We start from the raw sequence: 56,511 nt of genomic DNA, 5'->3' as shown, positions 1-56,511 counted from the left end.
CCACGTCGACCTGATTGAAGAGCGGCTCCTGAGCAATCACGTGCAGCGTAATCGGGCCGATCTGGCGCGGCTGCGGCGGATGCTGCTGCGTTTTCAACGGCTGCTGGCGCCGGAACCGGCGGCAATGTTCCGGCTGCTTAACCGGCCGCCAGCGTGGATGGATCGCGCGGTGGTGCAGGCATTTCGTCAGTTCACCGAAGAGTTTAGCGTGGTGCTTAATGACCTGTCCGGCCTGATCGAGCGCATCAGCCTGCTGCAGGAGGAGATCGGCGCCCGCCAGCTGGAGCAGAGCAACCGCACCCTCTACACCCTGACGGTGATCACGGTCCTCGCGCTACCGATTAACATTGTCGCCGGTTTCTTCGGCATGAACGTCGGCGGGATCCCGCTGGCGAGCAATCACCACGGGTTTATCCTGCTGGTGGTGATTGTCGGCATCTTTACCCTCGGCGCCGGCTACCTGGCGTTCCGCCGGCGTGACGATCTGTAGTCAGTGCCGCGCGTCAACTGAGGCTGCGCAGGGCGGCTATCAGCCCTGCGACACCGCGCTCCAGCTTCTCGCGTGGACAGCCGACGTTGAGGCGCAGAAAGCCATTGCCTTCGGGACCATAGGTATATCCCGGCATTATCGCCACCTTCTGCCCGGCGATCAGCGCCTGCTGCAGTGCGCGGTCGTCAATGTTGAGGGGGCGCAGGTCGATCCACGCCAGGTAGGTGGCCTCCGGCGGCTGCCAGCGTAGCGCAGGAAAGGCGCGATTGAGTGTATCAGCCACAAAGCGCAGGTTCTCCTGCAGGTAGTCGCGCAGGGCGTCGAGCCAGGGCGCCCCGTCGCGGTAGGCGGCGATATGAGCCAGCAGCGCCGGCACCGAGGGCGACGAGAGTCCATCGCGCGCTTTCAGCGCCTGCAGATAGCTGTCGCGGCAGGTTGCCTCGGGGATAAAGCCATAGGCCCCGGTAAAGGCTGGAATATTGAAGCTCTTTGATCCGGAGGTGAACAGCGCCCACGGCCCCTGAGCCACCTCGCTCCACGGGATATGACGGTGGTCGCCCCAGGTCATGTCCATATGAATTTCGTCGCTAATCACCCTGACGCCATGCTTTTGGCACAGCGCCGCCATGGTCTGGAGCTCCTCGCGGCGCCAGACTTTGCCCGTTGGGTTGTGCGGGCTGCAGAGCAGCAGCAGGGTATTCTTCGGCTCCGCCAGCGCCGCTTCCAGGCGCGCCATATCGCAGTGCCAGTGATTGTTCGTCAGGGTCAGTGGCACCGGGGCGATCTGTCGGCGGTTAGCGGTGATAGTGTTATAGAACGCATCGTAGGCGGGAGTATGGACGACGACGCCGTCGCCTTCTTGCGACCACTGGCGGATGGTTTCCGCCACCATATAAATAACCGACGGTCCGTAAACCACCGTTTGCGGATCGATGACGCTGTGAAAGCGGCTGGCGTACCAGTGGGCAATCGCCCCGAGAAACACCTCGTTCTGCCAGCGGCTGTAGCCGAACACGCCGTGGGCCAGCCGCCGGCTGACGGCGTCGAGGATGCAGGGCGCGGTGGCGAAATCCATATCGGAGATGGTGAACGGCAGCAGGTCGGGGACGCCAAAGCGGTCTGCGACATAGTCCCACTGCGTGCACCAGGTGCCGTGGCGGTCGATGGGTATGGAAAAATCAAACATCGGAACTTCCTTAGCAAGGGTCCCCTTCCGTGCCGGAAGGGGACCGGTGAGATCAGGCCTGAACGGTATTCATCAGCGTGGCCATTTCATCTTTTACCGACTGCACCTGCGGGCCAATCACCACCTGCAGATTATGCTGGTTGAGCTGAACCACCCCGATGGCGCGGTGGGCTTTCAGCGCGGCGGCGTCCACTTTGCTCATATCTTGTACCGACAGACGCAGACGGGTAATGCAGTTATCCAGCGAGACAATGTTGTCGGCGCCGCCGAGGGCCGCCAGAATCGCCGGCACGTTATACCCGGATTTACCAATGGTGCCAGCGACCGCTTTCTCCACGCTGGCGGCGGTGTCGATATCGCGGCCCGGCGTTTTCAGATTGAAGCGGGTGATGGCGAAGCGGAAGATGGCATAGTAGGCCGCAAACCAGATTGCCGCCACCACCGGCACCAGATACCACTTGGTCGCCAGACCATGCAGGATGCCAAACACCACGAAGTCGATAATATTGCCGTCGGTGTTGCCGATGGTGACGCCGAGCACCGCCATGATGGTAAAGCCGAGACCGGTCAGCAGGGCGTGGATGACATACAGGACCGGCGCCACGAACAGGAACAGGAACTCCAGCGGCTCGGTGGTGCCGCCCACCACGCAGGCGATCACCCCGGAGATCAGCAGGCCTTTAATTTTATGCCGATTTTCCGGACGGGCGCAGTGGTACATCGCCAGCGCGGCGCCCGGCAGACCGCCGAGGAAGGCTGGCATCTTACCCTGCGACAGGAAGCGGGTGGCGCTTTCGGCGAAGCCGTGGGTGGTCGGGCAGCTCAGCTGCGCCTGGAAGATGGTCAGCGCGCCGCTGACGCTGTGGCCGCAGACGTCGAGGGTGCCGCCGGCTTCCGTGAAGCGGATCAGCGCCACCAGGATGTGGTGCAGGCCAAACGGCAGCAGCAGTCGCTCGCCGGTGCCGAAGATCATCGGCCCAAAATCGCCGGCGCTATTGATCATCTTCCCGAGGGCGTTGATCCCCATGGCGAAGACCGGCCACACCAGCGGGATCGCCAGCCCGACCAGACCCAGCACCACGGTGGTGACGATCGGCACGAAGCGGGTGCCGCCGAAGAAGGCCAGGGCGTCCGGCAGGCGAATGTTGTGAAAGCGCTCATGCAGCAGCCAGACGATAATCCCGGCGATAACCGCCCCGAGGATCCCGGTATCGATCGATGGAATACCGATGATGTTCTGGATATTGTTGGCCTTAAGGATCGCGGCGTCGGTGGTGGGCAGAATGCCTTTCGCCGTCAGCCAGAAGTTGACCGCCAGGTTCATGACCGCGTAGCCGACAAAACCGGCGAAGGCGGCGACGCCTTTGTTCTCCCGCGCCAGCCCCAACGGGATGGCGATACAGAACATCACCGGCAGGAAGCTGAAGGCAAAGGAGCCGACTTTGCTCATCCAGATAAAGATGGCCTGCAGCAGCGGCATATCCAGCCACGGCAGCAGGGTCAAAACATCGTGACTGCTTAACGAGCTGCCGATCCCCAGCATGATCCCGCAAAACGAGAGCAACGCCACGGGCAGCATAAAGGTTTTTCCCAGCTGCTGGAAAAATTCCCACAAGGTGATTTTTGGTGCGGTTTTCGCCGTCATAGCACGGTTCCTGATTCTCAAGTGGTCGGGAAGAACTAACGCCACGGCAAGATAAAACGTTTTATCACTTTTTAGTGCGATAAAAATCACATATTCAAGCGATAATAAGGTTTATAAAGATCACACAATGATAAAACGTTTTATCGACAGGCAAGGGAGTCAGCCAGCAGGTTATGGCAATCGCAAAAAAGATCACCATCAATGATGTGGCACTGGCCGCCGGCGTCTCCGTGAGCACCGTTTCGCTGGTGCTGAGCGGCAAAGGGCGCATCTCCAGCGCCACCGGCGAGCGGGTTAATCAGGCCATCGAGCAGCTGGGATTTGTGCGCAACCGTCAGGCCGCCTCGCTGCGCGGCGGACAGAGCGGGGTGATTGGCCTTATCGTCAGCGATCTCTCTAAACCGTTCTATGCCGAGTTAACCGCCGGCCTCACCGATGCCCTGGAGAGGCAGGGGAAAATGGTGTTTCTCACCCAGGGGGGACGCAGCGGCGAGAAGATGGCTCAACGGTTTGATACGCTGGCGGCGCAGGGGGTGGACGGGGTGATCATCGCCGGGGCCATCGACCGCGGCAGCGAGCTGCGCGAGCGGGCGGCGGAGGCGGGGGTGCCGCTGGTGTTCGCTTCCCGCGCCAGCTACCTCGACGATGTCGACCTGATCCGCCCGGACAACATGCAGGCGGCGCAGCTGGTGACCGAGCATCTGATCCGCCGCGGCCATCAGCGGATCGCCTGGCTTGGCGGCCAGAGCTCGTCGCTAACGCGCGCCGAGCGGGTCGGCGGCTATTGCGCCACCTTGCTGAAATACGGTCTGCCGTTTCACAGCGAATGGGTGCTGGAGTGCGAGTCGAGCCAGAAGCAGGCGGCGGAGGCGATGACCGCGCTGCTGGGGCAAAATCCGACCATCACCGCGGTGGTGTGCTACAACAACGTAGTGGCGACCGGCGCGTGGTTTGGACTGCTGCGGGCTGGAAGGCAGAGCGGGGAAGATGGCGTCGACAGCTACTTCGAGCAGCGGGTGGCGCTGGCGGCGTTCGCCGATGTGCCCGAGGCCGCGCTTGACGACCTGCCTCTCACCTGGGTCACCACCCCGGCGCGCGAGATGGGCAAAACGCTGGCGGAGTCGATGCTGCGGCGGCTGGAGGAGGGCGCGGGCGAGACGCGAAACCAGATCATGCCCCCGCGGCTGGTGACGAGAAAATGACGGAGACGGCGCGCGGTGGCCGTCTCCTGAGCCGATACGTTACGGCTGCGGGGCGGCGTCGTCCTGCTGAGGCGCGGCGTCATCCTGCTGCGGCTGGCCGTCCTGCGGCGCGCCGTCCGGTAGCGAAGGCGCTTCCAGACCAAACATCGCGGCAAAATCCTCCAGCGGCATTTTCTGGCCGTTCAGCGTCACCTGGCCGTTCGCGTACTGCAGGCTGCTGCTGATGGCATTATCTTCCATGGTGGTGATGCGGAACATCTGGCCCATCGCCGCCAGGCCTTTGACCTGCTGATCGGCGAGTTTGGCGGCGTCGGCTGGCTGGTAGCCTTCCAGACCGGCGATCTTAGTCATAAACTCCGTCGCCATATCCACCGGGATCACCACTTTGCCGTCAAGGGACTGCACCACGCGATCCAGGCTGTCCGCCAGCGTCTGCGGCGGAGCGGTCACCTGGGCCGGATCTTTCAGCAGAACCGAGAGGTTGAGGGTGCTTTCGCCTTTGGCATTGCGCCAGCTCAGCGGGGAGATGGTCACCGACGGATTGCCCTTAAGCAGGATCGGCAGCGCATTGAACAGGGTTTCGGTAAGCGCCTGCTGGTACAGCTCCGGGTTCTGCGCCAGCTCTGGCTTCGCCAGCAGCGCCTGAGACTGCGCGCTGTACTGCTGGCTGAACTGGTGCCACGCCTGACCGTCGACGTTATCCACTTTCAGCGTCAGTTTGCCGCTGCCCATATCCTGACCCTGCAGCTTAAGGCTGTTGACGGTATAGTTCACCTGGCTGTTCACGCCTTTGCCGTCCTTGGTCAGCGTCGAGCCGCCGTCCAGCGCCATGCCGTCAACCAGCGCCAGCTCTTTGCCTTCGACGCTGATGGCCAGTTTATCGAGGGTCATTTTTTGCTGGCCGATACGCTCGTTGAAGCTGGCCAGCTCGGTGGCGCCGTCGGTGGTCAGGTTGACGAAGCGCAGTTGCACCTTCTGGTTATATTCGTTGAGGGCATCGATCTGACCGCTGCCGGCCTGGCCCTTCAGGCTGATGTTTTTGCCGTCGCGATCGGCGTCGAGCTGGAACTGGCCGCCGCTGAAGGTGACTTTCTCATCCCCTTTGGCGTAGTCGAGGGCATTGAGAACGATCGCCGACTGGCTGTCGCCGCTGTAGGCGATGCGCGTATCAACGGTGAAGGGGGTAGTGCCTTTGGCTATCTCGAACAGCGCCTGGCTGGCGTCGTTTTTCACCAGCGTGGTGTGGACCGAAGCCATCGCCGGAGCCAGATTAAAGGTTTTTAACGAGGCCAGCGGGAAGGGGCCGTGATCGACCACCTCGTCAAGCACCACGCTCTGTCCGGCGGCCAGCCAGCCGTTAGCCTGACCGGCGATGGGCTTCACCACCAGCTGCAAATGGCTGCTGAACAGCCCGCGCTGGTAGTCCTGATAGCTCAGCTCCAGACCTGACTCCGGCGCGCTGCTGCGTAGCTGCGCGTTAGCCTGCTGCACCATATCGGCAATTCGGCCTTCCAGCTGTTTGCCGGTGTACCAGGCGCCGCCTGTCCATACCACGCCCAGCGCCACGATGATTCCTGCTGCGACCAGCGATTTTTTCATAGCATTTGTCCATAAATGAAGCCAGGCGGAGAGACCGCCTGGCTGAGTTGTCATAATCAGTAAGCGAGACCTGAAAGGTCAGTCGTTTACTGGAGCTTATTGAACACGCGCGCCACGCGGCCATGGCCGCTGACCTGCACCGGCGATTCATTGGCGGCCACAAAGGCCGATTCGCCCGGCTTGAGGGTCAGGCTCTGGTCGCCTTTGCGCAGCACGGCTTCGCCGTCGACGCAGAAAACGATCGCCGCGCTCGCCTGGGCCAGATCGCTGGCCTCGGTGGAGAGATCGTGCAGCGAGAAGGCAAAATCTTCCACCGGGATCGGGAAGTCCAGTTCCGCGCCGTGGCGCTGCGGCTGGGTCAGCAGCTCACCCGCCGGTTTAGCCTCGAACTTGACGTTGGCCACCAGCTCAGGGATATCAATGTACTTCGGCGTCAGGCCGGCGCGGAGCACGTTATCCGAGTTGGCCATCACCTCCAGCGCTACCCCTTGCAGATAAGCGTGCGGCGTTTCGGCAAACAGGAACATCGCTTCGCCAGGATTCAGCTTCACCACGTTCAGCAGCAGTGGGGAGAAGAGGCCGCTGTCGTCGGGATAGAATTCCGCGATCAGGCGGATGGTCTGCCACGGTTCGCCCTGCTCACGGTCCAGCACCTCGCGCAGCGCCTGCAGCGCCTGGGCTTTTTCCTCGCCCTGCATATTCAGCAGGCTGGCAAACAGCTGGCTCAGGCGAGTCGCGTCCGGCTGCTGCAGGAAGGCGCCGATCGCCGGGTGTGCGTTGGCCACCGGCTGCAGCAGGCTGACAATTTCGCTGAACTCGCGAAACGCGTTCATCGCCAGGAACGGGGTCAGGGCGAAAACCAGCTCCGGCTTGTGGTTCGGATCTTTGTAGTTACGTTCGGCGGCGGAGAGGGGGATGCCGGCGGCGTTCTCGCGGGCGAAACCCTCTTCGGAGGCCTGCTTGTTAGGATGGACCTGAATGGAGAGAGGCTGCGCGGCGCACAGCACTTTAAACAGGAACGGCAGCTCACCGAAGCGTTGCGCCACTTTGTCGCCGAGCAGGGCGGCTTTATCCGCGTCAATCACCTCGCGCAGCGAACGCGGCTGGCCATCGGCCGTCAGGACCTGCGAGCTGCTCTTCGGATGCGCCCCCATCCACAGCTCTGCCATCGGCTGGTTGTCCGGGTTGGCGATGCCATACAGTTCAGTTAAGGCGGTATGGCTTCCCCAGGCATAGTTCTGTACGGCGTTGATCAGCTTTTGCATTCTCATTCCCTGTATCAATCAAAGTAAAATTATCGCCCTATTAAACCAGCAAACGCTGGAGAAGCAACTGCTGAAAGAAAAAGTCGTCCCTGTCTCAGTTTTTGTTAAAAAATTGTGTAAGATTGATCGACTCGCTTTTCTACAGGCACATGGAGTCCCTGCCTGAAACATAATCAGCCAAAGCAGTAAGTGAGAGTACAATGTCGAATAAACCGTTTGTTTACCAGGATCCTTTTCCCCTCAAAAAGGATGACACCGAGTATTATCTCCTCAGCAGTGATTACGTCTCCGTCGCCGAATTTGCCGGCCAGGAAGTGCTAAAAGTTGACCCTCAGGCGCTGACCCTTCTGGCGCAGCATGCCTTCCACGACGCCTCCTTTATGCTTCGCCCGGCGCATCAGCAGCAGGTGGCGGATATCCTGAACGACCCGGAAGCCAGCGAAAACGACAAATACGTCGCCCTGCAGTTCCTGCGCAACTCCGATATCGCCGCCAAAGGCATTCTGCCCACCTGTCAGGACACCGGCACCGCGATCATCATGGGTAAAAAAGGCCAGCGCGTCTGGACCGGCGGCGGCGATGAGGCCGCCCTGGCGCAGGGGGTGTACAACACCTATATCCAGGACAACCTGCGCTATTCGCAGAACGCCCCGCTGGATATGTATAAAGAGGTCAACACCGGCACCAACCTGCCGGCGCAGATTGACCTCTATGCTACCGATGGCGATGAGTATAAATTCCTCTGCATCGCCAAGGGCGGCGGCTCGGCTAACAAAACCTATCTGTACCAGGAAACCAAAGCGCTGATCACCCCGGCGAAGCTGAAAAACTATCTGGTCGAGAAGATGCGCACCCTGGGGACCGCCGCTTGTCCGCCGTACCATATCGCCTTTGTCATCGGCGGGACTTCGGCGGAAGCGACGCTGAAAACCGTCAAGCTGGCCTCCACCAAATACTACGATGGCCTGCCGACCGAAGGTAACGAACATGGGCAGGCTTTCCGCGACGTGCAACTGGAGCAAGAACTGCTGCTGGAAGCGCAGAACCTCGGCCTCGGCGCGCAGTTCGGCGGCAAATATTTCGCCCACGATATCCGCGTGATCCGTCTGCCGCGTCACGGCGCTTCCTGCCCGGTAGGGATGGGCGTCTCCTGTTCCGCCGACCGCAACATCAAAGCCAAAATCAACCGCGACGGCATCTGGATTGAGAAGCTGGAGAGCAATCCGGGGAAATATATCCCAGAGCATCTGCGCCAGGCCGGGGAAGGCGAAGCGGTGAAAGTGAATCTTAACCAGCCGATGAGCGAGATCCTGGCGCTGCTGTCGCAGTACCCGGTGTCCACGCGTCTGTCGCTGAGCGGCACTATTATCGTGGCCCGCGATATCGCCCACGCCAAGCTGAAAGAGCTTATTGATAATGGCGAAGCCCTGCCGCAGTACGTCAAAGATCACCCGATTTACTACGCCGGCCCGGCCAAGACGCCGGACGGTTACGCCTCCGGCTCCCTCGGCCCGACTACCGCAGGGCGCATGGACTCATACGTCGATCTGCTGCAGTCGCACGGCGCGAGCAAGATCATGCTGGCGAAAGGCAACCGTAGCCAGCAGGTCACCGACGCCTGCCACAAGCACGGCGGCTTCTACCTCGGCAGCATCGGCGGCCCGGCGGCGGTACTGGCTCAGCAGAGCATCCGCAGCCTTGAGTGCGTGGCGTATCCGGAACTGGGGATGGAGGCTATCTGGAAAATCGACGTGGAAGACTTCCCGGCGTTTATTCTCGTCGATGATAAAGGCAACGACTTCTTCCAGCAGATCCAGACGTCGCAGTGCGCCCGCTGCGTGAAGTAAACCTGGCCGCCCTTCGGGGCGGCTATGGCCGATGACAAACCGGTTTTCGTTATTGTGATCGCCTTTCAGCCGGGTGGCGGCTTCCGCCTTACCCGGCCTACGAAAAACAGCAATATTAAACAGTTAAGCAATTCTCTGTAGGCCCGTGCAAGCGCAGCGCCGCCGGGCAATCCCGACGATTGCATTTTGTCAGCGGTCTGGGCCGCCCTTCGGGGCGGTTTTTTTATGCCGCTCCGCGGCACGAACCACCAAAACAACTTTTCAATCTGGCCAATACTTACTCTTTTAAGCAGGTGAGCTTTGTCGCTATGACGCACTTTTCATCCAAGGAGAAAGTAATGACAACGCATCGCAGTGAAAAAGACTCGATGGGCGCCATCGACGTCCCGGCCGATAAACTCTGGGGCGCCCAGACCCAGCGTTCTCTGGAGCATTTCCGCATCTCGACCGAAAAAATGCCCGGGGAACTGATATATGCCCTCGCGCTGACCAAGCGGGCGGCGGCGAAGGTCAATCAGGATCTTGGCCTGCTGACGCCGGAGAAAGCCGGGGCGATCGTCGCCGCCGCTGACGAAGTGCTGGCCGGAAAACACCCCCAGGAGTTCCCGCTGGCTATCTGGCAGACCGGTTCCGGCACCCAGAGCAATATGAATATGAACGAGGTGCTGGCCAACCGCGCCAGTGAACTGCTCGGCGGTGAGCGGGGGATGGCGCGAAAAATCCACCCCAATGACGATGTCAATAAAAGCCAAAGCTCGAATGATGTGTTCCCCACCGCCATGCACGTCGCGGCGCTGATTGCGCTGCGGGAAAAATTGCTCCCGCCGCTGCAGGCGCTGCGGGCCACGCTCAACGAAAAAGCGGTGGCCTTCAGGGATATCGTTAAGATCGGTCGCACCCATCTGCAGGATGCCACGCCGCTCACCTTAGGCCAGGAAATCTCCGGCTGGGTGGCGATGCTGGACCATAACCTGAAGCATCTTGACGCCAGCCAGCCGCATCTCGCCGAGCTGGCGCTGGGCGGGACGGCGGTGGGGACCGGGCTGAATACCCATCCGGAATATGCCGTGCGGGTGGCGGCCGAACTGGCCTCGCTCAGCGGACAGCCGTTTGTCACCGCGCCGAACAAATTCGAAGCGCTGGCCACCGTCGATGCCCTGGTCCATGCCCACGGCGCGCTGAAAGGTCTGGCGGCCTCGCTGATGAAAATCGCTAACGATGTCCGCTGGCTGGCCTCCGGGCCGCGCTGCGGGATAGGGGAAATCGCCATCCCGGAAAACGAGCCCGGGTCATCGATTATGCCCGGCAAAGTCAACCCGACGCAGTGCGAAGCCCTGACCATGGTCTGCTGCCAGGTGATGGGTAACGACGTGGCAGTGAATATCGGCGGCGCCTCGGGTAACTTCGAGCTCAACGTCTATCGGCCGATGGTCATTCACAACTTCCTGCAGTCGGTGCGTCTGCTGGCGGACGGCATGGCGAGCTTTAACGAGCACTGTGCGGTGGGGATTGAGCCGAATCGCGAGCGGATCAACCAGCTGCTCAACGAGTCGCTGATGCTGGTGACCGCGCTGAATACCCATATCGGCTATGATAAAGCGGCGGAGATCGCCAAAAAAGCGCACCATGAGGGGCTGACCCTGAAGGCCTCGGCGCTGGCGCTGGGCTACCTGACGGAAGCCGAATTCGACAGCTGGGTGCGCCCGGAGCTGATGGTCGGCAGCCTGGCTACTCGCTAGCCAGCCAGAGGTGCAGACGAGGGATCAGTAATCTCAGCGACTGCGCCTCCGGTTTGTAGCGGTATTGCACGTTGTCGGCATTGTAGTTGAGCAATTCGCCGATATCCGGCACGCTGACCCCCTGGCTGCCGGATATCAGGGCGATCAGCGGGCTGGGGCAGGCGTACTGCACCTGTTTCTGCTCGCTGGCATACCAGACGCGGGCAATCGGCTGCACTTTCACCGGCCGTTTAATTTTCAGCCGCGCCCGCTGCGGCAGGGCAGCGATATCCTGATACTCCCTCTCCAGTTTGCTCTGCCACTGCTCGCGGGTCCAGGGCGGCACCGCCCGTGGCGATTGCAGGCTTTTCTCCAGCATCATCAACACCTGGTCGCGGGTCAGGTTTTTGATCACGTGCTTATTGGCCCAACCGAAGCGGATAGTGCTCGGGTCGAGAAGGGGCGTTAGCGTTCGATAGGCGCTGAGGGTAATTAATCCAGGCAGATGGCGATGCACCCACTCAAAGCGGGCGGTGGGGGGCAGGCCAGAGTCGACGGTGACGATTTTCTCGAAGGTGGCCTTAAGGGCGTTGATCTGCTGAATGCGCGCCAGCAGCGCCTGCTGTTCCGCGGCGGTGACCTGCAGGCAGATAGCACCCGGCAGGCGGACGGCGGCTTTGCTGCTGCGGGTTTCCGATTGCTGCTGGATAAACAGATGGCCATAGTGTCGCAGGGCGAGATCCAGCGCCGCCTCCCCGGTGTGCTGGACGACAGTAATGTTCGCCAGCGGGTCATGCTCGGCATCTTTACTGATTGCCGGCAGCTCAAACACCCGGCCCGCCAGCAGTCGACAGGTCGTTAACGCCTGGCGCAGCGCCTGCAGCTCCAGCTCGATCTGGCGAAAGGTATCATTCAGACGTTCAACGAGGTCGTAGCTGGCCATCGCATTCACCTTAGTTACAACATACTATTCGATTTTTACAGCATACCCAGCCCGCGGCCGCTGTGCAACTTTTATTCAGGCAGAGGTAAAATCGGGTAACTGATGATAGACCGGCCAGCTAAAGCAGAAACGGGCGCCGCCGAGAGGACTGGCCTCGCAGCGAACCTCGCCTCCCATCGCCTGGGCGATACTGTGGACGATGGCCAGGCCGAGGCCGCAGCCTCCGGTCGCCCGATCGCGGCTGGGGTCAAGACGAACAAAAGGCTCGAACACCCGCTCGCGCTCCTCGGGGGCAATGCCCGGGCCGTCATCATCGACCTGCAACGACGCGCGGGAACCCTGCAGGGTCAGGCTGACCGCCACCCGCTGACTGCTGTAGCGCAGGGCGTTATTCACCAGATTATCCAGCACCCGCTCCATCAACCGCATATCCAGCGCGCCATAGTTGCCGCGGGTCAGCGTCGCCAGGCAGACCTCGCGCTGCGGGTTGACCATCTGGATATCCTCGACGTGGTCGCTGATCCAGGCGGGAAAATCGGGGGTGGTCAGGCTGAGCTCCGTCTGCGGGCGGTCGAGACGGGCGTAGGTCAGGAGCTCTTCAATGAGCGCCTCCAGTTGGCCGATATCACGGTTCAGCGCCTGCGATTCCGCCTCGGTGAGGTTTTCGCTCATCTCCAGACGGTAGCGCAGGCGCACCAGAGGCGTCCTGAGCTCATGGGCGATGCCGTCAATCAGCTGCTTTTTGCTGGCAATGAGCGCGTTAATGTTGTCGGCCATCTGGTTAAAGGCCACCCCGAGCCGCTCAAAGCTGGACATGCTGTCAAAATGAATACGCTCGCTGAGGTGGCCTTCGCCAAAGCGCTGGGCGGCGGTCTCAATGCGCAGCATGTCCTGCCAGTGCGGACGCATCCAGATAAACACCGGGAAGGCCAGCGAGATAGCGATAAACGCCATCAGCGCCACGTCCAGCAGGCGCATTTCATGCAGAAAATAGAGATAGGGTACCGGACCCACGGATAACACATAGTGGCTGCGGGGGATGCGCTGGATAAAGGTGTACTGGTCGTCGAGCGCGACAATATCCCCAGCGCGCAGGTGCTGCATCGAGCTTTCCGACAATTTAAATTTGCTCATCGGCTCGATGTGCAGGTCGAACGACAGATTAAGGTCCAGCTCTTTAAGCGTCTTGCTCCAGTCGCGAGGCGGGATTTCCCGCAGCTCGCTGCGCATCAAATACAGTGAGCTTTTCATCAGATCGTCAAGCGACTGCCTTCCGGCGCGTTCAGCGGTAAATTTATAGACCAGGCCCACCAGCATGGTCATCACCAGAAAGCAGACGAAGAGCAGAAGATAGAACTGCACGAACAGCTTTTTCATTACATTACCGCATATTCAAAAAGAGAAACCTGCCGGCGCCCCGGACCATCTGCAGGGCAGGGCGAAAACGTCACGGATTTACCGGGGCGAGCCGAAGCCCGCGCGGGCATAACCGATACGCTATCAAAGCAGGGTTTATGCCCCCTGACAATAGCCAGCCGGGGGGAGCGACGTCGTTAAAAATGTGACAGTGTCACTCATTGCGGGCTTACGTCTGCATGAGGCCGGGATTGTGGCCAGCGTATTCTGCGCGCCGCTGGGCGCTACTCGCGATAGTAGGGTATATCCACCGGATAGAGGGTGGCCAGGCTCAGCAGCCGACAGCGCACCAGCTGTTCTGCTTCGGCATACCAGTAAGCAAATTCGCCAGTGGTCTGGTGGTAAATCATCTGATCAAGATTAGCAAACGGGATCACCAGCAGCGGCCCCTGGCGCATGTATCCGCCGCCGGTTTCGAAATGGTGATCTCCCCAGGATTGCTGGGTATGTTGATAGCGGTGAAGAAGCACCTTAATCTGCCCGCGCTGTGGACAGAGGAGCCGGATATCGGCGTTGTCGAGAGAAAAAGCCCAGCCAGAGAGTGACGTGAAGAGAGTAAGTGCCAAAAGTACAACGTATTTCATCATGCAAAAGTCCTGTGTTTTCAGACTTTATGCCACTCTGATAACGCTAAGTCCTTGAGCACAATCATATTGAGGGGTTATGTGATGGGCTTCTGTACGGCGAAACATATTGATTTACTCAATATGACAAATGGGTGGCGGTCAGCCAGCGCGAAGGTGGCGGAAAAATGTGATGCGCTTGCCGCCGGGGAACAGGCGGTGAAACGGGCCCCTTTCAGGGCCGCAGACGGACCGCTCAGTTATCCCAGGCGTGGGGGGCGAAGAGGTAGCCTTTGTTGCGTACCGTCTTAATCCGGTAGGGTTCGGTGGCGTTATCGAGCAGTTTTTTGCGCAGGCGCGAGATAGCGACGTCAACGCTGCGATCCATCCCGTCGTAGGTGACGCCGCGTAAATTTTTCAGCAAGGCGTCGCGGTCCATAATCTGCCCGGCGTGGGTGGCCAGCTCCCACAGCAGGTCGAAATCGGCGGTGGACAGGGCGACGCTTTCTCCGCCGAGCAGCACCTGGCGGTTGACCGGGTCAATGGTCAGTGAGCCAAAGGAGATGGTCTTGTGCGGGGTCAGCGCCGAAGGCGCGCCTGTACCCGCCGGGGCGATATGCTGGCGCAAATGCAGACGCAGTCGCGCCAGCAGCACCGCCGGCGGTGTGGTCTTCAGGATATAATCGCTGGCGCCCATCTCCAGGGAGAGGATATGGTTCATATCGCTGTCGAGCGAGGTCAGCAGAACAATCGGCCCTTGCCATTGCCCACGCAGATCGCGACAGAGGGTCATTCCGTCCTTGCCGGGCAGCATAATGTCCAGCAGCACGAGGTCCGGTTTCTCCCGCGCGATCACTTCCTCTGCGCGGTCGCCGCGAGGCTCGACCACCACCTCCATATCATGCTTGCCGAGATAGGCGGCGATCAGCGCTCCTACCTCAGGATCATCCTCAACAAAAACGATTTTATTCATGTCTATTGCACATCAGTAAAAGAAGTAACATACACCGCGGCTATTTTACCCGCCATTCCTGTTTTATAAACAGCGCTAATTCCGCTATGCTGCGCTAACTTGTTGATTCATTGTTAAGGCATAAGGACATGGGGCTGTTAATCAAAGGGCTGCTGGGCGCGCTGGTGGTGGTGCTGATTGGCGTGCTGGCGAAAACCAAAAACTACGCCATCGCCGGGCTTATTCCGCTGTTTCCCACCTTTGCGCTCATCGCTCACTATATTGTTGCCAGCGAGCGTGGTATTGAAGCCCTGCGCGCCACTATCGTGTTCGGCATGTGGTCGATCGTTCCCTATTTTATCTATCTGCTGTCGCTGTGGTACTTCACCGGGATCATGCGCCTGCCGTTAGCGCTGGCAGGCGCAGTGGGGTGCTGGGGGCTGTGCGCCTGGCTGTTGATTGTTGGCTGGAGCCGCTTCCACTAACGCAGAGGGCGACCGCCGTCGACGGCGTATGACCGGCCGGTCACGTAGCGGCTGGTAAACAGATAGTCGATAAGGTCGCTGATCTCTTTCTCGCCCGGGGCGATTTTCATCAGCGATTTATCCAGCGCCTGCTGACGATACGCCTCGTCGTCACCTTCATTGAACATGATCAGCGACGGGGCTATAGCGTTGACTTTGATCTCCGGCGCCAGCTTGCGGGCGAAGGAGCGGGTCATGTTGTCCAGCGCGGCCTTGCTGGCGGCGTAGGCGATATGTTTATCGCTCCCGCGCTCCACCACGTAATCGGTGATATGGATAATGTCGCTGGCGGCATGGCCGTGACCGCGCAGGAGTTCTTCCAGCGCGTGGTTGAGCAGATAGGGGGCATGGACGTGGATCTGCATCATGCGGTTGATCACCGTGCTGAGCGGTACTCCCGGCTTCTCCGCCATCCAGTCGCTGGCGTTGTGGATGATGGCCCGCAGGCCGCTGGTATGCGATTTAACCGCTTCGGCAAAGGTCAGAATGCCGTCATCGCTGCTGAAGTCGGCCTGCAGACAGAGAGCGCCTGCCTGGCGTAGGTCATCGATCGCCGGATAGGGCGTGCGATAGCTGACGATGACCGGCTGGTGTTGCTGCAGAAAATGGTGCGCCAGCGCGAGGCCGATGCGGCGGCCTCCTCCTGTGATCAGAACCGGGCGGGGCTGTATTTCAGCCATGGGTATCTCCTTTGATTTAGGCGGCAGGGCGACCGCTTACCCCACCAGCATCCACGTTGCCGGCACAGCGGCAACCAGCAATAAACCAATTAGCGCCAATTCGCGGCGTTTGAGCGAACGATCGTGCTGGTGCGTACGCCGCGCGTACAAAAAGACCAGAAGACCCGGAGCGTAAAGTACCACCGACAACAGCAAATGCGCAGGTCCCGACGCGTATAATAACCATAAGCCATAAATGCAGGCGCCGATACCCACCGCTTGATGCAGCGGACGGGTGGCGATTTTCAGCAAAAAGGCGCCGACCAGCAGATAGGGCACGAGGATCATCTCTGACGCAATAGTCAGCAGGGTGCCGTAGTCCGAACCGGTCAGCCAGATCAAAACCAGCGACGCCTGAACGCTGATATTGGTCAGCCACAGCGAGGCGGAGGGGGCGTTGTTGCGGTTCTGACGGGCGAACAGGCGCGGGAAGGCTTTGTGGGTGGCCGCGAGGTAAGGCACTTCGGCGGCCATGATGGTCCAGCTGAGATAGGCGCCGCACACCGACACGATAAGCCCGGCGGCAATCACAATTTCACCCCACGAGCCCATCAGTCTGACCATCAGTCCCGCCATCGACGGGTTGCGCATTTCGGCCAGTTCGCTACGCGGCACCACACCCAGCGACAGCAGGGTGACCAGCAGATACACCGCGAGGGCCGAAAGCACCGCGAGCAGCGTCGCGCGCCCAACGTCGCGCTTGTGACGCGCGCGGGCGGAGACCACCACCGCGCCTTCGACGCCGATGAACACCCACAGAGTGATCAGCATCGTGTTTTTAACCTGCTCCCACACCGGTACGCCCAGCGCCACGCCGCTGAAATCGAGGCGGAACGTATCCAGCTGAAAGGCCAGGGCGGCGAGGGCGACAAACGCCCCCAGCGGCAACAGCTTGGCGAGGGTCGCGACCAGGTTAATCCCCGCCGCCGTCTGCACCCCACGCAGGACCAGAAAGTGGACTACCCACAGCAGAACTGAAGCGCCGACGATCGACTGCCAGGTGTTGCCATCGCCAAACAGGCGCAGCTCAGGGGTATCGGTGAAGAAACTGAGCGCAGAAAAGACGATCACCAGATAAGAGACATTGGCAATCACCGCGCACAGCCAGTAGCCCCATGCGGAACAGAAGCCGATCAGCTCGCCGAACCCTTCACGGGCGTAGGTGAAGATCCCGCCGTCGAGGTCGGGGCGAATACGGGTCAACAGCAGCATCGCGAAGGCGAGGAACAGGATCCCGACGCCGGTGATCGCCCAGCCGATGAGCAGAGCGGAAGGGCTGGCCACGGCCGCCATATTTTGCGGCAAACTGAATACGCCAGCGCCGAGCATTGAGCTAAGGACCAGGGCGGTCAGGGCGCTCAGGCCCAGTTTCTTTTCCATTGCATTCCCGAGGTGAAAATGGCTGTTCCAGAATATTTATTTTGCGAAATCGCATAAAAATGGAGGATTGCGCTAAGGCGCGGGATTTTACGGAGTGTCCGGGGGCCATGCAATGGCGGGGGATGAAAAAAAATGAAAAGGCGGCGATGCGCCGCCTTTTTAGCCAGTCAGCAGCGATTATTTGTACAAATCGGCGCTGATGGTGATGTTGCCGCCGCGTTCCTGCCACTGGCGGGTAATGTGGTAGTACTTCGCCCCTTTCTTCGCCGCGCGTTTCGCCGTCTGATAAGAGATTTCCGTCATGTTGCCATAGTTGCCGGTGAACTTGATGTTATCGAACGGCACCATTTGCGCCGCGGTCACTTTGTTCACTTCTTCAACTTTGGTGCCGTCCGGCAGCGTGACAGTGTAACGTCCGCCTTTCGACGACTGGGTCTCGAAGAAACGACCTACACCGGTGCCGGAGCCAACCGCCGCGGTGGTGGCGACGCCCGGGATTTCGACGTTTTTCGCCGCTTCGCCGCCTTTGGCAAGCGCCGCGCGGCCGGCTTCAGAATCAGCCGGGATAGCGTCCGGGCTCTGCAGAACGCGTTTCTCCGCATCTTTTTTGTAGATATAGGCGGTAATGCGCTGGTTGCCGCCCTGGTTGGCGTCCACCTGGCGGACGATGAAGAACGCATAGGCGCCTTTCGCTTTCGCCGCTTTGGTGATGGCGTCGTTCACTTCCGGCTGACTGCGATAGAAGCCCTGGACGGTGACGGTGTCGTAAGGCATCAGCTCAACGGCCTGATCTTTCGGCAGCTCCATCACGCCATTGATGATGCGATTTTTCGGCGCATCCGCTTTCGGCGCGTCGTCTTTATAGAGGTCAGCCGTGACGCGCCAGTTGCCGCCATTGCCGTAATCCGACGTGTCGACAACATAGAATGAGGCCGCGCCGTCTTTGTCAGCTTTGCGTGATACCGCTTGCACCGCGTCGCCAATGGCATTAAACCGGCCGGTGACGACAACGCGATCGTAGGGCTTCAGCGCAGCCGCCTGCTCCGGGGTCAACTCGGTCGCTGCGTGGGCAGACAACGTGGCGGTTGTCAGGAGAGCAGACGCCAGGAGGGTGTTTTTAAGCTTCATAAAAATAATCCTTTGCCTTGCGCAAACCATATACTGGTGTTGTTGTTGACTGAAAACGTTTGATTATTGCATTTAATCGCTGTGACTGTCTGCGTCATTTTTTGCTTGCCGCCCGAATCGTATACCACGGAAAGATAACATTTTTCGATATGTTGAAAAAACAGCCGCTTGACCAGCAAAAACGATAATCGATACCACTTTTATTAGTTAATGTAATGTTAATACAATGATCTCAATGGCGATAAATGGCGTTTTATACCACTGGATAAGCGGATTATCAGGCCTGAAAGGCAAATACAGGTAAATATTGCTGCCCGGAACCATCTGTGCTGACAATAAGCAATAAAATCAAAATTTCTGTTTTATCGCTGTAGATCACAATCGCTATTTTCAGTAGGTTATAAAAAGTTTGTTACTGTTTCATTTTGCAGACAGCGAAAGACGGCGAGGACGATTTTGCCGTCCTGTCGTTGTTGGTCAGAAAAGTAAACCATCATCAAAAACCGATGGAAGGGAAAACTATGCGTATTGGTGTACCACAAGAAAGGCTAGCCCTGGAGACCCGGGTCGCCGCCACGCCGAAGACCGTTGAGCAGTTGCTCAAACTCGGCTTTAGCGTCGCGGTAGAAAGCGGCGCCGGGAAGCTGGCCAGCTTTGACGATGAGGCCTTCGCCCAGGCGGGGGCTGAGATCGTGACCGGCGACGAGGTGTGGCAGTCTGATGTCATCCTCAAGGTCAATGCCCCGAATGACGATGAAATTGCCCTGTTGAATCCAGGAACCACGCTGATTAGTTTTATCTGGCCGGCGCAAAATCCGCAGCTGATGGAAAAACTGGCGGCCCGCAATATCAACGTGATGGCGATGGATTCGGTGCCGCGTATCTCCCGCGCCCAGTCGCTGGATGCGCTCAGCTCAATGGCCAATATCGCCGGGTACCGCGCTATCGTTGAAGCGGCCCATGAATTCGGCCGTTTCTTTACCGGGCAGATTACCGCGGCAGGCAAAGTTCCGCCCGCCAAGGTGATGGTTATCGGTGCCGGGGTGGCCGGTCTGGCGGCGATTGGCGCCGCCAACAGCCTGGGGGCGATTGTTCGCGCCTTCGATACCCGTCCGGAAGTGAAGGAGCAGGTGCAGAGTATGGGCGCCGAATTCCTCGAACTGGATTTTAAAGAGGAAGCGGGCAGCGGCGACGGCTATGCCAAGGTGATGTCCGAGGCCTTTATTCAGGCCGAAATGGCGCTGTTCGCCGCCCAGGCAAAAGAGGTCGATATTATCGTCACCACGGCGTTAATTCCGGGCAAGCCGGCGCCGAAGCTGATCACCCGGGAAATGGTTGACGCCATGAAGTCGGGCAGCGTGGTGGTCGATCTCGCCTCGCAAAACGGCGGCAACTGCGAGTACACCGTGCCGGGCGAAGTGGTGACCACCGCCAACGGCGTGAAAATTATCGGTTATACCGACCTGCCAGGCCGTCTGCCGACCCAGTCCTCCCAGCTCTACGGCACCAACCTGGTGAACCTGCTGAAGCTGCTGTGCAAAGAGAAAGACGGCAATATCGTCATCGATTTCGATGACGTGGTGGTGCGCGGTGTGACCGTGGTGCGTGAAGGCGAAATCACCTGGCCGGCGCCGCCGATTCAGGTCTCCGCTCAGCCGCAGGCCGCAGCGAGAAAAGTGGAAGCGCCGAAAGAAGAGGTGAAACCGGCGTCGCCGTGGCGCAAATATGCGCTGATAGCGCTGGCGATTATTCTCTTCGGCTGGCTGGCCAACGTGGCGCCTAAAGAGTTCCTCGGCCATTTCACCGTCTTCGCGCTGGCCTGCGTGGTGGGTTACTACGTGGTATGGAATGTCTCCCATGCGCTGCATACGCCGCTGATGTCGGTGACGAACGCCATTTCGGGCATTATCGTAGTTGGCGCGTTGCTGCAGATAGGCCACGGCGGCTGGGTCAGCTTCCTGAGCTTTATCGCGGTACTGATCGCCAGCATTAATATTTTCGGTGGTTTTACCGTGACTCAGCGCATGCTGAAAATGTTTCGCAAAGGATAAGGGGTAGCACATGTCTGGTGGATTAGTTACAGCTGCATACATTGTTGCTGCAATCCTGTTTATTTTCAGCCTGGCGGGTCTGTCGAAACACGAAACCTCGCAGCAGGGCAACTATTTCGGCATCGCCGGGATGGCCATCGCCCTGATCGCCACTATTCTGGGTCCGGACGCCGGCAACGTCGGCTGGATTATCCTCGCGATGGTGATCGGTGGGGCAATCGGTATTCGTCTGGCGAAGAAGGTCGAAATGACCGAGATGCCGGAGCTGGTGGCCATCCTGCACAGCTTCGTTGGCCTGGCGGCGGTGCTGGTAGGGTTTAACAGCTACCTGCAGCATGAAACCGGCATGGAGCAGATTCTGGTCAATATCCATTTGACCGAAGTGTTCCTCGGCATCTTCATCGGCGCGGTGACCTTCACCGGTTCGGTAGTGGCGTTTGGTAAACTGCGCGGCAAGATCTCCTCCAAACCGCTGATGCTGCCTAATCGCCATAAGCTTAACCTGGCGGCGCTGGTGGTTTCCTTCATCCTGATGGTGATTTTTGTGCGCTCCGATAGCACCGGCACCCAGGTCCTGTGCCTGCTGGTGATGACCGCGATCGCGCTGGCCTTCGGCTGGCACCTGGTGGCCTCCATCGGCGGCGCGGACATGCCGGTGGTGGTCTCGATGCTCAACTCCTACTCGGGCTGGGCGGCGGCGGCGGCGGGCTTTATGCTGAGCAATGACCTGCTGATCGTCACCGGCGCGCTGGTGGGCTCTTCCGGCGCCATCCTCTCTTACATTATGTGTAAGGCGATGAACCGCTCCTTTATCAGCGTGATCGCCGGCGGCTTCGGCACCGATGGTTCCTCCAGCGGCGGCGATGAAGAAGTGGGCGAGCACCGTGAAATTAGCGCCGAAGAGACGGCGGAGATGCTGAAAAATTCGCACTCGGTCATCATCACCCCGGGCTATGGTATGGCGGTGGCCCAGGCGCAGTATCCGGTGGCAGAAATTACCGAGAAGCTGCGGGCGCGCGGCATTAAGGTGCGCTTTGGCATTCACCCGGTCGCCGGCCGTCTACCGGGACATATGAACGTCCTGCTGGCGGAGGCTAAAGTGCCTTACGACATCGTGCTGGAGATGGATGAGATCAACGATGATTTCAGCGATACCGACACCGTGCTGGTCATCGGCGCTAACGATACCGTCAACCCGGCGGCGCAGGACGATCCGAAGAGCCCGATCGCCGGCATGCCGGTGCTTGAGGTGTGGAAAGCGCAGAACGTGGTGGTCTTTAAGCGTTCGATGAACACCGGTTACGCCGGCGTACAGAACCCGCTGTTCTTTAAAGAGAACACCCATATGCTGTTCGGTGATGCCAAAGCCAGCGTCGATGCGATCCTGAAAGCGCTGTAATGTAACATTATTGTTTTACAACGTTTGTTTATAAGCCGTCTCCTGTGAGACGGCTTTTTTATATGCACAAGGATGCCAGGGATTGTTCATAAAATAAGCGGTAAAAGGTGATATAATGTTCCGGTTCTTACATCAGACAGAGGATATTATGGATACCGAGTTAACCCCAACGCAGATGGCCATCGAATTCTTACGCCGCGACACCACCGTCATGACTCCAGCGCAGTATCTGAAAAAACTTAAACTGCTGGAACTGGAGTTTGCTGACCTGATGGCGCTCTCCTCGCTGGAGCTGAAAGAAGAGATCGATCTGGCCTGGCGTCTGGGTATCCACTGAGTCGTTCAGGGTCGCCATGCCATGACGGGGCCGCAAGCGGCCCTTTTTTGTGCCTGAGGGAAAGCGGGCAAAAAAATCCCCCGCGAGACGGGGGATGATGAACGTTCCGGGAGGGAAGATTAATCGTCGTCGTCGTCGTCCAGTTCCACCGGCGTCTGATAGGCCTCTGGTTTAAGCACCAGCAGATCGCAGCGCAGGTGGTCGACAACCTGCTCCGCGGTATTGCCAAGGAACGCCGCGGAGAGGCCGGTTCGTCCGACCGTACCCAGCACCACGATCCCCGCCTGCAGATGCTCGGCGAGATCCGGGATCACCTCCTCAGGCAACCCTTTTTCCACGTGGGTGAATTTCTCGTCAATGCCAAACTTCTGCCGCAGGGCTTTCATCGCCAGCAGATGCTGGCCGCGGATGGCGTCGTTGTAGACGCTGGGATCGAAATCCGGCAGCTCAATCGCGATATTGATCGGGGTGACCGGATAGGCGCCGATAAGGTGCACTTCAGTGTGGTTGACTTCTTCCGCCAGCGACAGGGTCTCGCGCACCAGCTTCTCGTTGAGGGTGTTGTGATAATTTTCTTCACTGGCCAGATTGACGGCGACCAGCGCTTTACCGCCTTCTGGCCATGGCTGGTCTTTCACCATCCAGACCGGGCAAGGGCACTTACGCAGCAGATGCCAGTCGGTCGGGGTGAAGATCACCGCTTCCAGCTTGTCGTGTTGGTGGGCCATCTTCAGCAGCAGGTCGTGTTTCTCACTGATCACTTCCTGAATAATGGCTTCGAAGGGGCGGTTGTGCCACACCACCTTCACGTCAATCGGCACACCGGATTCAAGATAGAATTTCGCCTGCTCGCGGATCCAGGCCGTTCGTTGGGCAATGACGCCCTGACGCATCGCCGTCCGTTCATCCGGCGACAACAGGGTGGTCATTTCATAAGAAAAATCATAGATCGGCAAAAAGGCTTTGATGCGTCCACCAATCCGTTGGTGCAGGTACACCGCTCGCCTTAGCGCCGGCTGGTCGTCCTGGTTAGGATCGATTACTACCAGCATGCTCTGATACTTCGCCATACAGGGTCTCCTTACAACTGCAGCTACCGTCAGTTATTAAAAAGATAACCTATATGGATGAATTGAAACAGGGGAGGAGCCTGGTCAGATCAACAAATCTGAAAAAATTGCCGATCCTGACCAGGTGTTGCGCGGAGATTAAGCGACGTTACGCGCCTGACCGGCCAACTGGGCCAGCAGGTCGCCGTTTTCAATGGTGATGTATTTGCCTTTCACCGCCAGCATGCCGCTCTTCTGGAAACGCCCCAGCAGACGGCTGATGGTTTCGACGGTGAGGCCGAGATAGTTGCCAATGTCGCCGCGGGTCATAGTCAGACGGAACTCACGGGGAGAGAAACCGCGCTGCGCGAAACGGCGGGACAGGTTATAGATAAACGCGGCCAGGCGCTCTTCGGCGTTCTTTTTGGAAAGCAGCAGGATCATATCCTGGTCGCCTTTGATCTCACCGCTCATCAGGCGCATCATCTGCTGACGCAGATTCGGCATTTTTCCGGAAAGATCGTCGAGGGTTTCAAAGGGGATCTCGCATACCATCGAGGTTTCCAGCGCCTGGGCGAAGCTCGGGTGCAGGCCGGTGCCGATGGCGTCAAAGCCCACCAGATCGCCCGCCAGGTGGAAGCCGGTAATCTGCTCATCGCCTTGCTCGGTGATGGTGTAGCTTTTGATGGTCCCGGAGCGAATGGCATACAACGATTTCAGCTCATCACCGGCTTTGAACAAGGTTTGACCTTTCTGGATGGGCTTTTTCCGCTCGATAATATTATCCAGCTGATCAAGCTCGTGCTCGTTCAGAGTAAAGGGGATGCAGAGCTGGCTGATACTGCAATCCTGACAATGGATAGCACAACCGCCAGACTGAATGCGTCGAATAATTCGCTTCTCAGGGATCATATGTCTGCTCAGGCCTTAATTGATATTGGTCAATTTTAACATCTTTTTGATGAGCAGGTAAGTCTTCAGGCTCTGAAACACGTAATATCAGCAGGGGAAATCAAAACAGGCTGATATCTGCTTGATTAAAAATAGATTATTCAGCCACATTTGATTGTAAAATTACCTGAAAATTCCAGAAAAGGCATTTTCAGTCAAAGCAACAGATAGCCCTCGTGGCGCAGAAGCCACTCTTTACGCTGCACGCCGCCGGCATAGCCGGTCATCGTACCGTTACGCCCGATGACCCGATGGCAAGGCACCACAATACTCACCGGGTTGGCGCCATTGGCGGCCCCCACCGCGCGTGCCGCGCCGGGACGACCGAGCGCTTCGGCCAGCTGACCGTAGTGCATCACCTGGCCGCAGGGGATATCGCGCAACGCCTGCCAGACCTGGCGCTGGAAAGGGGTGCCGGCGGTGGCGGTAGGCAGGGTCTCGATAACGGCCAGGTCGCCGGCAAAATAGTCGTTCAGCTTACTGCTGAGACCGCCCGGATTGCGGCAGTCGACGCGCTGATAGCCTTCCCGGCGATAGTGTACGTCGAGCAGGGTTTCCATCCGATCGCGGTGCTCGTCCCACTCGACGGCGCGTAAATTAAACTGTTCGTCGCAGAGTACCCACAGCGCCCCCAGCGGGGTATCCATTTTATCCTGCAGCAAGGTCAACATCGTTTCAGTCATCCACCATCGTACACGAGGGCCACACGATACCACGCGCCGGCGGCGGTCAACTATACTCCCAAAAGATAAACCCGTATCCCCGGCCGGCTTCCTGCGGCCTGTACGTTGATTTATTTTTGGATCGATCCTGGCGGGTTATCGGGCATGGTTTTTGCTACTTTTAAGCTGACGACGCCGGTCCTCCGCGCCGCTTTGCGCGCCCGGGAAGGTGCCACCGCGTCGTCGCGGCGCGGTTAATAACTCAGAGGTGGGGCTATGCAATATATACTGACTGGTGTAATCGTATTGATCTTCAGCGGCCTGGTTATCCACGGCCTCACGCTGTTGCTCGAACGCGGGTATCGCGCGCTTTTCGGCATCTTCGCCGGAGCCGCAGATGTCCCCCGTAAGGTCAAAATGAAGGTGCCGCGTTAAGAGTAAGCAGCCGTCCCTGGCGCTTCAGCGGCTTAAGGGAGCCGCGGATAAATGCCAGGGCCGATGGGCAGTCCTGCCAGATACCAGCCCACCAGCAACAGCAGCCAGACGGCGAGAAAAATCAGCGGGTAAGGGAGCACCAGCGAGTAGTAAGTCCCGAGGCGGGCGTCGGGTCGGTAGCGCTGTAAAAAACCGAGAAACAGCGGTACAAACGGTGAAACCGGCGCCAGCGGCAGCACCGATGAATCGGCGATGCGAAACAGGATCTGCGCAAACGCCGGGTGGAAGCCCAGCAGCATAAACATCGGCACGAAGATCGGCGCCAGAATCGACCAGATGGCCGAGCCGCTGGCGATAAACATGCACAGAAAAGCCGACAGCAGCGCCAGACCGACAAACGCCGGGACGCCGTTCATGCCGGCGCTCTCCAGCAGGTCCGTCAGGCCAACGGCCATAAACTTGCCCATATTGCTCCAGTTGAACATCGCCACGAACTGCGCCAGCGGGAAGACCATCACGATAAATCCGGCCATCTCTTTCATCGGCTCAATCATCAACTGCGGCAGATCGGCCTGACGGCGAATTTTGCCAGTGGCGATACCGTAAGCCAGCGACACGACAAAGAAGAAAAAGATGATCAGCGGCACGATGCCTTTGATAAACGGCGAGGGCATCACCGTGTGCTGAACCGGATCGCGAAGAATGCCGTTTTCAGGAACCACCATCAGGGCGATGACCGCCACGAACGCCAGCGTTGCTACCCCGGCGATGCGCAGGCCGAAACGCTCCTCGGTGGTCAAGGTTTGCAGCTTTTCGTCGCGGCTGCCTTGCCACTGTCCGAGCCTCGGCTCCACCAGCTTGTCAGTGATTAAACCGCCGACGAGGGTCAGGAGGATCACCGAGGTCGCCATAAAGTACCAGTTGTCGATCACGCTGACGTGCAGAGAGGCATCGATGGATTTGGCCGCCTCGGTGCTGATCCCGGAGAGCAGCACGTCGGTGGTGACGATCAGTAAATTGGCGGTAAAGCCGCAGCCCACGCCGGCTATCGCCGCCAGCAGGCCGGCGACCGGATGCCGACCGACAGCGAGAAACATCAGCGCCCCCAGCGGCGGCATGATCACCAGCGCGGCGTCGGAAGAGATATGGCTGAAAAAGGCGATGAATAGCACCATATAGCTGGCATAACGGGCGCTAACGTGGGAGGCCATCTTGACCATCAGCGCGGGCAACAGGCCCACCCGCTCGGCAAAGCCGGCGCCCAACACCAGGGCGAGGATCGCCCCCAGCGGCGCGAAACCGCTGAAGTTTTTAATCACGTTCGGTAAAAACCAGTGCAGCCCTTCCACGCTGAGCAGGTTTTTGACCACCACCCGCGACCCGTCCGCAGGGTTTTGCACCCCGACGTTGAAGGCGGAGAGTATCGCCGTGGCGGCGATCAGCGCCACGATAAGATAGATAAACAGCAAAAACGGGTGCGGGACCTTATTACCGATCTTCTCTACCCAGCCATAGCGCTTTCCGGCGGGGGAAGGCGACGGTATGGATGACATACTCATGGGCGTTCCTCTGTTGTCGTTGTTGTGTTGGGCAGGCCTGCTCCCGTACTGCCGGCGGTTATTATGGTCGGTGCGTGCCGCTATGCCGGTCAGCGTCTGTCAGGAGCGGTCTGGTCTTATGGTTATCGTAAAACCGACGGTCTCACCTCCGCCGGAATCGGGCAGCGGTAAGGATGTTCGGCCAGCGCCTGCCTGAGCTCTCGCTGGCTGGCCTCCAGCAGCGCGCGGTCGCTGAATAAACGGATCGCCGTCGCCGCGAGGACTTTCCCCGCCAGCAGCATCCCTTTATGGGCGATGGCGGTGCGTCCCTGGCTCACCAGCTGCCAGCTGTGCAGCGGGGTACCCACCGCGAAGCAGGGGCTGAAGCATTGGGCCACCGGCGCTTTCCAGCTGACGTCCCCGACGTCGGTGGAGCCGGCGAGAATTGTATCCGTGGCCGCCCACGGCGCCACCTCATCAATCAGCAGCGTATCGCGGTGGCGACGAGCGAAGGTTTTCCCCGCCTCGCCGCCGGTGCCGGCGATATTGTTCAGGCTGTTGTTGATATCGTTGGCGCTGAGCGTGGCGCGGATCGCCGCGGCAAAGGCGCGATCGTCGTCGCTCCATGCCGGCGTGCCGTAATGCGCTACCGCCTGATACATCGCCGCTTCGAGCGTGCGGTTGGGCAGATAGCTGGAACAGGCTTTTTCAAAGCGGCAGCTGACGTGGGTCTCGGTCATCAGCGCGGCCCCCTGGGCAATCTTCTCAATGCGGGCGAAGATCTGTTCTACATCTGCCATCTCCGGGGCGCGGATGAGATACAGCACTTCCGCCTGGGCCTGGACGACGTTGGGCGAGACGCCGCCGGTATCGGTAATGGCGTAATGAACCCGCGCCTTCTCGATAATATGTTCATTCAGGAAGTTGCTGCCGGTGGTCATCAGGGTGACTGCGTCCAGGGCGCTTCGCCCCAGGTGCGGCGAATTGGCGGCGTGGGCGGCGGTGCCGGTAAAGCGCCACGCCGCCTGAATGTTGGCGAGGGTGCGGGTGCTGAACATCCCGGCCCAGGCCTCCGGATGCCAGGTGAGGGCCGCATCGACGTCATCAAACAGCCCTTCGCGCACCATGAACGTTTTGCCCGAGCCGCCTTCTTCCCCCGGGCAACCGTAGAAGCGCAGGGTGCCCGCGCCGCCGTGCTGCTGCAGCCATTTTTTGGCGGCAACCGCCGCGGCGAAAGCCGCTGTCCCGAGCAGATTGTGCCCGCAGCCGTGACCGTTGCCCCCCGGCGTTGACGATGTCGGCTCCGCGCAATGGGCCTGCTGGCTGAGACCCGCCAGGGCGTCAAACTCGCCCAGCAGGGCAATAACCGGTTGGCCCTCGCCGACGCTGGCGATAAAAGCATTGGGGATCCCGCCAGCATCACGGGTCAGCTGGAAACCTTCCGCTTCCAGGGCGTCCGCCAGCCGCCGGGCGGACCAGAATTCCTCAAAGCGCGTCTCCGGGTGGTCCCAGATATCATCGGCGATGGCGCAATAGGTCTCGCGGCTTGCCTCAATCACCTCTTCTACAAACTGAAAAATCGGGTCCATCACACCCCCCGCTGCCAGGGAAAGTTAAGCGCGACGCGCGCCAGGGTGTCGACCGCGACCGTCATTACGCTCTCGTCGAAGTCAAACTTCTCGTTGTGATGACCGGCGCTCAGTTCGGTGCCGAATATCATGTATGACGCAAGGCCGCCGCGCGCCTGGACCCGGGCCATCATCAGGGTGGCGTCTTCCGATCCCGCCGGGGCGGCGATGCGATCCACCGCCTGCTGCACGCCGGGCACCCGCGCGGCCTGTTCGCGCAGGTACGCCACCCACGCCGGCGACGGGGCGCTGGCGGTGGCGGCCCCCACCATGCGTAACTCGTACCCGGCTTGATACATCGCCGCGGCCCCAGCGATGACGTGCTGCGCCCGGTCAAAAACATACTGGTTGATGGCTTCGCTTTCGCCGCGGGTTTCCACTTTTAACAGGGCCGAAGAGGGCACCACGTTGCGTCCGGTGCCGGCCTGCATCACCCCGACGTTGACCCGCGAAGCGCCGGCGCTGTGCGGTGGGATGGCGTGCAGGGCAAGGGCGGCCTGGGCGGCGGCGAGCAGCGCGTTGCGCCCATCTTCAGGCTTGCCGCCGGCATGAGCGGCCACGCCGCTGAACTGCACATCGAATTTGGTGGTGGCCATAAAGTTGTCGCCACCGCACACCACGGTGCCGACCGGGACGCCGGTACCGATATGGATGGCGGTAAAATAGTCCACCTCGTCCACCACGCCGGCGGCCACCATCGCGCGGGCGCCGCGGGTACCCTCTTCAGCAGGCTGGAAAATCAGTTTAATGACGCCATTGAGCTGGGCGACATACTGCTTGAGCACATGCGCCAGCCCCAGCCCGATGGCAGTATGCCCATCGTGGCCGCAGGCGTGCATCATGCCGGCGTTGCAGGAGGCGAAATGGTCGCGATGGGGGCGATGGCTGTCATCGTGCTGCTCATTGAGGTCGAGGGCGTCCATGTCGACGCGAAAGGCCAGTGTTGGGCCGGGACGTCCGGTGTCGAGCGTCGCCACCACGCCGGCGAACCCGCCTTCAAACGCCGGCAACCAGCGTTCCGGCGCCCCTTGCTCGCGGGCGCGCTCGAAAGCCTGGGCCAGGGTCTCCTCATCCGGCAGCCCCATCCGGCTGTCGGCATCGATGACGTCGCGCCCCAGCGCCAGCTGGTAGCCGAGCCCGTCGAGGATCTCCGCCACCTTACTGGCGGTGCGAAACTCCAGCCAGCCGGATTCAGCGTGCAGGTGAAAATCGCGGCGCCATTGGGTCATGGCTGGCGCCAGCTGGCGCAGGTATTCATCAAGTTGCGGCATAGCTTATCCTGTCATAAGTAAAAAATGTGATGGCGTTCACGATGTGATAGCTTTTATTTATCACTGACACGCTACAGGCCTTAACGCTCTTAACCTGCCACAGCCTGATGGATTACAGTAGATGTCATTTTCTTGCGTCTGATAAACAACGGTTATCACCAAAAGCATGGCCTTTCAGATCAAATTTCATCAAATTCGCGCCTTCGTCGAGGTGGCCCGGGAAGGGAGTATTCGCGGCGCCAGCCGCTCGCTGGCGATCTCGCAGCCGGCCCTGACCAAAGCGATTAAAGAGCTCGAGGAGGGGCTTTCCGCTCAGTTGTTCGTCCGCCGCCGCCAGGGGGTGGCGCTGACTGACAATGGCGAAAGTTTTTATCAACATGCGAGCCTGATCCTTGAGGAGCTGCGGGCGGCGCAGGATGAACTGCTGCAGCGTCAGGGAGAGCAGGCCGGGCAGATCAATATTGGCCTTGGCGCCAGCGTCGCCCGGTCGCTGATGCCGTCGGTGATCTGCCGCTTTCATCAGCAGCATCCTCAGGTGAAGGTGCGGATCATGGAGGGCCAGCTGCTGGCGATGATCAATGAGCTGCGCCAGGGAGAGCTGGATTTCACCATCAATACCTACTATCCCGGGCCATACGACCATGAGTTCAGCTTTGAAAAACTGTTTGAGAAACCGTTCGCGGTGTTCGCTCGCGTGGGGCATCCGGCGGCGCAGGCCACCTCGCTGGTGGAGCTGATGGATCACCACTGGACCATGCCGACGCCGCGCGGCAGCTACTTTAAACAGCTGCAGGACAGGTTTAATCAGGCCGGGCTGGCGCCAAAGGTGAATATTGTGTGCGAGACCTTCTCGTCGTGCATCAGCCTGGTGGTGAAAAGCGATTTTCTCAGTATCCTGCCGGTGGAGCTCGGCAACGATCCGCTGATGGCGGACAAGCTGATGATGATCCCCGTCCGCGAAGCGTTGCCGACGGCGGCCTATTTTCTGATCCAGCGGCGCGACACCCGACAGACGCCGCTAACGGCGTCATTAATCACCCTGTTTCGCCGCCAGAGTCGACAATGGTTTCCTTAACCGCCCGTCGCGCTCACTTTGCCAGCAGACGGGGCTAAACGCATTGAGGGGGGAGCGCGAGGCGGCTATAGTAGCTGGCGACAGCCGCTGGAGGAGAGCCCATGAACCTTGATGACAAATCCCTGTTTCTTGACGCCATGGAAGATGTCCAGCCCCTGAAACGTAACAATGACGTGCACTGGCATCCCGGGCGCAACAGTCGCGCCCCGCAGCGCGTCGACACCCTGCAACTGGATAATTTTCTCACTACCGGCTATCTCGATATCGTACCGCTCGCCACGCCGCTGGAGTTTAAGCGCGAAGGGCTGCAGAGCGGCGTGCTGGATAAGCTGCGGCGGGGGAAATACGGCCAGCAGGCGAGCCTCTCCCTGCTGCGCCAGCCGGTGGAGCAGTGCCGGCAGATGCTCTTCGCCTTTATGGTGCAGGCGCAGAAAGAGGGGTTACGCAATGTGCTGATCGTTCACGGCAAAGGCCGCGACGATCAGTCCCACGCCAATATCATCCGCAGCTATCTGGCGCGCTGGCTGGAAGAGTTGCCGGAGGTGCAGGCCTTCTGCGCCGCGCTTCCGCACCACGGCGGCAGCGGCGCCTGCTATGTCGCGCTGCGTAAATCGGCCGAAGCGAAGCAGGAGACCTGGGAGCAGCACGCCAAGCGCAGCCGTTAGCGCATCAGCAGCGTCAGCTCGCGGGCGGCTTTTTGCAGCTCCGGCAGCACGCGGTCGATCATTTCGCGGGCCGACATCTGGCCCGCATGCACCCCGACGTTCAGCGCCGCCTGCACCTGACCCTGGGCGTTAAACAGCGGTACCGCGAGGGAGCGCAGGCCCATCTCCAGCTCCTGATCGTTGAGGGCATACCCCTGTTGATGCACCCGTTTCAGCTCGGCGCGCAGCTTCGCCACCGAGTCCACCGTCTGCGGGGTATAGCGGATCATGGTTACCCTGGCCAGCATATCGTTGAGCTTCTCCTCTGGCTGATGGCTGAGCAGCACCCGGCCCATCGAGGTCGCCCACGCCGGAAGGCGGCTGCCGATATCGAGGTCGATGGTCATGATCCGCGAGCTGGAGGCGCGGGCGATATACAGAATATCGTCGCCATCGAGGGTGGCGATGGAGCAGGACTCGTTGAGCATTTCGCTCAGATGCCGCAGCACCGGCTGCGCCGAACGCGCCAGCGGCGTCGAGGCCAGCCAGGCGTGACCGAGGGCCAGGATCCGCGGCCGTAGCTGAAAGTTTTTACCGTCTTCGGCATAGACGAACCCCAGCTTGCTCAGGGTATACAGGCAGCGGCGCACCGCGGCGCGCGGAATACCGGTCTTCTGACTGATCTGTGAGATAGACAGCAGGGGCCGCTGCGGCGTGAATGCCTGAATGACCTCCAGGCCGCGCGCCAGCGAGGCCATAAAGTTAGGATCGCCCTTAAACGGATCGCCGTCGCCGGTCAGTAAATCGTCTGGATGCTTATCCATTTCTGTTCCCCATATTTGCCATCGATCACATTCTTTCGCTAAAGATAACCGATGTTCGATTATCGCACCATATTTCGATTATCGCCCTTGACCGACATCGTTAAGCGGGTCACATTTTGTGCGAACAACGAATAAAAGTGCGATTACCGCACACCAATGGAGCGACCTGATGATTGATAAAAGCGTATCGACGCTGAGCGAGGCCATCGCCGGGATCCACGACGGGGCGACTATTATGATCGGTGGCTTTGGTCCTGCCGGCCAGCCGACCTTTCTGATTGACGCCCTGATTGACCAGGGCGCCCGCGACCTGACCATCATTAACAACAACGCCGGCAACGGAGAAGTGGGGCTCGCGGCGCTGCTGAAGGCTGGCCGGGTGCGCAAAATGATCTGCTCCTTCCCGCGCCAGGTCGATTCACAGATTTTTGATGACCTCTATCGCCGCGGCAAAGTGGAGCTGGAGCTGGTGCCGCAGGGCAACCTCGCGGCGCGGATCCAGGCCGCCGGCGCCGGGCTGGGCGCGGTCTTTACCCCCACCGGCTACGGCACGCCGCTGGCGGAAGGGAAGGAGACACGGGAAATCGACGGCCGCCACTATGTGCTGGAGTATCCGATCAAAGCCGATTTCGCGCTGATTAAAGCTCACCAGGGCGACCGTTGGGGCAACCTGGTGTATCGCAAGGCGGCACGCAACTTTGGCCCGATTATGGCGACGGCGGCGAAAACCACCATCGTTGAAGTCTCGCAGCTGGTGTCGCTGGGCGACCTCGACCCTGAACACATTATCACCCCCGGCATTTTCGTCCAGCGCCTCTTCTCGCTGGAAAACCTGACTGCCGCACAACGTGCCTGAGGAGCCCGAGATGCAAAAACTGACCCGTGACGAAATGGCCCAGCGCGTGGCCCGCGATATTCCCGAAGGCGCTTACGTTAACCTCGGCATTGGCCTGCCGACCCGGATTGCCAATTACCTGCCTGCCGACAAAGAGGTGTTCCTGCATAGCGAGAACGGTCTGCTGGGCATGGGGCCGAAACCGCTGCCTGGCGAAGAAGATCCGGAGCTGATCAATGCCGGAAAAGAGTACGTCACCCTCCTGCAGGGCGGCTGCTATTTCCACCATGGCGACTCCTTTGCCATGATGCGCGGCGGCCATCTCGATATCTGCGTGTTGGGGGCCTATCAGGTCTCCGCCAGCGGCGATCTCGCCAACTGGAGCACCGGCGCGCCGGACGCTATCCCGGCGGTCGGCGGGGCGATGGATCTGGCCATCGGCGCTCGCCAGGTGTTTGTGATGATGGACCATCTGACCCGCGACGGCGAGTGCAAGCTGGTGGAACAGTGCAGCTACCCGCTGACCGGCGTCGGCTGCGTGAGCCGGCTCTATACCGACCTGGCGGTGATCGACATTACCGACCGCGGCCCGGTGGTGCGGGAAATCTTTAACGGTCTCTCTTTTGAAGAGCTGCAGCGCATCACTCCGGTGACGCTGACCTTTGAACAACTGGCGGAAAGCGCGTAAGGAACCTATGATGAATCAGGCATTTATCTGTGATGCGGTGCGTACACCCTTTGGCCGTTTTGGTGGTACTCTGGCGACGATGCGCGCCGACGACCTCGCGGCGCTGCCGCTGAAAGCGCTGCTGGAGCGTAACCCGGGCCTGGATCCCTCGCGCATTGATGATGTGATTCTGGGCTGCGCCAACCAGGCCGGGGAAGACAACCGCAACGTGGCGCGCATGGCGCTGCTGCTAGCCGGGCTGCCGGAGAGCGTGCCCGGTAGCACCATCAACCGCCTGTGCGGCTCCAGCCTCGACGCGATCGGCGTCGCGGCGCGGGCGATTAAAAGCGGTGAAACGCAGCTGATGATCGCCGGCGGGGTGGAGAGCATGTCCCGGGCGCCGTTTGTGATGGGTAAAGCGGAGAGCGCCTTTAGCCGCAACATGCAGATGGAAGATACCACCATCGGCTGGCGCTTTATTAACCCGCAGATGAAAGCCTTGTACGGTGTCCATTCCATGCCGGAGACGGCGGAAAACGTCGCCGATGAGTTTGCCATTTCCCGCGCCGATCAGGACGCGTTCGCCTTGCGCAGTCAACTGCGCGCCGCCGCGGCCCAGGAGGCAGGACGTTTCGCCGATGAGCTGATCGCCGTCCAGGTGCCGCAGCGCAAAGGCGAGCCGCTGCGGTTTAGCCGCGATGAACACCCGCGCAGCACCTCGCTGGAGGCGCTGGCTAAACTGCGCGGCGTGGTGCGCGCCGACGGCAGCGTCACCGCCGGGAATGCCTCCGGCGTTAACGATGGCGCCTGCGCGCTGCTGCTGGCCAGCGAAACCGCGCTGGCGGCCAACGATCTTCAACCGCTGGCCCGGGTGGTCGGCGTGGCGACGGCGGGAGTGGCGCCGCGCATTATGGGCTTTGGCCCGGCGCCGGCGGTGCGGAAGGTGCTGGCGCAGACCGGCCTGACGTTAGCCCAGATGGACGTGATTGAGCTGAATGAAGCCTTCGCCGCCCAGGCGCTGGCGGTGACCCGCGATTTGGGCTTACCGGACGATGCCGCCCATGTGAACCCCAACGGCGGGGCGATTGCCCTGGGGCATCCGCTCGGCGCCTCCGGCGGCCGCCTGGCGATGACCGCGGCTTACCAGCTGAAACGGACCGGCGGCCGCTACGCGCTGTGCACCATGTGCATCGGCGTCGGGCAGGGGATCGCCCTGATTATTGAACGTGTTTAAGGAGCCAGAATGAGTTTGTTGACCCCGATGTTGCGCAGCAGTCCGCTGACCGACTGGTTCAGCGACGCGCAGCGGGTGCAGGGCATGCTGGATTTTGAAGCGGCGCTGGCCCAGACGCAAGCCGCCTGCGGCATGGTGCCGACGGCGGCGGTCGGGCCGATTGTCGCCGCCTGCCGCCACGAGGCGATCGATTTTACCGCCCTCGGCGAGGCGGCGGTGGGGGCGGGAAATCTGGCGATCCCGCTGGTGAAACAGCTGACCGCCCAGGTAAAAGCGCGCGATCCGGACGCCGCGCGCTACGTTCACTGGGGCGCCACCAGTCAGGACGCCATCGACACAGGTCTGGTGCTCCAGCTGCGCGGGGCGCTGGATGCCGCAGAGCGACTCCTTGAACGGCTGTTGGCGGCCCTCGCCGGGCAGGCGGATCGTTATCGCGATACCGTGATGCCGGGCCGAACCTGGATGCAGCACGCGCTGCCGGTGACCTTTGGTCTGAAGCTGGCGGGTACCCTCGACGCGCTCCTGCGCTGGCAGCAGCGGCTGCGCGAGATGCGTCCGCGTCTGCTGGTGCTGCAGTTCGGCGGCGCCGCGGGGACCCTGGACGCGCTAAAAGAGAAAGGGCCGGCGGTTGGCCAGGCGCTGGCGCAGAATCTCGGTCTGACGCTGCCGGACACCCCGTGGCACAGCCAGCGCGATCGGCTGCTGGAGGCGGGCGCCTGGTTCGCCGGGGTCTGCGGCACCCTGGGGAAATTCGCTAACGACTTCTCCCTGCTGATGCAGACCGAAGTGGCTGAGGTGGGCGAGCCGGTAGCGGAAGGGCGCGGCGGCTCGTCGACGATGCCGCATAAGCGCAATCCGGTGGCCTGCGCGGCGATCCTGACCGCCGCCCAGCGCACGCCGGGGCTGATGGCGACCCTCTACGCCTGCCAGATTCAGCAGCACGAACGGGCGCTGGGCGGCTGGCAGGCGGAGTGGGAGACCCTGCCGGAGCTGATTACCCTGGTGGGCGGGGCGCTGGCGCAAAGCGAGGCGCTGGTGCGCGACATGCAGGTCTTCCCGCAGAAGATGCGCGCCGACCTCGATATTACCCACGGGCTGATTATGGCTGAGGCGGTGACCCTGGCGCTGGCGGAATTCATCGGCAAAGCCGAGGCGCATCATCATATTGAGGCGCTGTGCCGTCAGGCGCTGGACCGCCTCTGTCCGCTGGTCGATCTGCTCGCGGCGGATCCGCAGGTCAGCCAGTATCTCTCCCGCGAACGTTTAACCACGCTGCTGGACCCGGCAACGGCGACCGGCAGCGCCGAACGCTTTGTGCGCCAGGTGCTGGCGCGTTATCAGGAGCAACATGATGAATCTTGATTATCAACTCGACGGACCGGAAGGTGCGCCGGTTATCGTTCTCTCCAACTCGCTGGGCACCACCCGGGCGATGTGGCAGCCGCAGATTGAGGCGCTAACCGCCCATTTCCGGGTGCTGCGCTACGACACCCACGGCCACGGTAAAACGACGAAAAATGGCAAAGTGACCCTCGCCCAGCTGGGGGAAGATGTAATTGCGCTGCTCGATCATCTGAATATCGACCGGGCCTGGTTCTGCGGGATTTCGATGGGCGGTCTGACCGGTCTGTGGCTGGGCCGCTTTGCGCCAGAGCGTTTTTATGGTCTGGCCGTCGCCAACACCGCGGCGCGCATCGGCGATCAGGCCAGCTGGCTGTCGCGGGCGCGGGCGGTACGCCAGGAAGGAATGGCGGTGGTGGCCGCCGGGGCGGCGGACCGCTGGTTCACCCACGCGTTTCGCCAGAAGGCGCCGGAGGTGGTGGAGGCCCTGTGTCACCAGCTAACCCATACCGACGCCGAAGGCTATGCCGCCTGCTGTGAGGCGCTGGCCGCCGCCGACCTGCGGGGCGAAGTGGGGCAGATCCCGCTGCCGACGTTAATCATCGCCGGGGAAAGTGACCCTGTCACCACGGTCGCTGACGCCAATTTTCTGCAGCAGCAGATCCCCGCTTCCCAGGTGGTGGTTCTGCCGGCATCGCATCTGTCAAACATTGAGGCGGCGAAAAGCTTTACTTCAGCGCTGCTGAGCTTTTTCCAGGGAGAACGCCATGGAGGATAAACAGCGCTACCAGGACGGAATGGCGGTGCGGCGCAAAGTGTTGGGCGACGCCCACGTCGACCGTACCCTGCAGCATCTGACGCCGTTGAATGACGAGTTTCAGGACTTTATCACCCGCTACGCCTGGGGTGAGACGTGGACGCGTCCGGGGCTCGACCACCACACCCGCAGCATGATCACCATTGCCATGCTGATCGCTCTCAATCGCGAGGCGGAGCTGAAGATGCATCTACGCGCGTCGTTTAACAACGGGGTGACCCGCGATGAGCTGAAAGAGCTGATCATGCACTCTGCGCTGTATTGCGGGCTGCCGGCGGCCAATGCCACGATGCATCTGGCGCAGCAGGTGTTTGACGACATCGACGCCGGGCGGGGTTAAGTCGTCGTCCGAGTCGGATTGCCCGGCAGTTGTTGTAGGCCGGGTAAGGCGTAGCCGCCACCCGGCGAAATAACGGCACAACCGGAAATGTCCCTGTTCGCACTATGTTTGGCAGGGCCACAACGTTTGGCAGGGCTACAACTTCTATGTTAATTCCGGGCAGATTGCGCTCCCGGTTGATCTTCTGCGTTATGTCTCTTATGGCGCAGGGAGCGCACAGGGGGCGGCCAGTCGCCGCCGCCCCCTGTACCCCCGGGCTCCGGCCAGCAAAATCGCCACTGCGTGGTGCCTTCGACTTATCCCTGCAGGCATCGGGTCGGGCCGAGGCAACGTCCCTGCAAAACACGGCCCTCAGCCCGCATCCATGCGGGCTGCCCCGGCCTTCCGGGAACGTCTCAGCGATGTTGAGGCCGCCAGCATCGGCAGTTTCAGCAACAATGGTGAATAAATTAACGGCAGGTCGTACGTACGTAGGCCGGGTAAGGCGCAGCCGCCACCCGGCATAATGGCGGGTACGGCGCCGATAGATTGCGCAGCGGCGCAGCGCTTGCCGGGCCTGCGAGGTGTAAGCCTGTGAGAGGATCCTGTAGGCCGGGTAAGGCGCAGCCGCCACCCGGCGACATTCCCGATACGTTAACCCTTATTTCTCAGGCTCCTGCGGCGCGACAGCCGGGGCGGCGTACCAGGCTTCCTGCGGCACCACCACTGCAGCTCGGGGCTGCATCACATAGTTCGGCGACATAATCTGCACCCCGAATTCGTTAAACACATCAATAATGCTGCTGTGTAACGCGTTACGGCCATCTGGCAGCTTCGTCGCGGGTAATAAGCGCACCTGCAGCTCATACGAGGTGTACCAGTCGAGCAACCCCAGCTTACGCACCACCGGCGCAATTTGCTGATCGACCCCGGGGGTGCGTCTCGCCGCCAGCTCCAGCAGCGCATGAACCTGGCGCCAGGGCGTATCGTACCCGATGGTGACGCTGGTAGTGAGATTGAACCCGCCGTCGCTGCTCTCGGCGCTGAGATTGACAATCTTGCCGCTCACCACCACCGCGTTCGGTACCGTCACGATGTAATTCTCACGGGTGAGGATCTTGGTCGCCAGCACGCCAATCTCGCTGACCTGTCCCTCATTGTCAGCGAGGCGGATCCAGTCGCCTTTACGCAGCGCCCTGGAGTAGATTAGCACCAGGCCGCTCATCGCATGGTTCATTACCCCGGTCGAGCCGAGGGTCAGCATCAGGCCGAAGAACACACTGATGCCCTTGAAGGCAAGGGAGTTGGCGCCGGGAAGAAACGGGTAGGCGGCGGAGAGGGCGAACAGCCAGATGACCACCGAGATAAGCCGACGGGTAGCGCTCACGGTCTCCGGATGAATGCCGGGAACCTGAATGCGGCCGGCGGCGACCTGGTCGAGAACCACCTTCACCAGGCGAATGATGAGCCAGGTAATGAGAAAAATAAGCACCACGATCATCAGCCCCGGCAGGGAAGCGACAATCGACAGCGAGATATCGCGGATCACCCCCAGCGACCAGTCACCCAGCGATTCACTCCATACGCGCGTCCAGGGAAACAGACTGAAGGCCCAGCTCAGCCAGATGTAACAGGCCAGGACACCGACGAAGATCGCCAGCGCGGCATACAATCGGACCTCGATATTGCCGAGAAAGCGCCGCCAGTGCTGGGGAATAGCGCTGCGCTTTTCGAGGATCCGCAGCTGGAAAAAGCGCCGTACCCGCCGCCAGGTGCGGAAGGCGCCGTAGTAAAACAGCGCCAGCAGCAGCGCCCCGGCGAGGGCCTTACCGGCGGAGATCAACAGATAGCGTTGATTGAACTGTTCCTGCAGGCCGGTGCGCTGGGCTTCCATCCGCGCCAGCACCCGCTGGGCCGCCTGGTCGAGGGTTAAATCATCACCTTCGTCGAGATCCGCCTGGCTCAACAGCAGCACCGGTTTGCCGTTCATCAGAAACAGCCGTCCTGGCTGACCATAGCGAATAACCGGCACGATCCGCAGTGGCTGGCGAATATCATCCTCGGTAAATGCGCGCAGGGCGCTGCGGGTGCGCAGCACGCGCTCTTCTGGCGTCGTCTGGCCAAAGGTCGCCTGCAACATCACTACCGGCTGGTGGAAAATATATACCGTGCGCGCCTTTTCGCGAGCGGTTGGCTGCTGCCGAGGCTCTGCGGCCAGCGCCGGCTGTAACGCCAGCAGCGCCAGTACCCAGAGGATAACCACGCTTATCCTGTTCATAGAAGCACCTGAGAAAGAGAATTATTGTTATTTTTCAGCAAGCAAGGGAGGACTTGTAGTTGAGCATAGCCTGGCAGGAAGTGAATTCAAGCTGGCGCGGCGCGGGCATAAAAAAAGCCGTCACCTGAACGGCGACGGCCTGCTGTTAGCGCCAGAAGGGGGTGTTAGCCGTGCTGTTTACAGCCAGCGCACTGCTTGTTCTGGATCTGCTGGAAGAAATCGTTGCCTTTATCGTCGACGAGAATAAACGCCGGGAAATCTTCCACTTCGATTTTCCAGATAGCCTCCATCCCCAGTTCCGGGTAGGCCACGCACTCGAGGCTCTTGATGCTCTGTTGCGCCAGCACCGCCGCCGGGCCGCCGATGCTGCCGAGGTAGAAGCCGCCGTGTTGGTGGCAGGCGTCGGTGACCTGCTGGCTGCGGTTGCCTTTCGCCAGCATCACCATGCTCGCGCCGTGGGACTGCAGCAGATCGACGTAAGAGTCCATGCGGCCAGCGGTGGTCGGGCCGAGGGAGCCGGAGGCGTAACCGGCAGGCGTTTTGGCCGGGCCGGCGTAGTAGATCGGATGATCTTTCACGTACTGCGGCAGTTCCTCGCCGTTGTCGAGCAGCTCTTTCAGCTTAGCGTGCGCGATATCGCGGGCGACGATAATGGTGCCGTTGAGGCTCAGGCGGGTGGAAACCGGATGGGCAGATAGTTGCGCCAGGATCTCGCTCATCGGCTGATTCAGGTTGATGCTGACCACCTTGCCTTCGCCCTGCTGACGCAGATGCTCAGGGATATATTTCCCCGGATTGCTCTCCAGCTTCTCAATCCAGATGCCGTCGCGGTTGATTTTGGCTTTGATGTTGCGGTCGGCGGAGCAGGAGACGCCCATGCCGATCGGACAGGAGGCGCCGTGGCGCGGCAGGCGGATCACCCGGATATCGTGGGCGAAGTATTTGCCGCCAAACTGCGCGCCGAGGCCGAGGTTTTGCGCTTCCTGCAGCAGTTCCTGTTCAAGCTGCACATCGCGGAACGCCTGACCGTGCTCGTTGCCTTCGGTCGGCAGGCCATCGTAGTAGCGGGTAGAGGCCAGCTTGACGGTCTTCAGCGTTGCTTCCGCCGAAGTCCCGCCGATGACAAAGGCGATGTGGTACGGCGGGCAGGCGGCGGTACCGAGGGTGCGCATCTTCTCGACCAGATAGTTTTTCAGCTTCGTCGGGGTGATCAGCGCTTTGGTTTCCTGATAGAGATAGGTTTTATTGGCGGAACCGCCGCCTTTCGCCATGCACAGGAATTTATATTCGTCGCCGTCTACGCTGTAGAGATCGATCTGCGCCGGCAGGTTGGTGCCGGTGTTGACCTCTTTATACATATCCAGCGGGGCGTTCTGGGAGTAGCGCAGGTTATCTTCGGTATAGGTGTTGTACACGCCCTGCGCCAGGGCGGCTTCGTCGCCGCCGCCGGTCCAGACGCGCTGGCCTTTTTTACCCATGATGATGGCGGTGCCGGTGTCCTGACAGGTGGGCAGGACGCCTTTGGCGGCGATTTCCGAGTTGCGCAGGAACTGCAGGGAGACATACTTATCGTTATCGCTGGCCTCCGGGTCGAGCAGAATCGAGGCCACCTGCTGCTGATGGGAGACGCGCAGCATAAAGGCGGCATCGTGGAAGGCCTGTTGCGCCAGCAGGGTCAGCGCCTGCGGTTCCACTTTCAGCACTTCCTGGCCGTCAAACTCGGCGACGGAGACGTGCTCTTTGCTGAGCAGATAGTATTCGGTATCGTCGTGCGCCAGCGGGAATGGATCCTGATAAACAAACGGTTTAGTCGACATAATCACTTACTCCATAAAGATAAAAACCGCCGGGGTGCTCCCGGCGGTTATGAATCAGAACATCATGGACATCCACGGATAGCCAATCAGCAGCAGAGCGGCCAGGAAGATGGCGCCAAAGATGGTGCCGAGGCGCCAGTAATCTTTGGTCGGCAGATAGCCGCTGCCGTAGTAGATCGGGCTCGGGCCGGTACCGTACGGGGTGATGATCCCCATTACGCCCAGCGAGGTCACCATCAGCAGAACGAACACTTCCATATTCATTCCCGGAATGGTGGCGGCGATGGTCAGCATGGCCGGCAGCAGCGCGGTAGTGTGCGCGGTGGTGCTGGCAAACAGATAGTGCAGCAGGTAGAACGCCAGCAGCAGGACGATGGTCGCCATTCCCGGGGAGATACCGCTCATCAGCGCGCCGCCCTCTTTACCCAGCCAGGCGATAAAGCCGGTGGAGGAGAGGCCGTCGGCCAGCGCCACCAGGGTGGCGAACCAGACAAAGGTGTTCCACGCCGCTTTATTGTTGGTGATATCGCTCCAGGAGAGCACGCCGGTCCACAGCATCAGCACGATAACCAGCAGGGCGGCCAGGGCCGGTTCAATCCAGTCGGCGGCGAAGATCCACATCATCAGCGCGAAGCAGACGAACACCAGCAGCAGGATCTCATTGCGCGACAGTTTGCCCAGTTTTTCCAGTTCACGAGCGGCCCACAGCGGCACTTCGTTATTGACTTTCACTTCCGGCGGGTAGAACCAGTAGGCCAGCAGCGGCATGGTCAGGATCAGCAGTACGCCAAGCGGCAGGAAGGCGATGAACCAGGTGCCCCAGGAGATATTGATACCGACGATGCTTTTTACCAACGCCAGCGCCAGCAGGTTCGGCGCCAGTGCCGACAGGAACATCGAGCTGGTGATACAGGCGGCGGTGATCGCTACCCACATCAGATAGGAACCGATTTTACGCGCGCTCGGATCGTTTGGTTTTGAACCGTACAGCGGCGGCAGGTTGGCGATAATTGGGTAAATGGTGCCCCCGCTGCGCGCCGTATTCGACGGCGTAAACGGCGCCAGCAGCAGATCCGCGAAGGTGATGGCGTAGCCCAGCGTCAGGCTGCGACGGCCGAGATATTTCACCAGAATCAGCGCCAGGCGGCGGCCGAACTGGGTTTTATCGTAGCCGGCGGCGAACATAAAGGCGCCGAAGATAAGCCACACGGTGGAGTTGCCGAAGCCGCTCACCGCCCACTTAAAGGAGGCGCCTGCCATTTTGAAGCCGGGTGCGGCCATCTGTTCCGGGCTGAACAGCAGCCACTGACTGCACAGGGCGATGACCACCACGCCGGTGATGCCGATAACGGCGCCAGGCAGTGGTTCAAAAATCAACCCGACGATCACCCCGACGAAGATAGCGAAGTAGTGCCAGGCGTACGGCGGCAGGCCGTCCGGGACCGGGACGAAGAGTAACAGCACAGCAACGATAATCGGCAGCGCCATCATCAGGAGACGTTTTTTATTCGCAGTCGTTGGATTGACTGCACCGGCAGGCGGTATGGTTGTCTTTTTCTCTTTCATAATGAGTATCTGCAAGTTGTTGAAAATAACGTTTCCGCCAGCGATGCGCTCAGTGATTTCTTTAATTACAAAAATTACTTTAGTTTTTATTTTGCGTTTCTGAGTATCGTCTTGGCGATTATTTAACGCGGTTTGATGGGCGTTAAATTAAATTTGTTGGTTATTTATATATTGCGCTTTCAATGGTCGTTGCAATTGATCGAGATCAAGAAAAGCAGGTGATTTCACTATTTTTTTTATTTTCGATATAACCCTATCTGATGAGGTGTTATTTTGGCGAAAATATCGATAAATGTTAAAATAAAAATGTACAATTAATGCTGTTTTTACTCGACACATGCCTATGTCTATGAAATAAAAACAAATAATCTTGATGGTTGGTCGCTTTGAATGTTAACGAAAGTATCTAAAATGTTATCCTTTATTTGTATTATGTAAATGCTATTTATTATTTTAATAATATAATAGGGGTAGCGATGTTATTGCTGGGGTTAAATAGTTTTATAACTAACGTAATTGATTTAGTAACTAAAAAAGTCGCTATATTATTAGCATGACAACAGGAATTAAAAAACCACAACCATTAATGATTCCGTCACCCCATTCTGAATTTTTAATATTTCAAAATCTGGAGCGTAACTTATGACCAGTAACGAACGTATTTTGCAGCCATTTACTTTACCAAATGGTACGGAGCTGAAAAACCGTTTGCTGATGGCGCCGATGACCACCTGCACCGGTTATTTCGACGGGACTGTCACCAGCGAGCTGGTGGAGTACTACCGCGCCCGCGCCGGCAGTATCGGCACCATTATTGTTGAGTGCTGCTTTATTGATGACTACGGTCTGGCCTTCCCGGGCGCTATCGGTATCGATAACGATGAAAAAATCGCCGGTCTGGCGAAAATCGCCGAAGCAATTAAAGCGGAAGGTTCGAAAGCGATTCTGCAGATCTATCACGGCGGCCGCATGGTCGACCCGCAGCTGATTGGCGGACGTCAGCCCGTGGCGCCGAGCGCCATCGCCGCCCCGCGTGAGGGCGCCGCGATGCCGCGGGCGCTGAGCGGAGAAGAAGTGGAGGGGATGATCGCCAAGTTTGGCGAGGGCGTCCGCCGCGCTATCCTTGCCGGCTTCGATGGGGTCGAAATTCACGGCGCCAACACCTACCTTATTCAGCAGTTCTATTCGCCAAACTCCAACCAGCGCGACGACGAATGGGGCGGTAGCCGCGACAATCGCGCCCGCTTCCCGCTGGCGGTTCTCGACATCACCCATAAAATGGCCCGCCAGTACGCTGACGATGCCTTTATCATCGGCTACCGCTTCTCGCCAGAAGAGATGGAGGTCCCGGGGATCCGCTTCGATGACACCATGTATCTGCTGGAAAAACTGGCCGCTCGCGGCGTCGATTATCTGCACTTCTCGGTGGGCGCGACCCTGCGTCCCTCTATCGTCGATACCAGCGACCCGACGCCGCTGATCGAGAAATACTGCGCCATGCGCTCTGACACTCTGGCTCAGGTGCCGGTGATGGGCGTCGGCGGGGTGGTTAACGTTGCCGATGCCGAGCTGGGCCTCGATCACGGCTATGACCTGATCGCTGTGGGGCGCGCCTGCATCGCCTATCCTGACTGGGCGGCTCGTATCGCCGCGGGTGAAGAGCTGGAGCTGTTTATCGACAGCACCCAGCGCGAAGCGCTGCACATTCCGGAACCGCTGTGGCGCTTCTCGCTGGTGGAAGCGATGATCCGCGACATGAGCATGGGCGACGCTAAATTTAAGCCGGGGATGTTTGTTGAAACCGTTCAGGATGACGCCAATGAACTGGTGATCAACGTCAGCCTCGAAAATGACCATATCGCCGATATCGAACTGGCGGCGAGCCCGGTGCAGACCGTGGAGTTCACCACCAGCTTCGAAGAGATCCGCGAACGTATTCTCACCGCCAATACCCCGCACGTCGACGCCATTTCCGGGGCCACCAGCCAGAGCGAGGCGGTGAAAAAAGCGGTCGCCAAAGCGATGCTGAAATCGAGCAAAGCGCTGGCGGCGGAAGAGGGCGGCAATGACGCCGCGCCGAAAAGCTATGATGTGGTGGTCGTCGGCAGCGGCGGCGCCGGCCTGGCGGCCGCCATTCAGGCTCACGACGAAGGCGCCAGCGTGCTGATCGTCGAGAAAATGCCGACCATTGGCGGGAACACCATCAAGGCTTCCGCCGGGATGAACGCCGCGGAGACCCGCTTCCAGCGCGTGAAAGGCATTCAGGACAGCAAAGAGCTGTTCTATCAGGAAACCCTGAGGGGCGGGCACAATAAAAACAATCCGCAGTTGCTGCGCCGCTTTGTGGAGAATGCCCCGCAAGCCATTGAATGGCTGGCGGACCGCGGCATTATGCTCAATGATATCACCACCACCGGCGGGATGAGCATTGACCGCACCCACCGTCCGCGCGACGGGTCAGCGGTCGGCGGCTATCTGATTAGCGGCCTGGTGCGCAACATCACCAAACGCGGCATCGACGTCCTGCTGGATACCTCGGTGGAAGAGATCCTGATGAGCGGCGATGAAGTCAGCGGTGTGCGTCTGATCAACGACGAAAACGAGATCGTAGAGGTCCAGACTAAAAGCATTGTGGTGGCCACCGGCGGCTTCAGCGCCAACAGCGCGATGGTGGTGAAGTATCGTCCTGACCTCGAAGGCTTCGTCACCACCAACCACAAAGGGGCCACCGGGAGCGGTATCGCGCTGCTGGAGCGCATTGGCGCCGGTACCGTGGATATGGGCGAAATTCAAATCCACCCGACCGTTGAACAGCAGACCTCCTATCTGATTTCCGAGTCGATTCGCGGCGGCGGGGCGATCCTCGTCAACCAGCAGGGTAACCGCTTCTTCAACGAAATGGAGACCCGCGATAAAGTCTCCGCGGCGATTATCGCCCTACCGGAACACTATGCGTACATCGTCTTTGACGAACATGTGCGGGCGAAAAACAAAGCCGCCGATGAGTACATCGCCAAAGGCTTCGTCACCAGCGCCAGCTCGCCGCGTGAACTGGCGGATAAACTGGGGATGGATTACCATGCCTTCCTCGCCACCCTCGAGTGCTACAACGGGGCGGTGGAAAAACAGCATGATGAACAGTTTGGCCGTACCACCGCGCTGCGCGCGCCGATTAACGAAGGTCCGTTCCATGCCATCCGTATCGCCCCGGGGGTGCACCACACCATGGGCGGCGTGACCATTAACACCGATGGCGAAGTGCTGGACGTTGCCCGGCAGCCGATCCGCGGCGCCTACGCCGCCGGTGAGGTGGTTGGCGGGATCCACGGCGGCAACCGTATCGGTGGTAACGCGGTGGCGGATATCATCATCTTCGGCACCCTCGCGGGTCGCCAGGCGGCGAAACGCGCCAGAGGATAAGACGTAATTGCTGATGCCGGGCTGGCGCTCTCGCCGCCCGGCTTATCCCTTCTAAGGAGAGCCCGATGTCTGATAACCGCGTCTATAGCTACTCCACCGTTCTGATGGGTTCTCCCATCCTGCTCAAACTCTGCTCCCATAATGAGGCGCTGGCCTCCCGCGTATTTCAGTTAATCAAACGCTACGAAGATCTGCTTACCGTTAACCGCGCCGAGTCGCAGGTAATGGATATCAACCACGCCGCCGGACGTCACCCGGTGACGGTCAGCCGCCCGGTCTTTCAGCTCATTCAGTGCGCCAAAGCCGCCAGCATGGTGCGCGACAGCGCCTTTAACCTCGCGATTGGGCCGCTGGTGAAGCTGTGGCGAATTGGCTTTCAGGGACACAGCGTGCCTGACGCCGGCGAAATCAGGGCCCGGCTGGCGCTGACCCGCCCGCAAGAGGTGATCCTGGATGAGGCAACCTGCAGCGTGTTTCTTCAGCAGCCGGGGATGGAGCTGGATCTTGGGGCGATCGCCAAAGGCTATATCGCTGACCGGGTGCGTGATTATCTCCGTCAGCAGCAGGTGGAAAAGGCGCTGATCAACCTCGGCGGCAACGTGCATACCCTTGGCGAATGGGCCATTGGCCTGAAAAAACCGTTTGCCGATGCGCAGGCGCTGATCGGCTCTCTGACGGTTAACGGACAGTCGGTAGTCACATCGGGCACCTACGAACGTTATTTCGAGCAAGATGGCAAGCGCTGGCACCATATTCTCGACCCGCGCAGCGGTTACCCGCTGGATAACGAACTCGACAGCGTCACGGTGATTTCCACTGATTCTTTAGACGGCGATATCTGGACCACGCTGCTGTTCGGCCTCGGCGTCGAGAAAGGCTGCGCAGCGCTGCGTCAACGGCAGGATATCGACGCGATTTTCGTCACCAAAAATCGCGACATTATACTTTCATCGCCGCAGCGATTGCGCTTTGCGCCGCTGGACAGCGGCTACCGCGTTATTGACTGTACTGCTTAAGCAAACTGTACTGTTCGGCCACCAGCCGGTAGCGATAGACCGGCCGCCCGGTGGCGCCGTAGTGGATAGTGGTATAGAGAATATTGATCTGCGCCAGCCAGATCAGATACTTACGGCAGGAAACGCGGGAGATATTCACCGCCGCCGCCAGCTCATCGGTAGAGAATTCAACGTCCGGGTGGGCGTCAATCCACTGGCACAGCGTGCGCAGGGTTTGCGCGGTAAGCCCCTTGGGCAGCTTGCGCGCGTCGCTGGCCTCCGGCGTGCCGCCGTGCAGCAGGCGGTCAACGTCGGCCTGCTCGTAATAGGGTTGGCCGGTTATCAGCTTGCGCTTCTCCCGCCAGGTAGTGAGCGCCTCTTCAAAACGGGGAAACTGGAAGGGTTTGATCAGGTAATCGACTACCCCGTAATGCATGGCGGTCTGCACCGTGGCGGCATCCGCCGCTGAGGTGATCATGATGACGTCGATGGCGCGCCCCGATTGACGGATAGTCGGCAGCAGATCGAGCCCGCTGTCCTGCTGCATATAGACATCCAGGAGCACCAGATCGATCTCCTGTTGCGGATCGTTAATCATCTCCTGGGCTTGACTGAGCGTCGAAGCGCTCCCGCTGCAACGAAAGCCGGGAACCCTTGCCACGTACAGGCGATTCAGTTCGGCCACCATGGCATCATCGTCAACAATCAACACATTTATCACGCACGTTTCCTTTTACTATCCCAGGGGAGATGAACAAAAAATTGAGTAAATACGCCGGGTTCCGACTCGACGGCGAGGGTGCCGCCCAGCTCGCGTAATTGCTGGTTGGCGAGAAACAGCCCGACGCCGCGATTCTCCCCTTTGGTGGAGAAACCTTTGTTAAAGATAGCGTCGATGTTGTTTTCCGGGATCCCCGGCCCGTCGTCGCTCACTTCACCGCTTAGCCAGCCGTCCTGATAGTGCAGCAGCAGGCCGATCTCGCCCTCCGCCTGACCGTTCATGGCATCCAGCGCGTTCTCAATAAGGTTGCCCAGCACCGTCACCAGCACGGTGACCTGCTTCTCATTCGGGCAATCCGGCACCAGGCTCTCATCCGCCAGCTTAAGGGTAAAGCCGCACTCGGTGGCGCGCTGCATTTTACTTATCAGAAAGCCGGCGACCACCGGGGATTTTATGCGGTGCTGAATATCGCCGATGTCCGCCTGGTAGCGATGGGCGGTCTGCAGCACGTACTCCTCGAGTTTGCCATAGCTTTTCATATTCAGCAGGCCGAGGATCACGTGCAGTTTATTCATAAATTCATGGGAGGTGGTGCGCAGGGCATCGACATAGCTCATCATACCGTCCAGCCGCTGCAGCAGCTGGCTGACTTCGGTCTTATCGCGGAAGGTACAGATGGCGCCGACCACGGCCTCCTGGCTGCGGATAGGCACCGTGTTGCTGATTAGCAACAGGCCATTGCATCCCAGCTCGCGGTCGTACATCGGCTCGCCGCTGTGCAAAACCGTCTGCAGGTCAGCGAGCAGCGGGGTATGAGCGAGCGTCTTGTCCGGCCCGGAAAAGAGGATCTCGCGCGCCGCCGGGTTGATCAGGTTAACCTCACCATGGGCATCGACGGCCACCACCCCCTCCTTGAGGGCGTGAAGCATGGCCTGACGCTGCTGAAACTGAGTGGAGATTTCGTGCGGCTCCAGTCCCAGCAGGACGCGCTTCAGGCCGCGCACCAGGCTCCAGGTGCCGAGGGCGCAGACCAGCGCGCTGAACAGGATGGTCAGCAGCACGTCCCAGCGGCTGTTGGCGATCTGCTCGTCCACTTTACTCAGCGAAATGCCGACCACCACCACGCCAATCTGCTGATGCTGATCGTTGAACACCGGGGTAAACACCCGCAGCGCCGGGGCCAGCACGCCGTGGTTAATGGCCACGTTCTCTTTTCCCTGCAGCGTCGGCTGGATATCGTGGCCGATGAAGGGTTTGCCAATAATTGAGCTGTCCGGATGCGAATAGCGAATACCCTGCATATCGGTGACGATAGCGTACAGCAGGTCGTTGCGCCGGGTGATGGCCTGCGCCAGCGGCTGAATAATTTGCTGCTGCGGCGGCGCCTCCAGTCCGCGCTTCACCTCCGGCATATCGGCCATGGTGCGCGCCACCGCCAGCGCGGTCTCTTTCAGACCATCGCGAGTGGCATTGCTGATCTGCATATACCACAGGGCATAGACCAGCAGCAGCACGGCGCCGATCACGCTGCCGATCATCAAGGAGACGGCGGTGCTCAGCTTTAACGGTAAGGCGCGTTGACGAACGCGAGGCGGGTGCTCTGATGCCTTCATGACGATCCCGGATAGAGTCAGTAAACGATTATTATCGCTGATAGCGTGGCATTCATAAAGCCGTGTAATCAAAGCAAAAGGCCGCTTTTGCAACGGTAGCCTCGTCCCGTCCACGATAAACTCTCGCTTTTCGCCACAGGCTTAAGGCAGACATGATGGAACTGGCATCTCTGGTCCGGGATATTCTCCGGCAACAGCACGTTGAACAACTGGCGCAGCATCGTGAAAAGGACCATGAAGCGGAAGCAGAGTGGGAGATCGCGCGCTGGCGACATCGCAGCGGGGTGGTGATCCATTATCCATCACACTACCTCATGGGTACGCATGAAGAACCGGATTCATTCATTAACTCATTGTTAATTATGAAGAAGAAAGAAATGTTTTTTGCATTGCTTTTCTACTGTTTTTCGGCGTTGCAGCTAAGTGTGTATTGCAATGTGTATTGCAGAATGAGGTTTTATGGCTGGCGAGAACAAGTTAAGCGACAAGGCGCTAAAAGCCTTACATGGTAAACCGCAGTCGCGTCAAAAGATGTTGGCCGATGGTCGGGGACTGTCTGCCAGAGTGAGCAAGACTGGCACTGTAAGCTTTGTTTATTTCTTTAGACATTCTGGCCGACAAAGTGCTCCTGTCTGGATGACGTTAGGCAAGTATCCAGATATGACACTTAAACAGGCCAGGGAGAAAAGGGATGAGTGCCGGGCATGGCTATCACAGGGACTGGATCCACGGATAGAGAACAAACTCACCAAAGAGCGTCTGTTCACTCCTGTGACGGTAAAGAACGCTGTCGATTACTGGTTTGATAATTATGCCAGGGAAAAACGCAAGGAGACGGTGCGTATCTATCGTCGTTATGAGAGATACATCTTCCCCTACACTGGGGATTTTCCTGTCGAGAAATGCAGTCTGTCAGACTGGATAAGATGCTTTGATCGCGTGAAGAAAATCGCGCCGGTTCAGTCTGCAGCGATGCTGATTGAGTTAAAGCAGATCTTTAGATACTGCCGGGTGCGCCAGTATGTGCGATGTAATGTGCTGGATGACTTGAGCCCCGGTGATATTGGCAAGTATCAAAACAAGAGAGAACGGTTACTAGAAGAAAGCTATGTTGCCGATCTGTGGGGTGTTTACTTTCATGGTAAGGGCAAAACCCGTGTTATGAATTACAAGAAGCGGATGGCTATCTTGTGCCTTGTATTTGGATGCAGGCTCAGTGAGGCACGTCTATCCACATGGGACGAATGGGACTTCGAAAAATGGCTTTGGACGGTGCCAAAAGAGCACAGTAAAAACGGCGAAGAGATTCTCCGGCCGGTGCCTCAGAAAATGCGGCAGTGGATCGTAAACCTGCACGAAGAGACTAAAAGGCGTAGGTATATTCTCGGGGAACTGAAATCTGATTCAACCGTCAGCGCGATGGGATGCACAAACTTTGTATCTCTAAAACATGAAAAACGGTGGTCATTACATGACCTGAGACGAACGTTCTCAACAAGCCTCAACGACATGGGAGTTGATTTTTATGTTGTTGAGCAGCTGTTGGGACACATCATAAAGGGGGTGGCCGGAATCTATAACCGCAGCAAGTATATCCCCCAGAAACAAGAAGCGCTGGACCGATGGGTTGATTACCTTGATGGGCTGGTGGGTGAAGAAAATACAGTCAAAGTGATTAAGAAAAGGAGCGCCTGATATGGCTATGTTATCCGTTGTAAAAAAAGAAGATCTCCAGTATATGCCTGAGCTTGACCGAATGATTCGTGAACCTGAATGCCGCGCTATGACCACGCTGTCTAACTCAACGCGCTGGCGCATGGAACAGGAAGGAAAATTTCCAAAGCGCATCAAAATTGGGCCGTCAGCAGTTGCCTACCGACTCTCAGAGGTACAAGCTTGGATTCGAGGTGAATGGCTCTAATAAATATGATTAATGCGGAAAATAAACCGCATTAATCATTTGGTGGCTTCGGAGTAAATCACAAATTATTTTGTTTTACATATCATGGTAGTCGATTGAAGAATATAATTCCTTGGAATGAGTTCCTCGAAGTGGTCGTCCTTTTGAAATACATGAACCATATTTGGAAATAATTTATAGTCAACAGGATGGATAGCGTTTGGATTATGATACATATATATGGCTGTACACCATAGTTCTTGATAGTTAGGATCGCTTACATCGGCTGAAAAAGGGTATGGATTTGCATCCTGATCCGTTTTAACACCATTGACGAATACTTTGAATCCACTCGCCTCTACACCAGCAAGAATACCCATGCGGTTAAATTTTGGTACTGTTGCTTGAGTGGTGAGTAGAACGGCAGAAATATAATTATTTTGCTCTGCGCCAAAAAAATTTGACTTGATGCTTCTATTTTCATCTGTATGTCTTTCAATCGGAGAGCCTGATTCAATATCAATCCCATACAAATAGCTATGTAGAGCTTCGTTTGAAAAGGCCATAGACATTTTTTTAGAATAATCTTGCATCGCAATGATAAATGGTTTGTTTTTGGTATGATTGAGTTCCCAATAATGAACTTTCTCTGGTTCAGGGCAATGTCGGACTTTTTTTAATAAACTTCTTGCAAATTTGAATGGCATGACTTTTAGAACATGTGTTCTTATTTCGTCCATTTGCTCATCGTTAAAAGCTCTTTTTTCAAGAGGATCTTCTGTTTCTGCAATGCTTACAGCCTCTACAGCTATTTCTTTACCGAATTTAGATAGTAGAAAGTCTGGCTGATTGTATTCTCGACTCATCTCAAAATCGAGTTCATAAAAAACAGCATTTAAATATAGCTCGAATAGTCTTGAGTTAAACGCGTCACTTTGAAAGTCTCGTATAAATATGCCATCAGGATCTTTAAACCAGTATGCAAGCTCCTCAAGTACAATATATGCTGGATAATGAAGTGGATCTTCGAGGAGCATTTTTATATAAATATTCCTTTTTTTCTCTGGGACTTTGCTTAAGAATAATGAAAAAGGTTTTGTTGACTCATCACCTTGCATGAACGCACCGTTGTGGTGCTGTGCCAGCATTTTTGGTATGCAATTATTTAGATCGTTAAGCAAGTCATCCATTGATTCAAAAGAAGCTAAGACATTTATAGCTCTGAATTTTTTATCTAAATCCCTTCCCAGTACTATTGCGTTAAAATCCTTGTCAATATTGCACAATATTATTGTGGATAATAGTGTTATGCCATTTTCTTCATATTTAAACCAGCGTATTTCACTAGAGAATGTTTTCAGGTATGGTGAGCGGCCATAAAAATACATATCAAACTGTTCTTTATTAATCTCTATGAATTGAAAGTTATCAACCATATTAGCTCCCGTTTTTGTAATAGGTTAACCTTTAGGTGTTATTCCATTTTTCCGCAATTCAGCCCTAACTAATTCTTTAATCCAGTTTCCTAAACTTACTCCTTCTCGCTCTGCAGCTTCGTTCATTTGCTGACGGAGTTCAGGATTAATTCTTATCTGAAAGGTCGGGGACCATCCTTCACCTTTGGGAGTTTTGTCTCTTTTAATTGTTGACATGTACGTACGTAACCTCCTAATATTTGCTTATTACGTACGTACGTTATCACGGGGTACGTAAAAAAAGCAACGCCCCGGAAGTGCTTGGACCCACTGCCGAGGCGTCTAACCAAACCGTTAACTGGAGTAACGACTATGGCTGGAACACAGCATACCCAAACTCGCCCAGAATTTACATGGCTATTCCTTGCAACACCTAAGCATCATCCGGATAGCACTCCCATAGTGATGCGCATTGATGCAGATAGTGAAGCCGCTGCACGCGCTGCACTGCCCGGTTGGATTTTAATTTTTTGCAGCGAAAATCAGGACTGAAAGCCCTTATACGTTTACGTGGACGGATGCAAATCGAGCAAGTCTCTGGTCAATTATGGGAGGAGAAATCAGCCTTCCTCTGGGGGCTCGAAATGACTAAGTCACAACTGCGCTATGTAGCTGATCTAAAAAACCTTGAAGAGCATGAAGAGGAATTGCGTCTTGCATCGCTTAGCGCTGCCCAAGCAAAGATCGTGGCGACTATGCTGGTGTGTTATCCCAATGCAATGGAGGACGGCGAAATCACCGCGCTTGGACAGCTGTTTGAGTCTTTGGCCTCTAATCTGGATAGCTTCTTAAAAGCAGAGTGCGAGCGTTTTGAAAGTTGTTCGGAGGTTCAGTCATGATCAGCAACGTCAAATTCAATGAACTGGAAAAACGCTTTGATCTGCTAGTGGAGAAAGTCAACGTTCTTGAAGAAAAAGTAAGAGCGCTGACTGATAGTCAGGGCGGTGAAATCCCTCCCGGTATGACTCCTGTTGCTACGCTGGCGGCTGAGTATGGCATTTCTACCAAAAAAGCGAAGGAGCTGGCGAAAATTACGGGCGTTATGTTGGTTAAGCTGAAATCAGGTGGCTTTATTGTGCCTGATGAGAAATTCAGGGAAGCGGCCCGACTGGTTCTCCGTAGCGCAAAACGAAAATACGGTTCGGCCTACTGGTTTCATCCGCTGATAGGCAAATTCCAAATGAGCGGAGGGATCCCGAAATGACAGATGCAGTAATGACAGTTGAGACGGTATCGGACGCTTTGTTTAGCTGTTCATACCTGTGGGCGCATGGCCGGAACTACAACCGTACGGATCTGGAAAAGGCAATCAACCAGCACAAAGACCCGACAACGCGCTATGGCAAGTTGGCGGTACGCTTAAAACAAATTGCGGAAATGCCATATGAGGCTCTGTGTGATGCCGGCTATATCGATACTGATCGTAAACAGATGATAATCGCCCGTCGTTCTGTGCTGGTGGATGAAATCGGTGAAGAGGAAATGAATCTCTGGCTGGCCGACACCCAGCTCATACAGCGCGTATTCCCGGATGCCACCGTTGATAAAAAACGCTCAAAGCTACCACTTACACGCGGTTCAGAGGGCTATAACATCCGTCAGGACTATGTGATTAAACATATACTCCCGGCACAGTCACTGTGCAGCATTTACGGCCCCAGCGGTTCGTATAAAAGCTTTTTGGCTGTTTCATGGGCATGCCATATTGCAGCTGGCGCTTCATGGTCTGGTAAGAAGGTCGAACGTGGCGCTGTGCTTTACGTGGTTGGTGAGGGCGGTGTAGGTGTTCCACGTAGGATCAAAGCATGGGAACAGGTGCATGGCCAAGAGGTTGATAACCTCTGGCTTGTTAACCGTCCCGTCTTCCCGGTGCGTGAATCTGAGGTGTCCGAAGTCATTCTGGCAGCCAGGCAGATTACAGCGGAGTGTGATATGCCTGTGCGGTTGGTGGTTATTGACACTCTGGCGCGTTGCTTTGGTGGTAATGACGAAAATGATGCTCGCGATATGGGGGCATTTATTGAAGGTTGTGACGTTATCAAGCAGAAAACAGGCGCCACGGTGCTGGTGGTTCACCACTCCGGCAAAGATGAGGCTAAGGGAGCGCGTGGTTCCAGTTCGTTCCGGGCTGCGCTTGACGCTGAGTTTAATGTGAAGCGAGAAGGACAAGGGCAGGCCCTTATCCTGTCATGCACCAAGATGAAGGATGCCGAGGAACCAGAACGTAAAGCCTATGACCTTCGCACCACCGAACTGTTCACAGATGAAGACGGGGAAATGGTGTGTTCGCTGGTAGTTCATGATGCGCCTCGTGAGGCTAAGGAGGTTGATCCTGAACTTGCAGGCGTTGAGAAACTTACCGATAACCATATGGCCCTGTGGCAAGCAATTAGAAGCAGGATAGCGCGAGGGGAACCCTGTAACAGAGCGGTCATTCGTGATGATCTGAAAGCCACTGGCATTAACACCAAACATTTTACTCGCTGGCTTCAGAAACTGATTGATGATGGTCTGGTTATTCAGGACGCCGATTTGCTGACAGTTAAATCGCTGAGATAAGTGGGTAACTAAGTGGGGCGCTGGTGGGGAAGGCGGGGAGCAATACCCCTAATTCCCCACTTTGCGCCCATATACACGGACCAAGTGGGGAAAATTGCTTAAACCAGCGTCATTACTGGCCTTAAGGCCATTTTTATAAAATGGTAGTGGGGAGGTAGTGGGGAGCCGTTTTAGTGGGGAGTAGGTGGGAATACTGTTGCTAGAAATTAAGTAACCTTAAAAAATTTACCAAAAAATTCCAAGCTTTCAGGATGTAAGTGTTGGGTAGGGAAGTTCGTTCGCATAGAACGACCAATTTTTATTGTATTTTTTTTAGTCTTTCCGAAAAAGAAATTTTTCCAGGTTAAAATACTACCATGATTGTATTTATTGTCTTGTAATCGTTTTGACCTGCTCCCCGTTGATTAGTACACCCCGATGTTAGTAATGTCTTCATAAGCCACATGAGGACATCCCCATGAAGAAGCGTTTTTCCGACGAACAGATCATCAGTATTCTCCGCGAAGCCGAAGC

General features: G+C 58.2%; 51 protein-coding genes (1 of these 51 only partly in view). 26 read left to right on the top strand and 25 right to left on the bottom strand.

The genetic code is table 11. From position 1 onward, the window contains the following. Positions 1-490, top strand: the 3' end of a protein-coding gene (locus tag MKS11_RS17550; RefSeq protein WP_048294707.1) for a CorA family divalent cation transporter. Its footprint begins 539 nt before the window's first position; only the last 490 of its 1,029 coding nucleotides appear in the window; its start codon lies off the left edge, out of view; the stop codon is at positions 488-490. Positions 491-503: 13 nt separating this feature from the next. Here MKS11_RS17550 and MKS11_RS17545 read toward each other — a convergent pair whose 3' ends face one another. Both MKS11_RS17545 and malX read right to left on the bottom strand, forming a co-directional pair. Further along, positions 504-1,676 (bottom strand): MalY/PatB family protein, encoded by a 1,173-nt coding sequence (locus MKS11_RS17545; protein ID WP_087770986.1) that lies wholly within the window; start codon positions 1,674-1,676, stop codon positions 504-506. Between the two features lie 52 nt (positions 1,677-1,728). Next, the gene (gene malX, locus MKS11_RS17540) at positions 1,729-3,321 is read right to left on the bottom strand and encodes a maltose/glucose-specific PTS transporter subunit IIBC (protein WP_004204102.1); all 1,593 of its coding nucleotides are present in this window, start codon (positions 3,319-3,321) and stop codon (positions 1,729-1,731) included. 173 nt (positions 3,322-3,494) lie between these two features. Between malX and MKS11_RS17535 the strand changes: the two genes are divergently transcribed. Next, positions 3,495-4,523 carry a Mal regulon transcriptional regulator MalI gene (locus tag MKS11_RS17535; RefSeq protein WP_023318138.1) on the top strand — a complete coding sequence of 343 codons (1,029 nt, stop codon included), beginning with the start codon at positions 3,495-3,497 and terminating at the stop codon, positions 4,521-4,523. Positions 4,524-4,562: 39 nt separating this feature from the next. Here the strand turns inward: MKS11_RS17535 and MKS11_RS17530 are convergent, their stop codons facing one another. Both MKS11_RS17530 and manA read right to left on the bottom strand, forming a co-directional pair. Continuing rightward, positions 4,563-6,122, bottom strand: a complete 1,560-nt coding sequence (locus MKS11_RS17530; RefSeq protein WP_032455952.1) for a YdgA family protein — start codon at positions 6,120-6,122, stop codon at positions 4,563-4,565. An 86-nt stretch (positions 6,123-6,208) separates the two neighbouring features. Beyond that, entirely contained in the window at positions 6,209-7,387 is a 1,179-nt protein-coding gene (gene manA, locus MKS11_RS17525; protein WP_064150126.1) for a mannose-6-phosphate isomerase, read from the bottom strand. A gap of 200 nt (positions 7,388-7,587) precedes the next feature. Between manA and fumA (MKS11_RS17520) the strand changes: the two genes are divergently transcribed. Further along, the gene (gene fumA, locus MKS11_RS17520) at positions 7,588-9,234 is read left to right on the top strand and encodes a class I fumarate hydratase FumA (RefSeq protein ID WP_023318141.1); all 1,647 of its coding nucleotides are present in this window, start codon (positions 7,588-7,590) and stop codon (positions 9,232-9,234) included. Between the two features lie 338 nt (positions 9,235-9,572). Next, complete coding sequence (gene fumC, locus MKS11_RS17515; RefSeq protein WP_004887066.1) at positions 9,573-10,973, top strand: class II fumarate hydratase; 1,401 nt, start codon at positions 9,573-9,575, stop codon at positions 10,971-10,973. Here the strand turns inward: fumC and tus are convergent. The 4 genes from tus to rstA form a co-directional block, all read right to left on the bottom strand. Then, entirely contained in the window at positions 10,963-11,895 is a 933-nt protein-coding gene (gene tus / locus MKS11_RS17510) for a DNA replication terminus site-binding protein (RefSeq protein ID WP_087770985.1), read from the bottom strand. The genes fumC and tus overlap by 11 nt on opposite strands. Before the next feature lie 75 nt (positions 11,896-11,970). Beyond that, positions 11,971-13,272 carry a two-component system sensor histidine kinase RstB gene (rstB, locus tag MKS11_RS17505; protein WP_049004202.1) on the bottom strand — a complete coding sequence of 434 codons (1,302 nt, stop codon included), beginning with the start codon at positions 13,270-13,272 and terminating at the stop codon, positions 11,971-11,973. A 263-nt stretch (positions 13,273-13,535) separates the two neighbouring features. Beyond that, positions 13,536-13,898, bottom strand: a complete 363-nt coding sequence (locus MKS11_RS17500) for a hypothetical protein (protein ID WP_057214895.1) — start codon at positions 13,896-13,898, stop codon at positions 13,536-13,538. A gap of 232 nt (positions 13,899-14,130) precedes the next feature. Continuing rightward, positions 14,131-14,847, bottom strand: coding sequence for a two-component system response regulator RstA (gene rstA / locus MKS11_RS17495; RefSeq protein ID WP_087770984.1), 717 nt, complete (start codon positions 14,845-14,847; stop codon positions 14,131-14,133). Between the two features lie 128 nt (positions 14,848-14,975). On the opposite strand from rstA, the gene MKS11_RS17490 reads away from it, so the two are divergent. Then, the gene (locus MKS11_RS17490) at positions 14,976-15,311 is read left to right on the top strand and encodes a GlpM family protein (protein ID WP_004887053.1); all 336 of its coding nucleotides are present in this window, start codon (positions 14,976-14,978) and stop codon (positions 15,309-15,311) included. Here MKS11_RS17490 and folM read toward each other — a convergent pair. From folM to ydgH, 3 genes are all read right to left on the bottom strand, one after another. Further along, a complete protein-coding gene (gene folM, locus MKS11_RS17485) occupies positions 15,308-16,030 on the bottom strand; it encodes a dihydromonapterin reductase (protein ID WP_043523132.1) in 723 nt (240 codons plus the stop codon). The two genes, MKS11_RS17490 and folM, sit on opposite strands and share 4 nt — an antisense overlap. A 36-nt stretch (positions 16,031-16,066) precedes the next feature. Beyond that, complete coding sequence (locus MKS11_RS17480) at positions 16,067-17,449, bottom strand: amino acid permease (RefSeq protein ID WP_284109634.1); 1,383 nt, start codon at positions 17,447-17,449, stop codon at positions 16,067-16,069. A 177-nt stretch (positions 17,450-17,626) separates the two neighbouring features. Continuing rightward, entirely contained in the window at positions 17,627-18,577 is a 951-nt protein-coding gene (gene ydgH, locus MKS11_RS17475) for a DUF1471 family protein YdgH (protein WP_004887044.1), read from the bottom strand. 521 nt (positions 18,578-19,098) lie between these two features. On the opposite strand from ydgH, the gene pntA reads away from it, so the two are divergent. From pntA to MKS11_RS17455, 3 genes are all read left to right on the top strand, one after another. After that, the gene (gene pntA / locus MKS11_RS17465) at positions 19,099-20,628 is read left to right on the top strand and encodes a Re/Si-specific NAD(P)(+) transhydrogenase subunit alpha (protein WP_087770982.1); all 1,530 of its coding nucleotides are present in this window, start codon (positions 19,099-19,101) and stop codon (positions 20,626-20,628) included. A gap of 10 nt (positions 20,629-20,638) precedes the next feature. Further along, positions 20,639-22,027, top strand: coding sequence for a Re/Si-specific NAD(P)(+) transhydrogenase subunit beta (gene pntB / locus MKS11_RS17460; protein WP_004887040.1), 1,389 nt, complete (start codon positions 20,639-20,641; stop codon positions 22,025-22,027). Between the two features lie 148 nt (positions 22,028-22,175). Continuing rightward, positions 22,176-22,364, top strand: a complete 189-nt coding sequence (locus MKS11_RS17455) for a YdiH family protein (protein ID WP_004887037.1) — start codon at positions 22,176-22,178, stop codon at positions 22,362-22,364. Positions 22,365-22,483: 119 nt separating this feature from the next. On the opposite strand, the gene uspE is transcribed toward MKS11_RS17455, so the two are convergent. The 3 genes from uspE to ogt form a co-directional block, all read right to left on the bottom strand. Further along, entirely contained in the window at positions 22,484-23,434 is a 951-nt protein-coding gene (uspE, locus tag MKS11_RS17450) for a universal stress protein UspE (protein ID WP_004887033.1), read from the bottom strand. A gap of 138 nt (positions 23,435-23,572) precedes the next feature. Next, positions 23,573-24,325 carry a fumarate/nitrate reduction transcriptional regulator Fnr gene (gene fnr, locus MKS11_RS17445; protein ID WP_004887031.1) on the bottom strand — a complete coding sequence of 251 codons (753 nt, stop codon included), beginning with the start codon at positions 24,323-24,325 and terminating at the stop codon, positions 23,573-23,575. Positions 24,326-24,519: 194 nt separating this feature from the next. Further along, entirely contained in the window at positions 24,520-25,035 is a 516-nt protein-coding gene (ogt, locus tag MKS11_RS17440; protein WP_004887029.1) for a methylated-DNA--[protein]-cysteine S-methyltransferase, read from the bottom strand. 267 nt (positions 25,036-25,302) lie between these two features. Between ogt and MKS11_RS17435 the strand changes: the two genes are divergently transcribed. Beyond that, positions 25,303-25,461, top strand: a complete 159-nt coding sequence (locus tag MKS11_RS17435) for a hypothetical protein (protein WP_032455956.1) — start codon at positions 25,303-25,305, stop codon at positions 25,459-25,461. Positions 25,462-25,493: 32 nt separating this feature from the next. Here the strand turns inward: MKS11_RS17435 and abgT are convergent, their stop codons facing one another. The 3 genes from abgT to MKS11_RS17420 form a co-directional block, all read right to left on the bottom strand. After that, positions 25,494-27,020, bottom strand: a complete 1,527-nt coding sequence (gene abgT, locus MKS11_RS17430) for a p-aminobenzoyl-glutamate transporter (RefSeq protein ID WP_023318148.1) — start codon at positions 27,018-27,020, stop codon at positions 25,494-25,496. Positions 27,021-27,142: 122 nt separating this feature from the next. Then, complete coding sequence (locus MKS11_RS17425; protein ID WP_048294800.1) at positions 27,143-28,588, bottom strand: M20 family metallopeptidase; 1,446 nt, start codon at positions 28,586-28,588, stop codon at positions 27,143-27,145. Continuing rightward, positions 28,588-29,898, bottom strand: coding sequence for a M20 family metallo-hydrolase (locus MKS11_RS17420; RefSeq protein WP_043523124.1), 1,311 nt, complete (start codon positions 29,896-29,898; stop codon positions 28,588-28,590). The genes MKS11_RS17425 and MKS11_RS17420 overlap by 1 nt, the downstream gene beginning before the upstream one ends. 166 nt (positions 29,899-30,064) lie before the next feature. On the opposite strand from MKS11_RS17420, the gene MKS11_RS17415 reads away from it, so the two are divergent. Together MKS11_RS17415 and smrA are read left to right on the top strand one after the other, a co-directional pair. Continuing rightward, positions 30,065-30,973, top strand: coding sequence for a LysR family transcriptional regulator (locus tag MKS11_RS17415; RefSeq protein WP_043523122.1), 909 nt, complete (start codon positions 30,065-30,067; stop codon positions 30,971-30,973). A 101-nt stretch (positions 30,974-31,074) separates the two neighbouring features. After that, positions 31,075-31,638 (top strand): DNA endonuclease SmrA, encoded by a 564-nt coding sequence (gene smrA, locus MKS11_RS17410; protein ID WP_004887017.1) that lies wholly within the window; start codon positions 31,075-31,077, stop codon positions 31,636-31,638. Here smrA and MKS11_RS17405 read toward each other — a convergent pair. Further along, the gene (locus tag MKS11_RS17405) at positions 31,635-32,441 is read right to left on the bottom strand and encodes an IclR family transcriptional regulator C-terminal domain-containing protein (protein ID WP_004887014.1); all 807 of its coding nucleotides are present in this window, start codon (positions 32,439-32,441) and stop codon (positions 31,635-31,637) included. The genes smrA and MKS11_RS17405 overlap by 4 nt on opposite strands. A gap of 169 nt (positions 32,442-32,610) precedes the next feature. On the opposite strand from MKS11_RS17405, the gene MKS11_RS17400 reads away from it, so the two are divergent. The 6 genes from MKS11_RS17400 to pcaC are packed head-to-tail and all read left to right on the top strand — an operon-like array spanning position 32,611 to position 37,675. Continuing rightward, positions 32,611-33,297: a 3-oxoacid CoA-transferase subunit A gene (locus MKS11_RS17400; protein WP_004887011.1), complete on the top strand. Its 687-nt coding sequence runs from the start codon at positions 32,611-32,613 to the stop codon at positions 33,295-33,297. 10 nt (positions 33,298-33,307) lie between these two features. Beyond that, positions 33,308-33,964, top strand: coding sequence for a 3-oxoacid CoA-transferase subunit B (locus MKS11_RS17395; RefSeq protein WP_064177882.1), 657 nt, complete (start codon positions 33,308-33,310; stop codon positions 33,962-33,964). Between the two features lie 10 nt (positions 33,965-33,974). Further along, positions 33,975-35,177, top strand: a complete 1,203-nt coding sequence (gene pcaF, locus MKS11_RS17390; protein WP_004887005.1) for a 3-oxoadipyl-CoA thiolase — start codon at positions 33,975-33,977, stop codon at positions 35,175-35,177. A 9-nt stretch (positions 35,178-35,186) separates the two neighbouring features. After that, entirely contained in the window at positions 35,187-36,539 is a 1,353-nt protein-coding gene (locus MKS11_RS17385; protein ID WP_284109633.1) for a 3-carboxy-cis,cis-muconate cycloisomerase, read from the top strand. Continuing rightward, positions 36,529-37,296 (top strand): 3-oxoadipate enol-lactonase, encoded by a 768-nt coding sequence (pcaD, locus tag MKS11_RS17380; RefSeq protein WP_004887001.1) that lies wholly within the window; start codon positions 36,529-36,531, stop codon positions 37,294-37,296. The genes MKS11_RS17385 and pcaD overlap by 11 nt, the downstream gene beginning before the upstream one ends. Further along, entirely contained in the window at positions 37,286-37,675 is a 390-nt protein-coding gene (gene pcaC / locus MKS11_RS17375; RefSeq protein WP_004886998.1) for a 4-carboxymuconolactone decarboxylase, read from the top strand. Before pcaD ends, pcaC begins: the two co-directional genes overlap by 11 nt. A 640-nt stretch (positions 37,676-38,315) precedes the next feature. On the opposite strand, the gene MKS11_RS17370 is transcribed toward pcaC, so the two are convergent. From MKS11_RS17370 to MKS11_RS17360, 3 genes are all read right to left on the bottom strand, one after another. Continuing rightward, on the bottom strand, positions 38,316-39,932 hold the full coding sequence (locus MKS11_RS17370) for a mechanosensitive ion channel family protein (protein ID WP_131091203.1): 1,617 nt from the start codon (positions 39,930-39,932) through the stop codon (positions 38,316-38,318). Between the two features lie 164 nt (positions 39,933-40,096). Further along, complete coding sequence (gene fumA / locus MKS11_RS17365) at positions 40,097-41,749, bottom strand: class I fumarate hydratase FumA (RefSeq protein WP_284109632.1); 1,653 nt, start codon at positions 41,747-41,749, stop codon at positions 40,097-40,099. A 54-nt stretch (positions 41,750-41,803) separates the two neighbouring features. Further along, positions 41,804-43,315 (bottom strand): anion permease, encoded by a 1,512-nt coding sequence (locus MKS11_RS17360; protein WP_049092623.1) that lies wholly within the window; start codon positions 43,313-43,315, stop codon positions 41,804-41,806. Between the two features lie 642 nt (positions 43,316-43,957). Here MKS11_RS17360 and MKS11_RS17355 point away from each other — a divergent pair. Then, positions 43,958-46,735, top strand: coding sequence for a flavocytochrome c (locus tag MKS11_RS17355; protein ID WP_004206081.1), 2,778 nt, complete (start codon positions 43,958-43,960; stop codon positions 46,733-46,735). Between the two features lie 65 nt (positions 46,736-46,800). Next, entirely contained in the window at positions 46,801-47,751 is a 951-nt protein-coding gene (locus MKS11_RS17350; protein WP_049116437.1) for an FAD:protein FMN transferase, read from the top strand. Here the strand turns inward: MKS11_RS17350 and dcuR are convergent. Next, a complete protein-coding gene (gene dcuR / locus MKS11_RS17345; protein ID WP_017900307.1) occupies positions 47,732-48,451 on the bottom strand; it encodes a two-component system response regulator DcuR in 720 nt (239 codons plus the stop codon). The genes MKS11_RS17350 and dcuR overlap by 20 nt on opposite strands. After that, positions 48,448-50,064, bottom strand: a complete 1,617-nt coding sequence (locus MKS11_RS17340; RefSeq protein WP_087770979.1) for a sensor histidine kinase — start codon at positions 50,062-50,064, stop codon at positions 48,448-48,450. Before MKS11_RS17340 ends, dcuR begins: the two co-directional genes overlap by 4 nt. A gap of 152 nt (positions 50,065-50,216) precedes the next feature. Here MKS11_RS17340 and MKS11_RS17335 point away from each other — a divergent pair, with 152 nt between their 5' ends. The 3 genes from MKS11_RS17335 to MKS11_RS17325 are packed head-to-tail and all read left to right on the top strand — an operon-like array spanning position 50,217 to position 51,985. Then, positions 50,217-50,576, top strand: a complete 360-nt coding sequence (locus tag MKS11_RS17335; RefSeq protein WP_165474156.1) for a hypothetical protein — start codon at positions 50,217-50,219, stop codon at positions 50,574-50,576. Next, complete coding sequence (locus tag MKS11_RS17330; protein ID WP_087770977.1) at positions 50,524-51,759, top strand: site-specific integrase; 1,236 nt, start codon at positions 50,524-50,526, stop codon at positions 51,757-51,759. The genes MKS11_RS17335 and MKS11_RS17330 overlap by 53 nt, the downstream gene beginning before the upstream one ends. Before the next feature lies 1 nt (position 51,760). Then, complete coding sequence (locus MKS11_RS17325; protein ID WP_014883653.1) at positions 51,761-51,985, top strand: AlpA family transcriptional regulator; 225 nt, start codon at positions 51,761-51,763, stop codon at positions 51,983-51,985. 65 nt (positions 51,986-52,050) lie between these two features. Here MKS11_RS17325 and MKS11_RS17320 read toward each other — a convergent pair whose 3' ends face one another. Together MKS11_RS17320 and MKS11_RS17315 are read right to left on the bottom strand one after the other, a co-directional pair. Next, the gene (locus tag MKS11_RS17320; protein WP_087770976.1) at positions 52,051-53,400 is read right to left on the bottom strand and encodes a hypothetical protein; all 1,350 of its coding nucleotides are present in this window, start codon (positions 53,398-53,400) and stop codon (positions 52,051-52,053) included. Between the two features lie 24 nt (positions 53,401-53,424). Then, positions 53,425-53,616 (bottom strand): YlcI/YnfO family protein, encoded by a 192-nt coding sequence (locus MKS11_RS17315; RefSeq protein WP_080870849.1) that lies wholly within the window; start codon positions 53,614-53,616, stop codon positions 53,425-53,427. A gap of 135 nt (positions 53,617-53,751) precedes the next feature. Between MKS11_RS17315 and MKS11_RS17310 the strand changes: the two genes are divergently transcribed. Genes MKS11_RS17310 through MKS11_RS17295 form a run of 4 tightly spaced genes read left to right on the top strand, consistent with a single transcriptional unit; the run spans position 53,752 to position 55,998 of the window. After that, positions 53,752-53,931 carry a host cell division inhibitor Icd-like protein gene (locus MKS11_RS17310; RefSeq protein ID WP_227523467.1) on the top strand — a complete coding sequence of 60 codons (180 nt, stop codon included), beginning with the start codon at positions 53,752-53,754 and terminating at the stop codon, positions 53,929-53,931. A 26-nt stretch (positions 53,932-53,957) separates the two neighbouring features. Beyond that, entirely contained in the window at positions 53,958-54,278 is a 321-nt protein-coding gene (locus MKS11_RS17305; protein ID WP_032743296.1) for a hypothetical protein, read from the top strand. Continuing rightward, complete coding sequence (locus MKS11_RS17300; RefSeq protein ID WP_087770975.1) at positions 54,275-54,643, top strand: hypothetical protein; 369 nt, start codon at positions 54,275-54,277, stop codon at positions 54,641-54,643. Before MKS11_RS17305 ends, MKS11_RS17300 begins: the two co-directional genes overlap by 4 nt. After that, positions 54,640-55,998 (top strand): helicase RepA family protein, encoded by a 1,359-nt coding sequence (locus MKS11_RS17295; RefSeq protein WP_254911804.1) that lies wholly within the window; start codon positions 54,640-54,642, stop codon positions 55,996-55,998. The genes MKS11_RS17300 and MKS11_RS17295 overlap by 4 nt, the downstream gene beginning before the upstream one ends. Positions 55,999-56,511: the final 513 nt, after the last annotated feature.

It is taken from the genome of Klebsiella sp. K5-45 (assembly GCF_030128605.1).
GTDB classification, from domain to species: Bacteria; Pseudomonadota; Gammaproteobacteria; order Enterobacterales; family Enterobacteriaceae; genus Klebsiella; species Klebsiella quasipneumoniae.
The sequence above is the reverse complement of the archived record's forward strand: the minus strand, read 5'-3'. Positions and strand labels throughout refer to the sequence as shown.

Excerpts from the sequence above, each read along its gene's own strand:
- MKS11_RS17545 (WP_087770986.1), bottom strand. The coding sequence starts at position 1,676 with ATGTTTGATTTTTCCATACCCATCGACCGCCACGGCACCTGGTGCACG.
- malX (WP_004204102.1), bottom strand. The coding sequence starts at position 3,321 with ATGACGGCGAAAACCGCACCAAAAATCACCTTGTGGGAATTTTTCCAG.
- MKS11_RS17535 (WP_023318138.1), top strand. The coding sequence starts at position 3,495 with ATGGCAATCGCAAAAAAGATCACCATCAATGATGTGGCACTGGCCGCC.
- MKS11_RS17530 (WP_032455952.1), bottom strand. The coding sequence starts at position 6,122 with ATGAAAAAATCGCTGGTCGCAGCAGGAATCATCGTGGCGCTGGGCGTG.
- manA (WP_064150126.1), bottom strand. The coding sequence starts at position 7,387 with ATGCAAAAGCTGATCAACGCCGTACAGAACTATGCCTGGGGAAGCCAT.
- fumA (WP_023318141.1), top strand. The coding sequence starts at position 7,588 with ATGTCGAATAAACCGTTTGTTTACCAGGATCCTTTTCCCCTCAAAAAG.
- fumC (WP_004887066.1), top strand. The coding sequence starts at position 9,573 with ATGACAACGCATCGCAGTGAAAAAGACTCGATGGGCGCCATCGACGTC.
- tus (WP_087770985.1), bottom strand. The coding sequence starts at position 11,895 with ATGGCCAGCTACGACCTCGTTGAACGTCTGAATGATACCTTTCGCCAG.
- rstB (WP_049004202.1), bottom strand. The coding sequence starts at position 13,272 with ATGAAAAAGCTGTTCGTGCAGTTCTATCTTCTGCTCTTCGTCTGCTTT.
- MKS11_RS17500 (WP_057214895.1), bottom strand. The coding sequence starts at position 13,898 with ATGATGAAATACGTTGTACTTTTGGCACTTACTCTCTTCACGTCACTC.
- rstA (WP_087770984.1), bottom strand. The coding sequence starts at position 14,847 with ATGAATAAAATCGTTTTTGTTGAGGATGATCCTGAGGTAGGAGCGCTG.
- MKS11_RS17490 (WP_004887053.1), top strand. The coding sequence starts at position 14,976 with ATGGGGCTGTTAATCAAAGGGCTGCTGGGCGCGCTGGTGGTGGTGCTG.
- folM (WP_043523132.1), bottom strand. The coding sequence starts at position 16,030 with ATGGCTGAAATACAGCCCCGCCCGGTTCTGATCACAGGAGGAGGCCGC.
- MKS11_RS17480 (WP_284109634.1), bottom strand. The coding sequence starts at position 17,449 with ATGGAAAAGAAACTGGGCCTGAGCGCCCTGACCGCCCTGGTCCTTAGC.
- ydgH (WP_004887044.1), bottom strand. The coding sequence starts at position 18,577 with ATGAAGCTTAAAAACACCCTCCTGGCGTCTGCTCTCCTGACAACCGCC.
- pntA (WP_087770982.1), top strand. The coding sequence starts at position 19,099 with ATGCGTATTGGTGTACCACAAGAAAGGCTAGCCCTGGAGACCCGGGTC.
- pntB (WP_004887040.1), top strand. The coding sequence starts at position 20,639 with ATGTCTGGTGGATTAGTTACAGCTGCATACATTGTTGCTGCAATCCTG.
- MKS11_RS17455 (WP_004887037.1), top strand. The coding sequence starts at position 22,176 with ATGGATACCGAGTTAACCCCAACGCAGATGGCCATCGAATTCTTACGC.
- uspE (WP_004887033.1), bottom strand. The coding sequence starts at position 23,434 with ATGGCGAAGTATCAGAGCATGCTGGTAGTAATCGATCCTAACCAGGAC.
- fnr (WP_004887031.1), bottom strand. The coding sequence starts at position 24,325 with ATGATCCCTGAGAAGCGAATTATTCGACGCATTCAGTCTGGCGGTTGT.
- ogt (WP_004887029.1), bottom strand. The coding sequence starts at position 25,035 with ATGTTGACCTTGCTGCAGGATAAAATGGATACCCCGCTGGGGGCGCTG.
- MKS11_RS17435 (WP_032455956.1), top strand. The coding sequence starts at position 25,303 with ATGCAATATATACTGACTGGTGTAATCGTATTGATCTTCAGCGGCCTG.
- abgT (WP_023318148.1), bottom strand. The coding sequence starts at position 27,020 with ATGAGTATGTCATCCATACCGTCGCCTTCCCCCGCCGGAAAGCGCTAT.
- MKS11_RS17425 (WP_048294800.1), bottom strand. The coding sequence starts at position 28,588 with ATGGACCCGATTTTTCAGTTTGTAGAAGAGGTGATTGAGGCAAGCCGC.
- MKS11_RS17420 (WP_043523124.1), bottom strand. The coding sequence starts at position 29,898 with ATGCCGCAACTTGATGAATACCTGCGCCAGCTGGCGCCAGCCATGACC.
- MKS11_RS17415 (WP_043523122.1), top strand. The coding sequence starts at position 30,065 with ATGGCCTTTCAGATCAAATTTCATCAAATTCGCGCCTTCGTCGAGGTG.
- smrA (WP_004887017.1), top strand. The coding sequence starts at position 31,075 with ATGAACCTTGATGACAAATCCCTGTTTCTTGACGCCATGGAAGATGTC.
- MKS11_RS17405 (WP_004887014.1), bottom strand. The coding sequence starts at position 32,441 with ATGGATAAGCATCCAGACGATTTACTGACCGGCGACGGCGATCCGTTT.
- MKS11_RS17400 (WP_004887011.1), top strand. The coding sequence starts at position 32,611 with ATGATTGATAAAAGCGTATCGACGCTGAGCGAGGCCATCGCCGGGATC.
- MKS11_RS17395 (WP_064177882.1), top strand. The coding sequence starts at position 33,308 with ATGCAAAAACTGACCCGTGACGAAATGGCCCAGCGCGTGGCCCGCGAT.
- pcaF (WP_004887005.1), top strand. The coding sequence starts at position 33,975 with ATGAATCAGGCATTTATCTGTGATGCGGTGCGTACACCCTTTGGCCGT.
- MKS11_RS17385 (WP_284109633.1), top strand. The coding sequence starts at position 35,187 with ATGAGTTTGTTGACCCCGATGTTGCGCAGCAGTCCGCTGACCGACTGG.
- pcaD (WP_004887001.1), top strand. The coding sequence starts at position 36,529 with ATGAATCTTGATTATCAACTCGACGGACCGGAAGGTGCGCCGGTTATC.
- pcaC (WP_004886998.1), top strand. The coding sequence starts at position 37,286 with ATGGAGGATAAACAGCGCTACCAGGACGGAATGGCGGTGCGGCGCAAA.
- MKS11_RS17370 (WP_131091203.1), bottom strand. The coding sequence starts at position 39,932 with ATGAACAGGATAAGCGTGGTTATCCTCTGGGTACTGGCGCTGCTGGCG.
- fumA (WP_284109632.1), bottom strand. The coding sequence starts at position 41,749 with ATGTCGACTAAACCGTTTGTTTATCAGGATCCATTCCCGCTGGCGCAC.
- MKS11_RS17360 (WP_049092623.1), bottom strand. The coding sequence starts at position 43,315 with ATGAAAGAGAAAAAGACAACCATACCGCCTGCCGGTGCAGTCAATCCA.
- MKS11_RS17355 (WP_004206081.1), top strand. The coding sequence starts at position 43,958 with ATGACCAGTAACGAACGTATTTTGCAGCCATTTACTTTACCAAATGGT.
- MKS11_RS17350 (WP_049116437.1), top strand. The coding sequence starts at position 46,801 with ATGTCTGATAACCGCGTCTATAGCTACTCCACCGTTCTGATGGGTTCT.
- MKS11_RS17340 (WP_087770979.1), bottom strand. The coding sequence starts at position 50,064 with ATGAAGGCATCAGAGCACCCGCCTCGCGTTCGTCAACGCGCCTTACCG.
- MKS11_RS17335 (WP_165474156.1), top strand. The coding sequence starts at position 50,217 with ATGATGGAACTGGCATCTCTGGTCCGGGATATTCTCCGGCAACAGCAC.
- MKS11_RS17330 (WP_087770977.1), top strand. The coding sequence starts at position 50,524 with ATGGCTGGCGAGAACAAGTTAAGCGACAAGGCGCTAAAAGCCTTACAT.
- MKS11_RS17325 (WP_014883653.1), top strand. The coding sequence starts at position 51,761 with ATGGCTATGTTATCCGTTGTAAAAAAAGAAGATCTCCAGTATATGCCT.
- MKS11_RS17320 (WP_087770976.1), bottom strand. The coding sequence starts at position 53,400 with ATGGTTGATAACTTTCAATTCATAGAGATTAATAAAGAACAGTTTGAT.
- MKS11_RS17315 (WP_080870849.1), bottom strand. The coding sequence starts at position 53,616 with ATGTCAACAATTAAAAGAGACAAAACTCCCAAAGGTGAAGGATGGTCC.
- MKS11_RS17310 (WP_227523467.1), top strand. The coding sequence starts at position 53,752 with ATGGCTGGAACACAGCATACCCAAACTCGCCCAGAATTTACATGGCTA.
- MKS11_RS17305 (WP_032743296.1), top strand. The coding sequence starts at position 53,958 with ATGCAAATCGAGCAAGTCTCTGGTCAATTATGGGAGGAGAAATCAGCC.
- MKS11_RS17300 (WP_087770975.1), top strand. The coding sequence starts at position 54,275 with ATGATCAGCAACGTCAAATTCAATGAACTGGAAAAACGCTTTGATCTG.
- MKS11_RS17295 (WP_254911804.1), top strand. The coding sequence starts at position 54,640 with ATGACAGATGCAGTAATGACAGTTGAGACGGTATCGGACGCTTTGTTT.